At 57.2% G+C, this 46,907-nt stretch carries 34 protein-coding genes and 3 pseudogenes; 15 read left to right on the top strand and 22 right to left on the bottom strand.

What is annotated here, in order from left to right:
- The 4 genes and pseudogenes from BGRAMDRAFT_RS30215 to mdeB all read right to left on the bottom strand — a co-directional run.
- Positions 1-602 (bottom strand): annotated as a pseudogene (locus BGRAMDRAFT_RS30215) (thiamine pyrophosphate-binding protein); the annotation flags it as partial.
- 27 nt (positions 603-629) lie between these two features.
- The gene (gene lpdA / locus BGRAMDRAFT_RS30210; RefSeq protein WP_006052710.1) at positions 630-2,438 is read right to left on the bottom strand and encodes a dihydrolipoyl dehydrogenase; all 1,809 of its coding nucleotides are present in this window, start codon (positions 2,436-2,438) and stop codon (positions 630-632) included.
- Between the two features lie 283 nt (positions 2,439-2,721).
- Positions 2,722-4,312 (bottom strand): annotated as a pseudogene (gene aceF / locus BGRAMDRAFT_RS30205) (dihydrolipoyllysine-residue acetyltransferase).
- 117 nt (positions 4,313-4,429) lie between these two features.
- A complete protein-coding gene (gene mdeB, locus BGRAMDRAFT_RS30200; RefSeq protein ID WP_006052708.1) occupies positions 4,430-7,171 on the bottom strand; it encodes an alpha-ketoglutarate dehydrogenase in 2,742 nt (913 codons plus the stop codon).
- A 152-nt stretch (positions 7,172-7,323) separates the two neighbouring features.
- Between mdeB and BGRAMDRAFT_RS30195 the strand changes: the two genes are divergently transcribed.
- Positions 7,324-7,851, top strand: coding sequence for an Lrp/AsnC family transcriptional regulator (locus BGRAMDRAFT_RS30195; RefSeq protein ID WP_006052707.1), 528 nt, complete (start codon positions 7,324-7,326; stop codon positions 7,849-7,851).
- A gap of 767 nt (positions 7,852-8,618) precedes the next feature.
- The gene (locus BGRAMDRAFT_RS30190) at positions 8,619-9,299 is read left to right on the top strand and encodes a hypothetical protein (RefSeq protein ID WP_006052706.1); all 681 of its coding nucleotides are present in this window, start codon (positions 8,619-8,621) and stop codon (positions 9,297-9,299) included.
- Between the two features lie 65 nt (positions 9,300-9,364).
- Here BGRAMDRAFT_RS30190 and BGRAMDRAFT_RS30185 read toward each other — a convergent pair whose 3' ends face one another.
- Positions 9,365-10,069: a DJ-1/PfpI family protein gene (locus BGRAMDRAFT_RS30185; protein WP_006052705.1), complete on the bottom strand. Its 705-nt coding sequence runs from the start codon at positions 10,067-10,069 to the stop codon at positions 9,365-9,367.
- A 141-nt stretch (positions 10,070-10,210) separates the two neighbouring features.
- Positions 10,211-11,125 carry a LysR family transcriptional regulator gene (locus tag BGRAMDRAFT_RS30180; RefSeq protein WP_044022005.1) on the bottom strand — a complete coding sequence of 305 codons (915 nt, stop codon included), beginning with the start codon at positions 11,123-11,125 and terminating at the stop codon, positions 10,211-10,213.
- Between the two features lie 84 nt (positions 11,126-11,209).
- Here BGRAMDRAFT_RS30180 and BGRAMDRAFT_RS30175 point away from each other — a divergent pair, with 84 nt between their 5' ends.
- A complete protein-coding gene (locus tag BGRAMDRAFT_RS30175) occupies positions 11,210-11,989 on the top strand; it encodes an NAD(P)H-dependent oxidoreductase (RefSeq protein WP_006052703.1) in 780 nt (259 codons plus the stop codon).
- 693 nt (positions 11,990-12,682) lie between these two features.
- Here BGRAMDRAFT_RS30175 and BGRAMDRAFT_RS30170 read toward each other — a convergent pair.
- The 5 genes from BGRAMDRAFT_RS30170 to BGRAMDRAFT_RS30145 all read right to left on the bottom strand — a co-directional run bounded on the left by BGRAMDRAFT_RS30170 (position 12,683) and on the right by BGRAMDRAFT_RS30145 (position 18,713).
- Positions 12,683-13,933: an MFS transporter gene (locus BGRAMDRAFT_RS30170; protein WP_006052701.1), complete on the bottom strand. Its 1,251-nt coding sequence runs from the start codon at positions 13,931-13,933 to the stop codon at positions 12,683-12,685.
- 407 nt (positions 13,934-14,340) lie between these two features.
- On the bottom strand, positions 14,341-15,081 hold the full coding sequence (locus BGRAMDRAFT_RS30165) for an SDR family NAD(P)-dependent oxidoreductase (RefSeq protein ID WP_006052700.1): 741 nt from the start codon (positions 15,079-15,081) through the stop codon (positions 14,341-14,343).
- Positions 15,082-15,242: 161 nt separating this feature from the next.
- Positions 15,243-16,441 (bottom strand): IS3 family transposase gene (locus BGRAMDRAFT_RS30160; protein WP_085962966.1). Its coding sequence is split into 2 segments (ribosomal slippage): positions 15,243-16,126 and positions 16,126-16,441, totalling 1,200 coding nucleotides; the frame shifts between segments, so codons are not numbered across the junction.
- 112 nt (positions 16,442-16,553) lie between these two features.
- On the bottom strand, positions 16,554-17,054 hold the full coding sequence (locus tag BGRAMDRAFT_RS30150) for an SCO family protein (RefSeq protein WP_232292390.1): 501 nt from the start codon (positions 17,052-17,054) through the stop codon (positions 16,554-16,556).
- A gap of 699 nt (positions 17,055-17,753) precedes the next feature.
- Positions 17,754-18,713, bottom strand: a complete 960-nt coding sequence (locus tag BGRAMDRAFT_RS30145) for a GlxA family transcriptional regulator (protein ID WP_006052696.1) — start codon at positions 18,711-18,713, stop codon at positions 17,754-17,756.
- A 200-nt stretch (positions 18,714-18,913) separates the two neighbouring features.
- On the opposite strand from BGRAMDRAFT_RS30145, the gene BGRAMDRAFT_RS30140 reads away from it, so the two are divergent.
- The 3 genes from BGRAMDRAFT_RS30140 (at position 18,914) to cyoE (ending at position 20,649) form a co-directional block, all read left to right on the top strand.
- Positions 18,914-19,255 (top strand): DUF3817 domain-containing protein, encoded by a 342-nt coding sequence (locus BGRAMDRAFT_RS30140; RefSeq protein WP_006052695.1) that lies wholly within the window; start codon positions 18,914-18,916, stop codon positions 19,253-19,255.
- A complete protein-coding gene (locus BGRAMDRAFT_RS30135) occupies positions 19,252-19,671 on the top strand; it encodes a CopD family protein (protein WP_006052694.1) in 420 nt (139 codons plus the stop codon). The genes BGRAMDRAFT_RS30140 and BGRAMDRAFT_RS30135 overlap by 4 nt, the downstream gene beginning before the upstream one ends.
- A gap of 63 nt (positions 19,672-19,734) precedes the next feature.
- Positions 19,735-20,649, top strand: coding sequence for a heme o synthase (gene cyoE, locus BGRAMDRAFT_RS34130; protein ID WP_006052693.1), 915 nt, complete (start codon positions 19,735-19,737; stop codon positions 20,647-20,649).
- On the opposite strand, the gene BGRAMDRAFT_RS30130 is transcribed toward cyoE, so the two are convergent.
- The 6 genes and pseudogenes from BGRAMDRAFT_RS30130 to BGRAMDRAFT_RS30105 form a co-directional block, all read right to left on the bottom strand.
- Positions 20,599-21,582, bottom strand: coding sequence for a LysR family transcriptional regulator (locus tag BGRAMDRAFT_RS30130; RefSeq protein WP_083803872.1), 984 nt, complete (start codon positions 21,580-21,582; stop codon positions 20,599-20,601). The two genes, cyoE and BGRAMDRAFT_RS30130, sit on opposite strands and share 51 nt — an antisense overlap.
- Before the next feature lie 136 nt (positions 21,583-21,718).
- Positions 21,719-23,255 (bottom strand): annotated as a pseudogene (locus tag BGRAMDRAFT_RS30125) (efflux transporter outer membrane subunit).
- Positions 23,256-23,293: 38 nt separating this feature from the next.
- A complete protein-coding gene (locus BGRAMDRAFT_RS30120; protein WP_006052689.1) occupies positions 23,294-26,473 on the bottom strand; it encodes an efflux RND transporter permease subunit in 3,180 nt (1,059 codons plus the stop codon).
- 176 nt (positions 26,474-26,649) lie between these two features.
- Positions 26,650-27,831, bottom strand: a complete 1,182-nt coding sequence (locus tag BGRAMDRAFT_RS30115) for an efflux RND transporter periplasmic adaptor subunit (protein WP_006052688.1) — start codon at positions 27,829-27,831, stop codon at positions 26,650-26,652.
- A gap of 635 nt (positions 27,832-28,466) precedes the next feature.
- Positions 28,467-29,636, bottom strand: coding sequence for an IS91 family transposase (locus BGRAMDRAFT_RS30110; protein ID WP_006050642.1), 1,170 nt, complete (start codon positions 29,634-29,636; stop codon positions 28,467-28,469).
- A 23-nt stretch (positions 29,637-29,659) separates the two neighbouring features.
- On the bottom strand, positions 29,660-30,535 hold the full coding sequence (locus BGRAMDRAFT_RS30105; protein WP_006050641.1) for a tyrosine-type recombinase/integrase: 876 nt from the start codon (positions 30,533-30,535) through the stop codon (positions 29,660-29,662).
- A gap of 196 nt (positions 30,536-30,731) precedes the next feature.
- Between BGRAMDRAFT_RS30105 and BGRAMDRAFT_RS34790 the strand changes: the two genes are divergently transcribed.
- From BGRAMDRAFT_RS34790 to tnpC, 6 genes are all read left to right on the top strand, one after another.
- Entirely contained in the window at positions 30,732-31,061 is a 330-nt protein-coding gene (locus tag BGRAMDRAFT_RS34790; protein ID WP_006052687.1) for a hypothetical protein, read from the top strand.
- Positions 31,062-31,533: 472 nt separating this feature from the next.
- On the top strand, positions 31,534-31,965 hold the full coding sequence (locus BGRAMDRAFT_RS30100) for a hypothetical protein (protein ID WP_044022000.1): 432 nt from the start codon (positions 31,534-31,536) through the stop codon (positions 31,963-31,965).
- A 272-nt stretch (positions 31,966-32,237) separates the two neighbouring features.
- Positions 32,238-32,882, top strand: a complete 645-nt coding sequence (locus BGRAMDRAFT_RS30095) for a hypothetical protein (RefSeq protein WP_044021999.1) — start codon at positions 32,238-32,240, stop codon at positions 32,880-32,882.
- 547 nt (positions 32,883-33,429) lie between these two features.
- A complete protein-coding gene (tnpA, locus tag BGRAMDRAFT_RS34785; RefSeq protein WP_232292389.1) occupies positions 33,430-33,816 on the top strand; it encodes an IS66-like element accessory protein TnpA in 387 nt (128 codons plus the stop codon).
- On the top strand, positions 33,813-34,184 hold the full coding sequence (gene tnpB, locus BGRAMDRAFT_RS30085) for an IS66 family insertion sequence element accessory protein TnpB (protein WP_370687469.1): 372 nt from the start codon (positions 33,813-33,815) through the stop codon (positions 34,182-34,184). The genes tnpA and tnpB overlap by 4 nt, the downstream gene beginning before the upstream one ends.
- 29 nt (positions 34,185-34,213) lie before the next feature.
- Positions 34,214-35,806 carry an IS66 family transposase gene (tnpC, locus tag BGRAMDRAFT_RS30080; RefSeq protein WP_006052681.1) on the top strand — a complete coding sequence of 531 codons (1,593 nt, stop codon included), beginning with the start codon at positions 34,214-34,216 and terminating at the stop codon, positions 35,804-35,806.
- A gap of 88 nt (positions 35,807-35,894) precedes the next feature.
- Here tnpC and BGRAMDRAFT_RS30075 read toward each other — a convergent pair whose 3' ends face one another.
- Positions 35,895-36,557, bottom strand: a complete 663-nt coding sequence (locus BGRAMDRAFT_RS30075; protein WP_006052680.1) for a type IV toxin-antitoxin system AbiEi family antitoxin domain-containing protein — start codon at positions 36,555-36,557, stop codon at positions 35,895-35,897.
- Positions 36,558-37,503: 946 nt separating this feature from the next.
- Here BGRAMDRAFT_RS30075 and BGRAMDRAFT_RS30070 point away from each other — a divergent pair.
- Together BGRAMDRAFT_RS30070 and BGRAMDRAFT_RS34780 are read left to right on the top strand one after the other, a co-directional pair.
- On the top strand, positions 37,504-37,800 hold the full coding sequence (locus BGRAMDRAFT_RS30070; protein ID WP_044021997.1) for a helix-turn-helix domain-containing protein: 297 nt from the start codon (positions 37,504-37,506) through the stop codon (positions 37,798-37,800).
- 408 nt (positions 37,801-38,208) lie between these two features.
- Entirely contained in the window at positions 38,209-38,547 is a 339-nt protein-coding gene (locus tag BGRAMDRAFT_RS34780) for a carbon-nitrogen hydrolase family protein (protein ID WP_232292388.1), read from the top strand.
- A 79-nt stretch (positions 38,548-38,626) separates the two neighbouring features.
- Here BGRAMDRAFT_RS34780 and BGRAMDRAFT_RS34775 read toward each other — a convergent pair whose 3' ends face one another.
- The 3 genes from BGRAMDRAFT_RS34775 to BGRAMDRAFT_RS30050 are packed head-to-tail and all read right to left on the bottom strand — an operon-like array spanning position 38,627 to position 43,847.
- On the bottom strand, positions 38,627-40,057 hold the full coding sequence (locus BGRAMDRAFT_RS34775) for a hypothetical protein (protein ID WP_006052677.1): 1,431 nt from the start codon (positions 40,055-40,057) through the stop codon (positions 38,627-38,629).
- On the bottom strand, positions 40,057-41,070 hold the full coding sequence (locus tag BGRAMDRAFT_RS30055) for a hypothetical protein (RefSeq protein ID WP_006052676.1): 1,014 nt from the start codon (positions 41,068-41,070) through the stop codon (positions 40,057-40,059). The genes BGRAMDRAFT_RS34775 and BGRAMDRAFT_RS30055 overlap by 1 nt, the downstream gene beginning before the upstream one ends.
- Positions 41,067-43,847, bottom strand: coding sequence for a hypothetical protein (locus BGRAMDRAFT_RS30050; RefSeq protein ID WP_006052675.1), 2,781 nt, complete (start codon positions 43,845-43,847; stop codon positions 41,067-41,069). Before BGRAMDRAFT_RS30050 ends, BGRAMDRAFT_RS30055 begins: the two co-directional genes overlap by 4 nt.
- Before the next feature lie 747 nt (positions 43,848-44,594).
- Between BGRAMDRAFT_RS30050 and BGRAMDRAFT_RS30045 the strand changes: the two genes are divergently transcribed.
- The gene (locus BGRAMDRAFT_RS30045) at positions 44,595-45,509 is read left to right on the top strand and encodes a tyrosine-type recombinase/integrase (protein ID WP_006052674.1); all 915 of its coding nucleotides are present in this window, start codon (positions 44,595-44,597) and stop codon (positions 45,507-45,509) included.
- Positions 45,510-46,339: 830 nt separating this feature from the next.
- On the opposite strand, the gene BGRAMDRAFT_RS30035 is transcribed toward BGRAMDRAFT_RS30045, so the two are convergent.
- A partial coding sequence (locus tag BGRAMDRAFT_RS30035; protein ID WP_044021995.1) for a galactose oxidase early set domain-containing protein occupies positions 46,340-46,907 on the bottom strand: 568 nt, incomplete at its 5' end.

The raw sequence follows: 46,907 nt of genomic DNA, 5'->3' as shown, positions 1-46,907 counted from the left end.
CGAGTAAGAGCGGATTTTCACCGATTGCGGGTAGACGAAGATGCGCGGTTCAGAAGGACGTCCTTTGGAACATCCACGAGGACGGGGCCAGGGCGTCCCGATTTCGCCAGATAGAAGGCTTTCTTGAGGACATTCGGGAGTTCCGAGACCTCCCGCACCGTGAAATTGTGCTTGGTGACTGGCCGCGTAATACCAACCGCGTCACATTCCTGAAAAGCGTCTTCACCGATGACACTGGTCGGAACATTGGCTGCGATGATAACCAACGGGATCGAGTCGAAGTGCGCCGTGGCGATCCCTGTAACGGCATTGGTTACACCCGGCCCGGAAGTCACAAGTGCCACGCCCACCTCGCCAGTGGCTCTTGCGAAACCATCGGCCGCGTGCAGGGCACCCTGCTCGTGGCGCACCAGGATATGCTTCACGTGATCCTGCTTGCTCAAGGCATCGTAAATGGGGAGCGCGGCGCCACCGGGATATCCCCAAATATATTGGACAGCCTCTGCGCGCAGCGCCGCGACAATCATCTCCGCACCGAAAAGATCGACACCGCTGACAGCGGCGTTCTCGATGGTCTCCAACTCTTCCAGATTGTGGTTCATTGCAACGCCCTAATATTTCTTATCCTGCTAGTGAGCTGACTTTCGCGTTGGCGGCAAGTCGGTACAGACGCCTTCGTACAACTCGGCGGCCATCCCGATCGATTCGCCCAGCGTCGGATGCGGATGAATCGTCTTGCCGATATCCGTCGCATCCGCGCCCATTTCGACCGCGAGGCAAACTTCGCTGATCAGATCGCCCGCATTCGGACCGACGATGCCGCCGCCGATCACGCGATGCGTTTCCTCATCGAACAGCAGCTTCGTGAAGCCTTCGTCGCGGCCATTGGCGATCGCGCGGCCCGATGCGGCCCACGGGAACACGGCCTTGCCGTATTTGATGCCTTCGGCCTTCAACTGGCCTTCCGTCTTGCCCGCCCACGCCACTTCCGGATCGGTGTACGCCACCGACGGAATCTGCAGCGCGTCGAAGTACGCCTTCTCGCCGTGCGCGACTTCGGCGGCGACGTGCGCTTCGTGCACTGCCTTGTGCGCGAGCATCGGCTGACCGACGATATCGCCGATCGCGAAGATATGCGGCACATTCGTGCGCATCTGCTTGTCGACCTCGATGAAGCCGCGTTCCGTCACCGCGACACCGGCCTTGTCCGCGCTAATCTTCTTGCCGTTCGGCGTACGGCCGACCGCCACCAGCACGAGGTCATAGCGCTGCGCTTCGGCCGGGGCCTTTTCGCCTTCGAACGACACGTAGATACCGTCGTCTTTCGCTTCGGCCGCCGTGGTCTTCGTCTTCAGCATGACGTTGGCGAAACGCTTGCTGTTGTACTTTTCCCAGACCTTGACCAGATCGCGATCCGCGCCCGCCATCAGACCGTCGAGCATTTCGACCACGTCGATCTTCGCGCCGAGCGTTGCGTACACCGTCGCCATTTCCAGACCGATAATGCCGCCGCCGATCACCAGCATGCGCTGCGGAATCTGCCTCAGTTCAAGCGCGCCGGTCGAATCGACCACGCGCGGATCCTGCGGAATGAACGGCAGCTTCACCGCGTCCGAGCCCGCCGCGATGATCGCCTGCTTGAACTTGACGATCTTCCGGCCGCCGTCCACCTGCACTTCCATGTGATACGGATCGACGAACGAGGCCGTCCCCGTCACGACTTCGACCTTGCGCATCTTCGCCATGCCGGCGAGGCCGCCGGTGAGCTTTTTGACGACGCCCGACTTGAAGTCACGCAGCTTGTCCAGATCGATCTGCGGCTTGCCGAACGTGATGCCATGCGAGCCGAGCGCTTCGGCTTCGTCGATCACGAGCGCCGTGTGCAATAGCGCTTTCGACGGAATACAGCCGACGTTCAGGCACACGCCGCCGAGCGTCGAATAGCGTTCGACCAGCACCGTCTTCATGCCGAGATCGGCGGAGCGGAATGCCGCCGAATAGCCACCGGGGCCCGAACCGAGCACCAGCATGTCGCATTCGATATCCGCGTTACCAGAGAAACTGCCTGCCTGCGGTGCGGGCGTAGCAGCTTCGGCTGGAGCCGCCGCTGCCGCCTGCGGTTTCGCGTCCGCTTGTGCCGATGCTTTCTCCGGCTCCTTCGCCGGGGCCTTCGGGGCATCTTTTGCCGGTGCCGCATCCGCCGACGTTTCGACGAGCGCGATCACCGTACCTTGCGAGACTTTGTCGCCGGCTTTGACACGAACTTCCTTGACCGTGCCTGCCGCATCGCTGGGCACTTCAATGGAAGCCTTATCCGACTCCAGCGTCATGAGCGCCTGCTCGTTCTCGATGACATCGCCCGCTTTGATATTGACTTCGATGACATCGACGTCCTTGAAGTCACCGATATCCGGCACTTTTACTTCGACGAGACTCATTAGTGTCCCCTTCTCTTATTGACCGTGATGAAGGAAGAACTCACAAAATTGCAGCCTAAAAGCTGGCAACGAGGCGGACAGAAACATCCTTTGCAGTCCGCCCAAGGACGCGCCTTTCTTTTGCCTACTTTTCTTTGGAAGACGACCCGAAGGTAGTCCCTGTGGGACAAAGAAAAGTAGGTGCCGCCCCGCACAGGGGCGACACTAATAGACCACCAGCAAAGCAGGTTCTACATAAAAACGCTGATCACAGAAAAAACCAGCGCCCCGCGCAATCACCACCTCAAAGAATCACACGCCGAAAATCGGCGAGGATTGCACCTAGATACGCATTGAAGCGCGCAGCTTCGGCTCCATCGATGACACGATGGTCAAACGACAAGGAAAGCGGCAGAATCAGCCGTGGAACAAACTGCCTGCCATCCCAAACCGGTTTCATCGCACTACGCGACAGCCCGAGAATCGCAACCTCCGGTGCATTGATGATCGGCGTGAAGTGAGTGCCGCCAATACCGCCCAAAGAAGAGATCGAGAAGCATCCACCTTGCATCTGATCCGGCTTAAGCTTGCCGTCGCGCGCGAGCCTCGACAGCTCGGCCATTTCCCCGGCGATATCGATCAAACCTTTCTTGTCCGCATCGCGAATGACCGGGACGACCAGGCCATTCGGCGTATCCGCGGCAAAGCCGATGTGAAAATACTGCTTGAACACGAGGTTGTCGCCGTCGAGGCTGGCATTGAATGTCGGAAACCGTTTCAGGGCGGCCACGACCGCCTTGATGACGAATGCCAGCATCGTCACCTTTACGCCGGCCTTCTCGTTTTCTTTGTTTAACTGCACGCGCAACGTTTCAAGGTCGCTGATGTCCGCTTCGTCGTTGACCGTGACGTGCGGAATCGTGACCCAGTTGCGATGCAGATTCGCGCCCGAAATCTTCCTGATACGCGACAACGGCCTGGCATCAACCGGACCGAACCTGGAGAAGTCGACCTTAGGCCAGGGCAACAGATTCAACCCGCCGCCACCGGCAACGGGCGCAGCCGCACCAGAGGGCGCCGGGCGCTGGCCCGTCATCACGTCCTTGACGAAGACGCTGACGTCGGCTCGCGTAACGCGGTCCTTTGGACCCGTGCCACGCACGCGCTTCAAGTCGACGCCAACTTCGCGCGCAAACTTTCTCACCGACGGCGATGCATGACTGTCTTGACGAGAGCCGCCCTCACCAGTCGAGACAATTGATACCTCCGCTTGCGCGGGAGTTGTCGGCACCGGAACTGCAGGCACATCAGGCGGCGCTGCGACCGGTTGCGTGGCAACGGGTGCCGCGGCTCCCTGAGTTTCGACTACTACGATGACCGTGCCCGCTGAAACGCTATCGCCAAGCTTGACCTTGACGTCTCTGACCATGCCCGCAACCGAGCTTGGCACGTCCATGGTCGCCTTGTCGGATTCGAGCGTCACCAGCGATTGTTCCTTCTCGACGCGGTCGCCGACCTTCACCGAGATTTCGATCACAGGAATATCTTTGTAGTCGCCGATATCTGGAACCTCAACTTCAATCAGGGCGCTAGCTGCTGTCGCCACCGCAAGCGGCGCAGCCTGGTCGGTCGAAGCCGATTCAGTGCCACTGGCTTGCGCGTCTTGCTGGACTGCTATCAACGATTCCTCCAATATTGTGTCGTCGACATTGACCCTGACTTGCATGTCGTTACTGGCTGTCGGGCACGGTTCATCCAACGCGGATTGCCGTATTAGATGGCAATCCACGTCTGTTCTTCTCTTACATAATCACCAGCTTTGACACTTAGGTCAGGCAGCGACAGGTTGGTGTATTTGCTCTTGACGGTACTTCGACTTCATACACTGCCGGCATCTGCCTTCAGATTTTCAGACACTGATTGAGTATTTCTGGCGGCGCAGTGGAAGCAATCCCTACTTCCGACACAATGCAACGCACATCAGCGTCGCCGAAGATCCGTCGGCTCGTTTGTCACTTTAGCCACGAAGGAGCGCCCATCGGTTTGTGCATGCCGTAAAGTTGCCTTGCCTTGTCGACTACGTCAGAACCGATGACGCCTTCATCAAAAAGTGCCTTCAGGGCCGCAATCACGATCGACTTCCGATCGACCTCGAAGAACTCCCGCAACGCCTGACGGGTGTCACTGCGACCGAAACCATCGGTGCCGAGCGTCACATATCGGCGCGGGACGTAGGCACGTATCAGTTCAGGCACTGCGCGCACATAGTCGGTAGCGGCGATAATCGGGCCTACGGAGGCATTGAGCGCTGTACTGACGTAGGGCGCCTCGGTCGCTTCGCCAAAACGCGCACCGCGCTCCGAGCTCATCCCGTCCCGCTGCAGTTCGCTGAAGCTCGTTACGCTCCACACGGCTGCTTCGATCTGCCAGTCGTCCCGAAGCATCTTCTGCGCGGCAATCACCTCGCCCAATATCGCGCCAGACCCGAGTAGCTGAACTTTAACGTCCGCCCTTCCCTGTTCCTGTGCGGGAAGGCGATAAATTCCCCTGAGAATGCCTTCGCGCAGCGTCTGCAAATCACCGCCCGGCACCGACGGCTGTGCATAGTTCTCGTTCATCACCGTCACGTAATAGAACACGTCGCGTTGCTGCTCGACCATCTCGCGCATACCTGCGTCGACGATCGCGGCCACTTCGTACGCAAACGCGGGATCGTACGCGCGGCAGTTCGGTATCGTCGACGCCGCCAGGTGGCTCGTACCGTCCTGATGCTGCAAGCCCTCGCCGCCGAGCGTCGTCTTGCCGGAGGTCGCTCCGATCAGGAAGCCCCGCGCGCGCTGATCCGCCGCCGCCCAGATCAGATCGCCGATGCGCTGGAAGCCGAACATCGAGTAGTAAATGTAGAACGGCAACATCGGCAGATCGTGCACGCTGTACGAGGTTGCCGCCGCAACCCAGGATGACACCGCGCCCGCTTCCGAAATGCCTTCCTCGAGAATCTGCCCCTTCGTGTCCTCGCGGTAATACAGCATCGAGCCGAGGTCTTCCGGCTCGTACAACTGCCCGAGCGGGGAATAGATACCGACCTGGCGGAACATGTTTGCCATGCCGAAAGTACGCGCTTCGTCGGCGACGATCGGCACCACCCGCGGGCCAACTTCGCTGTCCTTGAGCAACGCGGTCAGCATGCGCACGAGGGCCATCGTCGTGGACATTTCCCGGCCACCCGTCTCCAGAGCGAATTGCCCCCAGGAGGAAATCGGCGGAACCGTCAGCCCCTTCGAAGCGACTGTCCGCCTCCTCGGCAGATAGCCTCCGAGAGCCGACCGTCGGGCATGCAGGTACTGCATCTCCGGGCTATCTTCTGCAGGTTTATAAAACTTCACCTGTTCGATGTCCTCGTCCGTCAGTGGCAGACGGAACCGATCGCGAAACGCCCTGAGTTCATCGAAGCCGAGTTTCTTTTGCTGATGCGTGGTCATGCGTCCCTGGCCCGACGTGCCCATGCCGAAGCCCTTCATCGTTTTCGCGAGAATCACCGTGGGCTGGCCGCGATGCGCCAGCGCCTTCGCGTAAGCCGCGTGCAGCTTGCGCACGTCGTGGCCGCCCCGGCGCAAACGGTCGATGTCGTCGTCGCTCAACTGCGCGGCGAGCGCGGCCAACTCGGGGTTCTGACCGAAGAATCGTTCGCGGTTGTACGCGCCGTCGTTGGCGGAGAAAGTCTGGAACTGGCCGTCCACGGTATGCGCGAATGCGCGCAGCAAGGCGCCGGTTCGATCGCGCGAGAACAGCGCGTCCCAGTCCGAGCCCCACACCACCTTGATGACGTTCCAGCCAGCGCCGACAAAGTGCGCCTCCAGTTCGTCGATGATGCGGCCATTGCTGCGCACCGGACCATCGAGCCGCTGCAAATTGCAGTTGATGACGAAGACCAGATTGTCGAGCCCTTCTCGCGCGGCCAACGACAAAGCGCCGGTTGACTCAGGCTCGTCCATTTCGCCGTCGCCGAAAAAGCCCCAAACCTTGCGACCATCGGTTTGCGCGAGAGCGCGATTAGCGAGGTAGCGCATGAAGCGCGCCTGGTAAATCGCATTGATCGGACCAATACCCATCGAGCCGGTAGGGAACTGCCAGAAGTCCGGCATCAGCCACGGATGCGGATAGGAGCACAAGCCCGGGCCGTCGATCTCACGGCGATAATGCTGGAGATTTTCCTCGGACAGGAAACCTTCGAGGTAGGCACGCGCATAGACGCCCGGCGACGAATGCGGCTGGAAATACACCAGATCGCCGGTGCCCGCTTCGCCGCCCGGGGCTGCAGCGCGAAAGAAATGGTTGAAGCCAACTTCGAACAGGTCCGCCGCGGATGCATAGCTTGCGATATGACCGCCGAGTTCACCGTAAGCCTGGTTGGCACGCACGACCATCGCGAGCGCGTTCCAGCGCAATGCAGCAGCGAGCCGTTCTTCAAGCTCGAGATTGCCGGGATAACGCGGCTGTTGCTCGAACGGAATAGTGTTCTGATATGGAGTCACGTTGGTCCGCGTCGATTCGATGCCTAACGACACGGCATGCCCGGCGAGTTTATCGAACAGAAACTGTGCGCGGTCCCGGCCGACATGTGCGACGACACCACTCAGTGCTTCCAGCCATTCTGCGGTTTCCTGCGGATCGACATCCTGACGCTCCGTACCCGCACTGTTCTGATTGTTCACTGACTGAAACTGCTTACTGCCGCTGGATAAATCCGTCATCGCACTGCTCCGGGAAAGGTGCTTTCGATTCAAGGTCACGTTCACCGATGGTAACGATTTGGCTGCAAAATAAGCATCTGAATTGCGTCTATCCACGAGATGCGATAGGCTATTTTTTCCAAATTTCAGCGTTGCTACGGAAGATTTCATCTATGACCGACCAGCCCAAGCGGCTAGACCGAATCGACATTGGCATTCTCAGGCAACTGCAGCAGGATGCGCGCATTACGAACGCAGACCTCGCGCGCGCAGTCAATCTCTCGACAACGCCATGCTTCAATCGGGTGCGCGCGCTAGAAAAACTCGGCCTGTTCAAACAGCACGTCACCCTGCTGAATCCGGAACTGCTCGGGCTACGAATCAATGTGTTCATCCAGGTGAGGCTCGAGAAGCAGGTTGAACACGCCCTGTCGCGTTTCGAGCAGGCGATTGCCGAACGTCCCGAGGTCATGGAGTGCTATCTGATGACAGGGGACGCGGACTATCTGCTGCGGGTTGTGATGCCAGACATGCAAACGCTGGAGCGCTTCATCGTCGACCATTTGACGAAGATCCCCGGAATCTCCAACATTCGCTCCAGCCTTGCACTCAAGCAGGTGCAATACAAGACCGCGCTGCCGCTGCCGACCTCGGGATTGACGCTACCTGATCCCGATGGCACTGTGACCGAATGGACGTAGACCTTGCAGTTCTCCGAAGCAGCAAATGCAATTGCTATCGATCGTTGAGTTCACACTCATACGCCTGCGTGTGAAAAATCGGTCGCTTAGGCTTGCTTCAAATGATCCATCAGATTAGCATCCGTGCTATCCGATAGCGCGTGCACGAGCCGGACCTCTCTGAGTTCTTTGAGCACAGCCTGCGCGAATCGCAGGCTTTTTTTGCAAATGAACCCTTTCGACCTTGTACGCACTGAAATGGGCAAACCCGGAACAGCCCTGCAGCAAGTACGGGGAGGTAGTCATGTCAGAACATCCAGTTGAACCACGATACCTGATCGAAGACGAACGAGTTACCTGCTCGCAGTGCGGGAATATTTACGTTGCAGCTGGAAATTGCCTTCCCGGGGCAACCCTACGTGATGCCGGAACGTTTATCAGCCATTGTTATTGCCCGGTTTGCCGCCTGCCGGAAGTCGTTGTGCGTTGAGAACCACGCTGCCCGTATCTCCAGATCATGGAGCCAAGTTGAGTAGGGTGAAAAGTCCGCTTGAATAGGCACTGCCATCAATTTCTTGCCGCCGGGCATAACGCAACGTCAGCTACTCTCCCACGCCGGAAATCGATGTACGCCGGCAACACCACGCTCCGTCTAACTCCTGGCTGCGGGAATCAGGAACTGCTCAATACCTGGTTATCGTGCTCCGGATCATGAAGTTACAGACCCTCGGTCCGAGCCGCCTATACGCATGAATGTATCGCTTCCCACCGTAAGAATGAGATAAAAGATGGTTGATCGACCGTTCGTCCTTCGCTCTGTACCTGTCCCCCCGGACATGGATGAAAGCTTGCGCCAACTCGCCTTTGAATTGAATCAACCGGAGGCTGCGGTAATACGTCTCTTTATCCGCTGCGGGCTTGATGCATTGAAACGCGAAGCCGGGCTGGATCGACGTAAGACTGAACAATTCTTCCGCGACTACGAGACGTCTAACATTCTCGCCACGAAAGCCACGAATGAATCCTCCCCAGACAAAGATATGATTCAAAGTCGTGCAGCAATAGGGCGAGCGCAACCACAAAAGAATGAGTCCATGGAACTGCAGCCGAATATGCCCGCTCTGTACAGCGGGTTTTATCCGGATCTGATATATAAGCCTGCGTCAGGAGATAACAGTTCCATTCCGATTGCCCGTTTTTCATCCGAGCCAATCGAAATGGCAATCTCGGCAGCGGATATCGCACTACATAACGGAAACACGCAGTTGGCTTTGGATCTGGTTAGACTTTCCGTCAAGCACGGGATGAGCGAACTCGACAGACGCAACGCCCTCGATTTGCTTCGATTGATTGCGCAATCCGAACATCATGCCGACCATCATGACGAAGTCCAAACACTTGAGCGCGAGATCAATGCTGCACTCAACGTGCTGGAAAGGAACGAGGCTTCTGGGCCGGAGCGTTCCTAGCAGTCAATGTCGAAGCCACGCCAATAGCATTCAGCGCCAACGATGAAAGATCGCTTCGCTGATGATCAAGCAGATATGGCGCGGCGCGCCATATGCGCGTTCGCCACTCTGACCGCTTCCTCGGTTCGCCCCCACAAGCCTGTGATCTGATCAATGATTTCCTGTCTGGCACTGCGCGGATGGCCTGAGTTCATCGTGGGCTGCGGGTCGTACTCGAGCACCAGCTGGGTGAACTCAGCTGCGTCGCGCCCTTTTAGTTCCGCGATGACCTGGAGAGCAAAGTCGATGCCGGCCGTGACGCCGCCGCCTGTGATGCGATTCCCGTCGACGCAAACACGGTCGTAGCTCGGCTCGATTCCCAAGGCGATCAACGGTTCGTAGAACGGCCAGTAAGTGGCCGCACGATAGCCTTCGAGCAGCCCAGCCATCGCGAGGATCACGGAACCCGTGCAAACGGCGGTCACGTACCTGGCGGTTGCCCCGGCGCGAGCAAGAAAGTCGAGGATTTCCTGGTCCTTCATGATCTCAGGCGTGCCTCCGCCACCGGGCACGAACAGCACATCCAGATTATCTGGCACTTCATCCAGTGTAATCGTCGGATTCATCGTGACACCCATGTCCGTCGGAACGGGCTCTAACGTCTTCCAGATCAGATGCGTTTTACTGTGCAGGCCGAACGCGGTCTGCGGGCCAGCCAGATCCTGGAGGGTGAAGCCCGGGAACAGCAGCATGCCAATTTGCAAAGGACGGTCTTCGATTTTGCTTGTCATATTCTAGGTCGCAACGATTTCGTATGGGATGAAGATCTTCATCATAAAACTTTTTCGCGCTCAACGAGATTGGCAGAAACGACAAAGACTGATTGTTTGCTGCCACTATGACAACTAAGACAAATGCCTGAGAAATTGCGATTACGTTCGCGGCCCCACAGGATTAATCGTCGATACAATGACATCGCGTAACCACTGATGCGAAGGATCGAGATGTGAGCGTTCATGCCACAACATCACCATCTCAAATCCCGGCATGTCGACCGGCGGCGCCACCGACTGTAAGCCAGGCATGCCTCTCACCAATCGGGCGGGAAGCATCGCCACGAGATCCGTACTCAGCAACACTTCTCTGACGAACGTGAAGTGTGGAACGGAAAGCACGACCCGCCTCTGCAATTCAGCCTCGGCCAACGCTGCATCGGTGACACCTGAAAAACCGCCTCCGTCGGGCGACACAATCACATGGTCCAGCTTGCAGAACTGCGTCAACGACATCTTCCTGTTGAACCGTGGATGACCGCGCCTGCCGACTAGCACGTACTTCTCCATGAACAACGATCGATGCCTCAATCCACTGGGAGCCTCGTCAGCACTATGGAATGCCAGATCAATCTCTCCACGTTCGCACTGCCGTCCAATTGAGCGAGGCGCGAGCTGGACAACGGCCAGCCGACTATCAGGCGCCAGGCGGCGCAGACCAGGGAGTGCGGGGATCAAGACTGTTGACTCGCTATAGTCAGTCGCAGCGATCTTCCAGGTCACACGGGCCGTTGAAGGATCGAAAGCCTGGATCGGAGCTAAAACTTCAGAAAGAGCCAGAAGTGCTTTGGCAAGCGGCTCACGCAAAGATTGCGCCCGTGCCGTCGGCTGCATGCCCCGTGGCCCGGGCAACAGCAGTGGATCCTTCAATATTTCTCTCAACCTGGCCAACTGAACACTGACCGATGGCTGGGACAGATGCAGGCGCTCCGCGGCGCGGGTAACGTTGAGTTCAGATAGCAGAACTGCAAGCGTGCGAAGCAGATTGAGATCGAGATTTCGCAAATTGTCCATGACTATACCAGGCATATCAGAAATTCATTTCAAGTATACTGGCTCATCCATTAGTCTTCGTGTTTTCTACCGAAGCGCTGAAAGATGAAAGTCCTTATCGTTTATGCACACCCAGAACCGCGCTCCTTGAATAGTGCGCTGCGTGATGTCGCCGTTCACGAACTCGAGGCGCAAGGTCACGAGGTACAAGTATCCGATCTTTACGCCATGAAGTGGAAATCCGAAATAAGTCGGACTGATTTCCCCCTGCTAGACGAACAAACACGATTGCATGTTTCGAATGCCTCGAAAGTGGGATTCAACGCGAATGCGCTAACAAAAGATGTCCGGGCTGAGCAGGAGAAACTTCTTTGGGCAGACACCTTGATTCTGCAATTCCCGCTCTGGTGGTTCACGATGCCGGCGATCCTCAAAGGCTGGGTCGATCGGGTGTATTCCTGCGGCTTTGCACACGGAATCGGGGATCACAGCGACAAACGTTGGGGCGATCGTTATGGCGAAGGAAGATTTGAGGGAAAGCGCGCGATGCTCGTTGTGACCGCAGGCGGCTGGGAAGAACATTATTCTCGACGCGGCATCAATGGCCCGATCGACGATCTGCTCTTTCCGATCAATCACGGTATCCTGTTCTACCCCGGCTACACCGTACTTCCGTCGTTTGTAGCTTACAAGACCGACCGCCTTGACGAAGCCGGTTTCAGCACGCTGGAGACGCAACTACGGGAACGAATGCAAACGATCGAAACAATTTCCCCAATCCCGTATCGTCGACAGAACTTTGGTGACTATCTTATCCCGACCATGCAACTGCGGCCTGATCTCGAATCGCCCGATGCCGTCGGCTTTTCTATCCATCAGGGATAGACCGGCGAACAGTTCTCATGAAATCTCGCAATGAAACGCGCGAAATTGCGCTCATTGTTCGTTTTGTTTGGAATGTGTTTTCGAACGCAGCGCTATATCACCTGCCGCTAATTTGATAAATTTGCAGTCTGGATTGTCTGAAGTCAGGAGAAGACAGTTCTGTGATGCTTGGGAAATCACGTCTACATTTGACTACATGAAGGCGCAATCCTCCTACCCTGCCCTTCTTTGTCACGGCGCACGACTCAATCGTGCGCTTTTTTTCGTGACGATAATTATGAAGAGGTCAGCAGTTGCAGGTTGACGTGCTTGCCCCTGAAGTGAACGAACAGCGCTTCGAGTCCTTAGGGCAAACAACAAATGTCTCGCAGACTGACAGATACCGTTGCGCAGGCTCTCGAGGAGAGCCACAGTTAACTCGCGCGTGCCATCGATGAGACACGGCAGTTCGATCGTAACTGTGTCGAACCTGCAAGCAGACTTGGGATGTCGTGCTCGTTGCAGAGTGTCGCCTTGTGCGACTTCATCTTGTCTCGCAGCCGCGCTGCGCGCGCACGCTATGCGTTTCATCGAAGCGTACAACGTAACCACCTGATCCAGCCGCAATAAAGTCAGTCTCCGCCTGAGCGGATCTGTCACGCGAACGCATGGTGCTCAACGCACTTAAACTCACTCGGTGAGCTTGGCCAGTGCTCAACGAGACGCAGCTGGGGAATCGCTTACGACTCGTTCTGAACTGCGCTCTGTTCTCATCCAGAAAACCGTTAGAGCCGCTGCGACAACCAGCAAAGGCACATTCACCAAATTGAGGTTGACCCATCCGAAGCGCTCCAGGATCGGACCTGCAACAAGCGACGCCGCTGCAGTAAAGATGTTTCGGACAAGTTCCGCGACGCCCTGCACCTTCGCGCGCTCGGCTGGAGTGTGCGAGGAAGCTAACAGAGCGGTACCGCCGACAAACATGAAATTCCAGCCGATCCCGAGGCAAAGCAACGCGACGTAGAATGCTGGAAGACTGGATGACGCGGAGGCAATAAAAGTGCACGCAGCACTCAGAAGCATTCCGGCGAAAAGTACGGACGGCATGCCATATCGCTTGATCAGGTGACCTGCAACGAATGACGGCGCAAACATACCCACGAGGTGCCACTGAATAATGTTCGCGCCATCATCGATCGAATGATGGTTGGCGACAGCAGCCAGGGGCGCCGCCGTCATCACGAACATCATGACAACCCCTCCGATGACATTGTTCGCAAGTGCGGCGAGAGAAATCGGCTGTCGAAAAACAGTCGTCAGGCTCCGGGCAACCGCTGCCTCATCGGCCGGAATTATTTCGGCTTCGACATCACGGAATCCAAACACCAGCACCAGTATTGAACCGACACCAAGAAGAAATACCATCAGGTACGAACCGGCAAAAAGCGTCGGAAACAGATTCTTGCTCCACGCCGCCAGCGCCGGACCGAGTATTGCAGCGATAACGCCGCCAGCCAGAACCATCGAAATGGCTTTTGCCTTCTGTTGAGGCGCCACGGAGTCGGCCGCGGCGAGCCGGTAGTACTGGGCAAACGCCTGAAATATTCCGACTGCCGCGGTTCCTAGGCAAAACCACCAAAAATCGTTCTGCAAGATCGCCCAGACGGAAACCAGCCCACCTAACGCTCCCGTGGCCGCGCCGATCACGAATCCTCGCCGTCGGCCGATTTTTTGCATCAGCAACGACGCGAACAGCGTCGCAATCGCGCTCGCAACCGTAATAAGCGCAAATGGCAGCGTAGCGAGCGATTTGTCGGGCGCGAGTTGATAACCGGTCAATCCGGTTAAGGTCAGGTCGATGGCCACTGCGGCTGTATATAAACCTTGTGCGACGGAGAGAACGACAGCGTTCGATTGCCGGACTCCCGTATCGAATGATGTCGCTTCCTTTTTGCGCGTTGCCATTATTTTCTTCCCGCGCGTGAAGTCGTGCTATTCAAAGACTGCCACATTCCCGTTCACCCTTCGATTTATTACGGGGCATTCTGGCAGACACCTGCTGACTATGAGTAGGACGCGGTTCCCTCAATTCCAGTCAACTCTGCGGTCTTGTCGCGAACTCACCATGTTCACCCGGACGCCTGAACCCATTCAGCGCTCAAATCGACACCTCGACTGCAAAGTCACGGCTCCCAGCTTCGATCGACTGGGATTGGATCGCCACGTCGAAAGGCGATGTCAAAAAAAAACGCACGGTGTGGAACCGTGCGCTACGGCGTATGGAGGCCCGCTTGCGAGCAACCGTGTGCGATTTTTCCTCGCGTGACAGATCACCTTCATCGGGTCATCGTCGTCAGTTGACGGCGTTACCCTTACGCATTGATTCCGCCATCAACCACCAGCCCGGTGCCGGTGATGTGTCGACCGCCCGGCCCCGCCAAAAAGGCAACTGCCGCCGCTACGTCCTCGACTTGGCCAAAACGACCGAGCGCAATCTGTGACCGTAAGAAGTCGGCGGTCGGGCCATCGGCGGGATTCATATCGGTATCGGTCGGTCCCGGATGAACCAGGTTCACTGTAATGTTTCGCGGACCGAGTTCCCGGGCCAGACCTCGCGTAAACGAAAGCAATGCCGACTTCGACATGGAATATACGATTACTTCGGGAATCGCTACTCGCTCGGCAAGGCAAGATCCAATGGAAATGATTCTACCGCCTTCGCTCAGATGCGAGAGAGCCGCCTTGGAAGCGAGCACCACGGAGCGAATGTTGACAGCGATGATTTTATCGATCACGTCAATGTCCATCTTTTCGAGCGGGTTCGAAAAGAGTACACCTGCGTTATTCACGAGAATGTCCAGGCCGCCCAACTGAGCCGAAGCCTCGTCGACGGATTGCTTGACGGCCGCGGCATCAGCGCTATCGGCTTGAATGGCGTAAGCTCGCCGACCTTTCGTCCGGATAGCATCGACCAGCTCCGCTGCCCGATCAACCGCCCGCTCATAGGTGATGATGACATCAGCGCCTCGCTCCGCGAGAGTCATCGCAATCCCGGCGCCAATACCACGTGCAGCACCTGTTACCAGAGCGCGCTTGCCCTTCAGATCTTCCATCAGAATGCTCCGTTAATTTAGACCTGGTTCAAAATTAAACGACACCAACACGTTGCTCTAATCGCAACAGCGGCGTAGTTGCTCACGAATCGCCACACAAACGCAGCGAGTCGGTAGAGATAGATGGAGTTGCCCCTGTAACTCAGGACACTCGGACACCGTTAAGTTGATGAGGCAGCGGTTCGCCGGAACTCCCGGGGAGAACGGTACTTCAGTGCCTTATGCGGGTGGCGTTCGTTGTAGTGCTCAAATGCGCCGGCCAGATGTGAGAGCGCGGTTGGCACATCGGGCTTGTGCATAAAGGCAATGTAATCGTGCTTGATTGTCTTCGCGAACGACTCGGCCATGCCGTTACTTTGCGGCGAACGAACGGGCGTAGTCAACGGCTCCAGGCCCAGTTTTCGAGCGAAACTGCGCGTGCGATGGTCGATGTAGGCAGAGCCGTTGTCCGACAGCCATTCGATGGGTGCGCCTGCCTGCGTCGTGCCGAAGCGTTGCTCGACCGCTGCGAGCATCACATCACGCACGACGTCGCCGCTATGGCCGCCGGTAGTCGCTGCCCAGCTAATAGCCTCCCGGTCATGGCAGTCCAGCGCAAACGTCACGCGCAACGGCGAGCCGTCGTCACAACGGAACTCGAAGCCGTCCGAGCACCAACGGACATTACTCTGGTCAACGGCGATGCGTCCGTCATGCCGGCGGGTATCGCGACGTTGGCCAAGGCGCCGAAGCAGTAGCTGATGGTCGCGCATGACGCGATAGACCCGCTTGGCGTTCACGCACGGCGCACCAGTCATTTCGTGACTACGTCGCAGCAGTGCCCAGACTCGCCGGTATCCATAAGTCGGCAAGCCCGCCACGTGCTCCTGGATTGCAGCGACCAGCTCCGTGTCGTCGGTCTGTCGGGCGCGGCGGCCGTCCAGCCAGTCCGGGGAGCGGGCTTTTCTGACTGCCAAAGCAGAGCGCGCTACGCCGAGAACATCGCAGACCGTTTTCATTGGTCGTCCCCGGGCAGTAAGGGCGAGCGCGCAATCCAGTTTTTTGAGCGGCCATACTCGACTGCTTCCTTCAGGATTTCTGCCTCCTGCGTCTTCTTGCCAAGCAGACGCTGCAGCTCCCTGATTTCCTTCATCGCTGCGGCTAACTGCGAGGCCGGCACCACGGCTTCTCCAGCCTTCACCGCAGCCAGGCTGCCTTCCTCGTATTGCTTGCGCCACGCAAACACCTGGTTTGGGTTGACCCCGTGTCGCCGGGCAACCGCTGAAACCGTTGCTCCCGGCTCCAGGGTTTCCTGCACGATGGCAACTTTCTCCTGGACCGAACGTCGACGACGGCGCTCCGGCTCGGTCAGAACTTCAATGCTTTCCACGATTTGCCTAGGCTTGAAACTAGTCACAAGGTTCCCTCTTATTTTAAGGGGTGCCTCGTGTCCTGAGAATCAAGGGGCTACTCCAATAGATGCCGTGGCTCCTCTACTCATCTACAAGTTGCCCAAGATCGTGTGCCAGGTCACCTACATTATCGGGATTTGTCGAAAGCAACTTGATTCGACCGGTTTTGTCAAAAATAAAGATGATTGAACTGTGCATAACCTGGTACTCTCCCGGATCCTTCGAAGGTGACACCGAATACGCCACTCGATACCGATGCGCGAGGTATTCGAGTTGACTCTCCGTTCCGCGCAATCCGTCAACTTGAGGAGAGAAGGCAGCCTCGTAGCGCTTCAGCGAATCAAGAGTATCTCGATCCGGATCGACGGTTACAAAAAGCACCCGGACGGCCTTCGCTTTGTCGCCAAGTCTGGTTAGAGCAGCTGTCAGGTTGGATAACGTCGTAGGACAGACGTCGGGGCAGAACGTGTAGCCAAACTCCAGAACGACAATCTGCCCACGATAGTCCTTGCTGGTGACAGTACGGCCGTCTTTCGCGCGAGTCAGCGTGAAGTCGAGTGAGGGCATCTGATTGTCAACCATAGTGAGGCGCCATGGTTCCTCGCGTTGACATCCAGCTAATGCGCAGCTTCCAAGCATCACCAAGCTCACACATAAGATACGGATACTGATGTTCCATCCGTCGATACGAGACAAAATTCGAGTGAATATCGCCTTGCCAAGGTGACTATTGGTCATCATAAAATCGTGTGTCGAGCATCGTGCATTCCGTGGTCCCGACGTTTTATAGAAAGTATCGAACCGCAAGCTTGATAAAGAGCGGCACTAATAACGACAAGATCAGAATGGTGACAACGATGCTTCCCAATTTCACCGCCTGGCGACGCATCCTCGCTTGCAAATCCGCTGAATAAGGGCGACCTCGAATCGGTTCTTTCATAGATTTCACGGAATGCAATTGACCTCCCGCACTCCTTCGGGGCGAGAATATCCGAAATTACCCGCTACTTTGGTGGCAAATACTCAATCGGCATTCAACTGGAATCGCCTTGTACGCTGCCGGGAATCTTATGGTGCTTGGGCACGCTACGCCAGGTCATAATTCCCTCGTTTCCAGCCACTCCGGCGCGATTAATCGACGCCGCGCTTCTACGCTATCCGAGGTACTTTCATGCTTGGGCGTGACGCCGTCTCACTCGAGGCCGCGAGGGGCATCGAGCCAGAGACACGAGGACCTGCTTGCGACCGCCGACCAAACGCACGCTCGACATCCATACCTGGTTATTCTGCTTTCGCGGATGGCAATGCCGTACTGAAACGGCGTCTGTATGAGCTGGGTGTCAGACCAACAACACTCCGGAAACGGGCTCTGAACGTCACTGGCGAATCAAAACCTACGGCAGCCGAGACTTGATCGACTGAAGCTAACGTAGTCTCGAGCAATTCCTGAGCACGACGGACTCTTGATTTGAGTAACCACTGGATGGGCGTCGCTCCGGTTTGATCCCGAAATCGCCTGGCGAACGTCCGCGGTGTCATTGAGGCGCGCTTCGCCAACGAGGTGACGTCGATCGGCTGCTCCAGATTCGCTAACATCCATTCCAGCAATGGCGCGAGGCTGCTCGATGCAGGTAGGGCAGCCTGTTGAATAAACTGCGCTTGTCCACCATCACGAACAAGAGGCGCCACCGCGAGCCGCGCAGCATGTGAAGCTACCGCCTGTCCATGGAATCGGCCGATAAGATGGAAGCACATGTCCAGCCCCGCGGAAGAACCTGCGGACGTCACCACGTTTCCCTCATCGACAAACAGCACATCGGGATCTACGGTAACTGCGGGAAACCGCTTTGCAAACTCATCCACCACGGCCCAGTGAGTGGTCGCCCGTTTGCCGTCGAGCAAACCCGTCGAAGCGAGTATGAATGCACCGGTGCATATGGATGCGACCAGCGCCCCCTGGCCGCTCGCAAGTTGCAGCGCCTTTTTCACGGCCGATGAAACGACCATGTTGACGTCTTCGACCCCAGGGACGATCAGAATGTCCGCATCCGTCATGGCATCCAGGCGCCAGGGCGTATGGATGCCGAAGTGGCCAGCGCGGATACGGGACGACTCGCCACAAACAAGCACACGGTAAGCCTCGACGCCATCGACCGTTCGCACTCGCGAGAAGATATCGCACGCGATGCCCAGATCGAAAGGAACAACACCGTTTAACGCGAGAACTGCCACCGTTTGCATCATGGTTCCTCTGCCTGAACAAGGCATTTCGGTCGATTGGCAGAAATCTATCATATTCCGTCAATTCTGCCACTTCCGGTTTTATGATCGCAAGGGTATAAAGGTCGCGCCTAAAAATAAAAATCGATGCGTGCACAAACGGCAAGCGCCTGGTGCACCACCGCTTTACTGATCAAAATCATGACTCGAGGCGCATTGACATGACTCGCGACACCTACCGTGATATCGAACTGGCGCAACTTCGTCGTCTCGAGTTCGTCTCTTTCGCCGAAGGCACGACCCTTCTCCTTCTACTTGTCATCGCTGTCCCCCTTAAACATCTGTATGGGTGGTCAACGGGTGTGCGGTTTCTGGGACCCATCCATGGTTTGGCGTTTTGCGCCTACCTATGGTTCACGATCCAGACAGTGACCGGCGGCGGTTGGCGCATACGCGAGATAGTTCGCGTCATGCTCTGCGCCTTCATACCATTCGGCGCCTTTTTTAATCACACCCTTCTGTCCCAGAAGATGGCTTCAGTCAGGAACGACAAAAAATCATGAATGTTGCAAATTTCTATCCGTGGCTAAAAGCACTGCACGTAGCATCGGCGCTAGTTTTTCTCAGCGGAGTGGTGTCCGTTGGAGTCTTTCTCCATATGGTCAAAACCGACTCTCCTGAAATTCGAACACTGGCTGCAAGCATCCGACGTTGGGACCACGTCATCACTACGCCTGCAATGCTCCTCGTCTGGGCTTTGGGGTTAGGGATCGGAGGCGCAGGCCATTGGTTCAACGCACCGTGGCTGACCGTTAAACTGGTTTTCGTCGTCGTTCTCTCCGCGCTGCATGGCATGCAGTCGGGAAAACTGCGTCGTCTCTGTCACGGCGCTCCGATCACGCCGCTGCATGCTTCGTTACCGATCGCGGTAACTTGCGCAGTCGTCATCGCGATACTTGCTGTCGTCAAGCCCTTCTGAACGCAATACGCGTTGCAACCTTGGCCTCCTGAAGTTTTCGAATTTGTCTTACTACCAAGATCAATGTATCGCTCGTATCTAAAACTAACCAAGCCCGGAATTGTTCTCGGAAATATGATTTCGCTAAGCGGCGGATATTTCCTGGCGTCGCGAAGCACCATCAACTGGTTTCAACTCGCACTCGTCCTGTTGAGCGTTGCTCTTGTCATCGGTTCTGGATGCACGGTCAACAACGTCGTCGACCGCGACATTGATGCATTAATGGCCAGAACCCGGAACCGGCCGATGGTCAGCGGAGAGGTATCCACACGATCCGCCCTGTCGTTCGCAGCGCTTCTCGCACTATCGGGATTCGTTCTTCTCTTTCAAGGCACGAAATGCGCCGTGGCGGCATTGCTTCTATTCGTTGGCTACATCGTATACACCGGTTTATACACCCTGTTTTTCAAGCGTCGATCGATTCACGGGACAATGGTTGGCAGCTTTTCGGGTGCGATGCCACCGGTAGTTGGCTACTGCGCGGCAAGCGGCAGGTTCGACACGGCAGCGCTCATCTTATGGATCGTGTTTTGCATCTGGCAGATGCCTCACTCGTATGCGATCGCAATCTTCCGTTCGTCGGACTATCGCGCCGCCGCGATTCCAGTCTATCCGCTGGTCAAAGGGACACTCGCTGCAAAACACCACATGATTGGCTACATAGTCGCCTTCACCTGTGTGGCGACTCTACTTGTTCCGCTGGGCTATGCCGGCGCAATCTATCTTCTCGCCGCGCTGGCAAGCGGTATTGGTTGGTTCTGGATTGGGGTGCGTGGATTGACGACGCAAGATGACATTGTCTGGGCGCGACAATTATTTTTTACTTCGATCGCAGTTGTCACAATTTTAAGCATCGCTATGTCGATTGACCGATTTAGTCCGCCACATTCAGGCCTGCGGCGTTGCTCCAGTCAACATATGTCGGCTAGCAAATTCTGATTTCCAATGGTCAATCCCGATAGGGGACATTTGCGCTTCCTGTTCGTTCCTACCCAGATTACGACGGGCGAAAAGTTCCACTATCCAATCAACAAACATCCGGACATTCGGTGACAAATGCAGTTTGTGCGGATAAACCGCCGAAATTGGCCGTGGCAAAGGTTTGAAATCCGGCAGGACTTCGATGAGCTTGCCGGTCTCAAGGTACGTCCGTGCCATAAAAAACGGCAACTGGATGATACCAAGGCCCTTGAGCCCACAACTAAGGTAAGCTTCCGCGTCGTTGACCGCGACTGTCCCTCGCATTGAAACCTGAACCGCTTGTGCGCCCACGACAAAATCAAAGTCCAGCGCACGTCCAGACTGGTCGATAAAATACTTCACGGCTGTATGCTTTTGCAGGGCATCGACCGTCCGCGGAACACCGTGAGATGAAAGATAGCCAGGAGAAGCGACAGTGACGTATGGCACCAGGCCTATACGTCGGGCAACGAGACTCGAGTCCTCAAGAGCGCCCATCCGAATTGCGCAGTCGATTCCCTCCTGAATGAGATCAATGCGTCGTTCATTGAAACCAAGCACAAGTTCGAGTGCCGGGTATTTTGCATGAAATTCGAATAACTCGGGCATCACGAGAAGTCGGCCGAGTGCGCCCGGCATGTCGATTCGCAGCCTTCCGCGAGGGACATGACCACTGATCGAGAAAGCGCTTTCTGCCTCCCTCACCTCGGCAAGTATTCGCACACAGCGCTCATAGTAGGCGGCGCCGTCTGGCGTTAAACTCAGCCTCCGCGTGGTGCGCTGTAGCAATCTTACTTTTAGATGTGCCTCGAGATTTTGGATGATGTTCGAAACTGAAGCGCGCGGTAAATTGAGCGCGTCGGCCGCTCGCGAAAAACTGTTAGCGTCGACGATGCGAGTAAAAACCTGCATCGCAAGTAACCGGTCAACGGTATTCCCTTTTTTCTTGCTGGACACGCCGGGCAGCTCCTTTTTCGACTCGACGCCTCATCGAATTCAACACGGTTGCAATTCAGAGATGCTCTCAACCCATCGCGACTCAGAATAGTTATCTACGTTCAACCGTTTTTTTCTGACTCTCTCCCTCGCTCCCAATCTGCGCCTGTGATTCAGCCCAGCCACCCCCGAGCGCACGAATCAACGCAACTGTAGAAACGGCTTGTTCACTGGCCAGATGAATCGACCGCAACTCCGACTGCAGCACCTGACGTTGAGCGTCAATTACATCCAGGTAGCTGACTTGCCCTTCTTCGTACTGCGTTGCCGACATTTGCTCGGCACGTTCGGATGCGGACATCGCAAAACCCTGTTCGCTGATCTGATCGTCAAGCAACCGAAGATTGGACAGGCTATCTTCGACTTCTTTGAATGCAACGAGAACCTGCTGACGATACTGGGCAACGTCCTCGTCGAGCTTCGCCCGTGCCTTTGCAAGATTCGCACTCCGGCGTCCACCATCAAAGATCGGCAATGTCAGCGCAGTCCCCGCAAATGGTCCCAACAGGAAGGCCCGGGTGGACCACTGGAACAGATCGCCTAACGTGGCGGATTCATACCCGAATGCTCCGGTAACATCCAGCTGAGGAAAAAATGCCGACTTTGCCAGGCCCACTCTGGCGTTCGCCGAGGCCATGGCACGTTCCGCCGCGGCGATATCCGGGCGGCGCTCCAGCAACGAGGAAGGGAGGCCTGCGGGGATATGCGCCTGCACGGCCACAAGCGGCGTCTCCGGGAAACGTGAAGTCAGCTGGCGGCTTACCGAGCAGGATCGAAAGACTATGCTCGGAGGCTGCCCGCTGGCGAGCGACGCCGACCGCATCGGCACGCGCGGTCGCCAACTCGCTTCTCGCCCTCGATACATCGAGCTCACCTATCTCTCCCGCATTGAAGCGGCTCTCGACGAGTTTCAGCGCGTCCTCACGCAACGCTACCGTCTTACGATAGAGACCAAGTTGCGCATCGAATTCGCGAAGCTGAAAGTAGTTCTGAGCGACGTCAGCCTGTAGAGCCAGCTGTACCGACCGGAACAGCGCCTCGCTTTGTGCTTCGTCGGAACGAGATGCGCTCACATTGTCACTAACGCGCCCGAAAAGATCGGCCTCGTACGACGCTGAGACTTGCGCGCGCCATAACGTCTGATCCGGAACCTCGGTGTTGTCGGGCAAGAACTGCGAAGCAGGCGACATATGTTGTCGCGTAGGCCCAAATCCCGCGCCAATCGACGGAAACCAGTTCGAGCGCGCCGACTGCACGAGCGCTCTTGCCTGCTGAACGCGCGCAGCGGCCGCCTTCAGGCTTTGATTTGCTTGCGCGGCCTGTTTCTCCAGCCCGTCAAGCGTAGAGTCGCTGAAGACACGCCACCACTCGCCGCGGAACGTGTCCTCGGCAGGCTCCGCGGTTTTCCAGGCTTCTGTGGTTGACCGCTCTGCGGCAGAAGGCGATTCCCCGGAATGTCGAGGCAGCTCTTTGAATGCATCGGGGACCGATGCATCCGGTCGCACATAGGGCGGCGCCATCGAACATGCGGACAGCAGAGCTACGGCGACAGCGCCCACTACCGCGCGATGAGAACCTCGTCTGAACATCGATGAACCGTGCATATCGTTCGTAAGCATTGTGGTTATTAAAGATCCGACAGATGTGCGATCTCGTGTGAGATATCTTTCTGAGCGACATGTATCTTTCCACCGGCCAATGTCCGGAGTACCACGTAGAAAACGGGTGTCAGCATCAGGCCAAACAACGTCACGCCGAGCATCCCGAAGAAAACGGCGATGCCCATCGCCTGCCGCATTTCGGAACCGGCGCCGGTCGACAAAGCGAGTGGAACGACACCCATGATGAACGCAATAGAGGTCATCAGGATCGGTCGAAGTCTTAGCCTGCTGGCCTCGATGGCGGCCTGCACTGCGGTTCGACCGTCGTGCTCCAGCTCGCGGGCGAATTCCACGATGAGGATCGCGTTCTTGGATGCGAGCGCAACGAGCACCATCAAACCAATCTGCGTGAATACGTTGTTGTCCCCATGCGTGATCCACACGCCCGTCAACGCACTGAGAATACTCATCGGCACAATCAGAATGACCGCGAGCGGAAGAGAGAGGCTCTCATACAGCGCAGCCAACACCAGAAACACTAGCAGGACGCTGATTGGGAAGATCCACATCCCTGAGTTCCCAGCCAGAACCTGCTGGTAAGTCAGATCCGTCCATTCGAATTTCACTCCTTTAGGCAAGACTTCGGCAGCGATTTGCTCGGCGGCTTCCTTCGCTTCGTCCGAGGAGTAGCCATGCGCTGGGCCACCATTGATATCAGCCGCGGTATAGCCGTTGTAGCGCACCACCATGTCGGGACCGTAAGTCGGCGTGACCGTGATGAGCGACGAGAGCGGGATCATTTCGCCGCTACTACTGCGTGTTTTCAGCTGCAAGATATCGCCGGCATTACGCCGGTAATGTGAGTCTGCCTGCACACGGACCTGGTACACCCTGCCGAACCTGTTGAAATCGTTCACATACAGGGAACCCAGATACGTTTGCATGGTATTGAAGACGTCGGTCACCGCGACCCCGAGCTGCTTGGCACGTTCGCGGTCGAGGTCGACATTCAGCTGAGGCACATTGATTTCATAGTTCGAAAACGTCGGGCCGAGCTGCCGCGTGGTCGACGCTTTTTTCACAAAATCCATCGTGGCTTTGTTAAGTGCTTCGTAGCCGAGAGCGCCGCGGTCCTCCAGTTGCATCTTGAACCCTCCCAGCGTTCCAAGTCCCAGGACTGGCGGCGGCGGGAAGACGGCCGTGAATGCATCTTTGATCGAAGAAAATTGCCTGTTGAGCGAGGCTGCAATATCCGCTGCCGAGTGGCCCTTACGTTCCTCGAAAGGCTTTAGCGGAATAAAGAGAACGCCAGCGCTCGGAATGTTCGTAAATCCATTCACAGAAAGTCCAGGGAACGCAACGGCATGTGCCGCGCCCGGTTCCTTCATCACCATTTCGCCCATTTCCTTGAGCACCTGCTCGGTCCGGTCAAGCGATGCTCCGTTGGGCAACTTGGCGAAGGAGACGAGATACTCTTTGTCCTGTGCGGGAACAAACCCCCCCGGCACGATTTGCATGATGACGACCGTCAGTCCTAGCAACACACCGTAGACCGTGAGCATTGTCCCTTTGCGCTTCAGCGATCCTGCCACGCCGCGACTATACTTCTCCGAGCCAACATTGAACACAGTGTTGAAGCGCCGGAAAAAGCCTCCAAAAAGTTTATCCATGACACGCGTCAAGCCATCCTTCTTCGCGTCGTGACTACGCAACAGCAGAGCCGACAGCGCCGGCGAAAGGGTCAACGAGTTGAATGCTGAAATGACGGTCGAGATAGCAATCGTCATCGCAAACTGCTTATAAAACTGTCCTGTCAGACCGCTCATGAATGCGAGCGGAACGAACACCGCGACGAGCGTCAACGCGATTGCGATAATGGGACCGCTCACTTCCTGCATCGCCGTATATGTCGCATCGCGAGCGCTCAGCCCTCTGGCTATATTTCGTTCCACGTTCTCCACGACGACGATTGCATCATCGACGACGATCCCGACCGCCAGCACCATTCCAAAGAGTGAAAGCGCGTTAATCGAGAAGCCGAATGCGAGCAGGAGAGAAAAGGTGCCAACGATAGAAACCGGAACTGCCAGCAACGGGATAATGGATGCGCGCCACGTTTGCAGGAAGACGATCACGACAATCACGACCAACGCAATCGCCTCGAGCAATGTGTGGATCACGGCTTCGATACTCGAACGTACAAAACGGGTCGGGTCATAAACGATCCGGTACTCGAGGCCGGACGGAAAATCTACGCTGAGTTCTTTCATCGCAGCGCGAACATCATCCGAAATCTGCAGCGAATTCGCACCCGGCGCTTCGTTGATCGACAACGCGATCGCGGGCTTGTTGTCTAACAGGGAGCGCAAACCATATTCCGATGCTCCAAGCTCTATCTTCGCGATATCGCGTAAATGCGTGACGGCACCCGTGGCAGACGACTTGACGATGATTCCGCCAAACTCCTGCTCCGTCTTCAGACGTCCACGTGCGTTGACCGATAGCTGGAGAAGCGTTCCGGGCACGGCAGGTGAACCGCCGACTACGCCTGCCGCGACCTGTACATTCTGTTCTCGAATGGCGTTCACGACCTCGGTTGCGGTGAGATCTCGCTCAGCTACCTTTTGAGGATCCAGCCAGACGCGCATGGAATAGTCGCCACCACCCCAAAGTTGCACCTCTCCCACACCTTTAATGCGCTCGAGCCTGTCTCGTAGGTTGATAAGCGCGTAATTGCGAAGATACGTGTTGTCGTATCGACCGTCCGGCGACAACAGGTGCATGAACATCGTCACCGTTGGAGAACTTTTAATCGTCGTCACGCCCAACTTCTGGACGTCGTCCGGCAATCTCGGCAGGGCCTGATTCACACGGTTCTGCACGAGTTGCGTGGCGAGGTCGGGATTGGTTCCGAGGGCGAAAGTGACCGTCAAAGTCAGGTTGCCATCGGAGTTGGCCTGAGATTGCATATACAACATGTTCTCAACGCCATTGATTTGCTCTTCGATCGGCGATGCGACCGCCTCCGCGATTACCTTCGGATTCGCGCCCGGATACTGGGCATGAACGATCACGGAAGGTGGAACCACGTTCGGATACTCGGAGACCGGAAGCTTGAATAGCGCGATGGTGCCTGCGAGGAGGATGACTACCGACAGCACGCACGCAAATATTGGCCTGTCGATGAAGAATTTCGAAATATTCATGTGACTCTTATCTTGGCGAACCGCTCTTGCCCGCAGCAACAAAGTTGGCGAGAGGAGCTGCGTGAAGACATAGAACAAAATGGCGCGTAAAAGCAGCCATTGCAGGGCGTGGCCACGACGGAAAATCCAGCTACTGGATAGCGCAGGAGTATTTGCCTGATCGACAAACCGCGACTTCAGGCTGAAGGCGTTCCCGCCGCGTCGGTATCGATCATTGGAACGATACGAGGACTGACTTTTACACCCGGTCTGACACGCTGCGTTCCACTGACGACAATCCGGTCGCCCGGTTGAATCCCCGACTTCACGATCCGAAGGTTTCCGTGGGCATCGCCTACTTTGATCTCACGATAAGCAACCTGATTGTCGCTGCCGACCACGTAGACGTATCTCTTGTCCTGATCTGTTCCAATCGCGGTGTCGCTGATCAGCAAGGCTGAATAAGCATCGCCGCTAACGACCTTGACTCGGGCGTACAGTCCTGGAATGAGGCTGCCGTCGCTGTTGTCAAATCGCGCCCGTACTCGAATCGTTCCTGAATTGGTATCAACCCGATTGTCAACGGACTGAATGACACCCGTGCGAGAGTAACCTTCCTCGTCCGCCAGCCCGAGGTCGACGGGCACACGGCCTTCGTTCCTGACGCGACGAATGTATTGCAGATACGTCTGCTCATCCGCGTCGAATTCGGCATAGATGGGCGATACCGACACTATCGTCGTCAACGGTGGACTGCCTGCCCCGGCACTAACGACGTTGCCTAGCGTGATTTCTGCTCGAGAAACCCGGCCGGAAATCGGTGCGGATATTCTGGTGTACCCGAGATTAATTTCCGCCGCTTCCAGTGCGGCTTGCGCAGTTTTAAGATTCGCGGCTGCCTCGTTTGCAGCATTCTGCTTTTCGTCATAGTCGCGCCTGGCGATGGCGTTGTCCGCAATCAGACGTTGTGCGCGCTGCCAGTCATTGGCCGTGTAGGTCACGCGAGCACGCGCGGCGGCAACCTGCCCTGCTGCCCTATCCACCTCGGACTGATATGGGCGAGGGTCGATGATAAATAAGACATCGCCCTTTTTTACCAGTTGACCGTCTTTCAGATTAACCGACACGATTGTCCCTGACACAAGTGGCCGAACTTCAACCTTGTCGACTGCCGCGAGTCGCCCCGAGTACGTCTGGGAATCTTTAACCTCTTTTTGCAGCACCGTGGCGACATCAACCCCGGTCGCGGGCGCTGCAACGGACGGCGCGGAATTCCGCGCACTGACACGGATCGCACTGAATGTGCCCAGTCCTGCAATCGCGACAACCACAAGCGTGGCAAGCGCAATCCTTGGACGAGGATTTAAAGAAGCGGACATTGGGAGCTCTTTAAAAAATAGCAATCTGGTTTGACTGCAACATTGGTCACCGGAGTCGATCTCTGCCCACCTGGCAATTCAGAGCGGACAGCTCGCCAGTCAAGCCAACCGCCTGCACTTCCCTGGGATAAAGCACGCGAGCGAAAAAATCCGGAAACCTCTTTTGACGCCACATTTTCATCAAGCCGGCCCAACGAGCATAGGACGAACTTCCCTCGTATTTCGTCATCGATATGAATTCGATGTCACATCCACCCTGGATTGGCTAAAGTCTGATTCTGTTTAGATTTGTAGGATGCCTGCCCTCGACCACGGACATGAGCGCGGGCCACAGGCGCATGCGGGCAGGCGTCGTACAAATCCCGATGGAGGAAACCGCGGAGTGTTCCGGCGTGGCCGGAACGTTTAGCGCTATGGGGATTGAAGAGGTCGGGTGCGGCGTTGGAGTGACGGAGCGCTGGGGCAAAGCGGGTTGATGTCGACGGGATGCACGTTGGCGGGGCTGTGCGGCCCGGGTTTGTGACGGGAGGCGGGGCGCACGGCCGCGTGGTGGCTGTGAGGGACGCAAGCGTTCGCTATCGGGTCCCGTTGCCGGAGAGCCGACGGTCGTCTTGAACGTGTCGAAACACCTGTGCTCATGCTGCTGCTCGCTGTACAGGTGGTGCGCGGATCGGTGGGCTGCGCTGGAGGATCTCGATGACGATCATCGGCGCGCCGCAGTGCCGGCAGATGAAGGCGGGGCGCACAGCGGGACCGGTGTCGTCGGGTTGCGTGCGGGGTGTGGGGACGACGTGCAGCAACTCGCGCACCTTCGCGAGATTGGCCCGGCGCACGGGATTGGCCAGCAGGCCATAGTGGCGGATGCGGTGGAAGCCGCCGGGCAGCACGTGCAGCAGAAAGCGGCGCATGAACTCGTGCGCGCCCAGGGTCATGGTCTTGTAGCGGGTGCGCCCCTTCGCGCGATAGTCCTTCCAGCGGAAGGTCACGCCGCGTTCATCGAGCGCAACGAGCCGCTGGTTGGAGATGGCCACGCGATGCGTGTAGCGTGACAGGTAGGCGAGCACGGCCTCGGGTCCCGCGAACGGGCGCTTCGCATACACGACCCATTCACATGCGCGTAGCGGCGCGAGCCACTGGGCGAAGACGGCAGGATCGGCGAGCGCGGCGTACTCGCCGAAGAACCGCAACTGGCCACGACGATGCACTGCAGCGAGTTCTTCCAGGAAACGTCGCCGGAACAGCCGTGAGAGCACGCGCACGGGCAGGAAGAAGCCGGGCCGGCAGGCGACCCACCGCTCACCGTCGGGTGACAGGCCACCACCGGGGACGATGCCGTGGACGTGGGGATGGTGTGTGAGTGCCGAGCCCCACGTATGGAGCACCAGCGTCGCGCCAGTCTGCGCGCCCAGATGCTTCGGATCGGCTGCGATGGTACGCAGGGTCTCGGCGGCAACATCGAACAGCAGGCCGTAGATCACCGCCTTGTTGTACCAGGCGATCGCGCTGATCGTGGCGGGCAGCGTGAAGACCACGTGGTAATACTCCACGGGCAGCAGGTCGGCCTGACGTGCCTCGAGCCACCGGTGTGCGGCGCTCGCCTGGCACTTCGGACAATGGCGATTGCGACACGAGTCATAGGAGATCTCCAGCTTTGCGCAGCCGGAACAGCGCAACACATGTCCACCCAGCGCCGCGGTGCGGCACTGTTCGATGGCCGACATGACCTTCAGCTGTCCCAGGCTCAGCGGTACAGTCTGTCGCCACGCTGGCCCGTGGACGCGGAAGATGTCCGCGACCTCCAGCACGGGGCGCTCCGCGCGGTGCTGGCCTACTCGGAAGGCAGGCGGTCCAGCGGGCTGATCACCTTGCGCAGCAGGTCGGTGGCCACCTGGGTATAGAGTGAGGTGGTCTCGAGCTTCTTGTGCCCCAGCAGCACCTGGATCACACGGATATCCTCCTTCTGTTCGAGCAGGTGTGTCGCGAAACTATGACGCAGCGTATGCATGGATACGCGCTTGCCGAGGTGTGCCTCTTCTGCGGCGGCATGGATGGCGCGGTTCAGTTGCCGCGTGCTGAGCGGGTCCACCGGATCGAGGCCGGGAAACAGCCAGCCGCCTTCGAGCATGCGACCCTGCGCATGGGCCACGCGCCACCAGACACGCAGGCGCTCGAGCAGGACCGGCGAGAGCATCGCGTAGCGGTCGCGGCGGCCCTTGCCCTGCTCGATGCGCAGCGTCATGCGCTGGCTGTCGACGTCGCCGACCTTCAGCGCCACCACTTCGCTCGCACGCAGCCCGGCACCGTAGGCGACCGACAATGCCGTCTGGTGCTTCAGGTTGCCGGCGGCGGCGATCAGGCGGGCCACCTCGTCAGGGCTGAGCACGACCGGTAGCGTGCGGGGCACGCGCACCGGCTGCATCCTCGCCATCAGCCCGGGCTGGTTGAGCGTGATCTCGAAGAAGAACTTCAGTCCGGTGATGGCGGCATTCAGCGACACGGGCGAGATGCCGTGGTCGACCAGATGCAGCTGGTAGCGCCGCAGGTCCTCGACGGTGGCGGTGTCGGGCGGGCGCCCGAGGAAAGCGGCGAACTGACGGACCACGCGGACATAGCCGGCCTGCGTCTGCGGTGCGAGCTTGCGCATGCGCATGTCGTCGATCATGTGCTGGCGCAGCGGACTGATATCCTGGCTGGTGTGAGTCATGGCTCTGCTCCTGTTGAGGAACGAGGCGGATTGCCTCGTACCCAACATGGAAACAGAGTCGGTTTCCTCTCACCTGCCACCAGAGCTCAACCGGAGCCCCATTACCGCGCGAGCGGTTTCGTCCACTGAGGCATCTGCGTCCTTTTTCCCCGCGTCGTTTTAATGCATCCTCTTCCCATGGGAGGAGTATTGTGAAATGACATCAACCAACCGGGCGAGCAGCGTCTCGACTGCTATTGAAAAAAATACGGCTTTTAACTCAGACGGCTCTAAGGCGGGACCACGTAACATCGCATACCTTGTCTATCAGGGCTTCCAGATGCAGGATCTCGCTGGCCCGCTTGCGGTGTTTGATGAAGCCAGCAGAGAGGCCGCGCTCTCTCAAGATCGGTCGCTTCGGCCGTTCAAGAACTGCCGCGAGAGCAAGACCGGTGAATTTGGTGGTTTTTGCGACAATCCATTGAGGAGTTGTCTCAAGCGCGCCGTGGTGCACTGCTTCCCCCGATTTCGCCGCGGCGAGTTTTAAACTTGTCGTCGATCCTAGCGTTGACTGCTGAATAGCTGCACGTTCGTCGGAAACACGCTCGATCCCGTTGCTGCGTTGAACGCTTAGTGGATAGGGTCAACGGGCGTCAAGACAGGCTGCAATGTTCGGCAACGCCTGTCTTGTGGTCTTCATTAATATGAACGGGAAAAATGAAGTGATAACCGGTCCGGTGTATCTTTTGAGTTCCTGCATTGGACACGGGAAGATAGTCGGTGCGCATGTAAGCGTGGAGAGGGCCGGCATCGGCGGCGGCACATCGAACGCGCTATCCGTGCCCGCGAGCATAGTTGAAATCGGACGTTCACCCTCCAAGACGAGCGCTCAAGATCATGCAGTGTGACAGTCAGGATAGATCCCATCGCGGCAAGGTTCCTGGATGGTACTCGGCCGAGCAACCTGCTTGGCCCGCGCGGGATAATCTGGGAAGGAAGCGCAACAACGGAATTGCGAAATGAACCGGTCTGGAAGCGTGGCGAGCGCCGCAATCGATTTCAGGAACGACTTACTTGGCAGGAATTGGCCGAACGATAGTGAGGTCGTCCGATTTAGCAGATTTTCCGGTAGCCTGGACGCCGCAGAATGCATCGCCCGGGCACGCGAGGCCCGGATATTGTTAGGCGTATGGTCTGCAGCGCGACGCGCATTCGTCTACCCGGACTTTCAGTTCGATCGCAGAGGCGACCTGCGCCCGGAAGTCGCCGAACTACTGACTCTGTTGCCAAAGGAAAACGACGATGCGGGCTGGCGAAGTGCTTTCTGGCTTTATTCGCCGCACGCAAATCTGGGCGGACAGACACCGGCCGAAGTCTTTGAGAGCGACCCGTCGCGCGTGCTCAGTGTGGCTCTTGATGAATTTTACGGCGACCCCGACACCGCCTGGTGATGAAGGTAAGAAACGATCAACCTTCGCATATTGGAGCTTGGCGACCTAGTCTGGTGCATTCCATTGAGAACTTTGCGGTAATCGCGTCTGGTTTAATGCGAACATGATGCCTGCCGTCGTTCAACTTCGCGTGAGACTGGTTCAGTAAAATAGCGTAACGCAGCCGGCAGGCATTCAAAGGAATCGTTATGGCCCCCTCCTCCTCTCGACCTCCAAAAAAGATCTCTCCTGTTGTCCGTGAAGCGATAACCGGCGCAGGCGCGGAAGCTACGATGTCGACGGCAGGCTTCAGACAATTGATTTCTGTGCGTAAGGTGCGCGATAGGCTCGGTGGCGGAGATCCGGTGGAGCTAAGCCGCCAGATCGATGCGATCGAGTCGGAATTCACTGAGGGAAAGGGCGTCCTTCGCGTGTCAGTTCCTGGGCTCGAGGTTGCAATCACGAAGGTAGTATCGAATGCCCCGGCCACCGGACAGACGACAGAGGTCAGTCGCCCGCGGGCGGAACCAGGATGCAGTATGGTGCAGGCTGATGTTACGACTATGGCGTTGATGAAATCACAGCTCACCGAACTCCGCCAACGCATTGCCGCACGCGATTTCGAGCTTTCAAGTATCGTGAGCAGGTTCGCCAGGCTTGACGAGCGCCGTATCGCGCTGGAAGCCAAGCTGGAAGATTGCGAGAAGCGGTTGGCGGACGCAATATCTGAGCAGCAAGCTATTCGATGGACCTGCGAAAGGGAACTGCGCGAGGAGCGATTTCGCCACCTGATGGAGCTAACAGAACAGAGTATTCATTTCTTGCGGGAGCTGAACGATACGGTGGAATTCTACGGCCGTTTGGATAGTCGCCGTTCTTTGGAAAGGCGTACCGCAGCAGAGGCCGACAATCTGCACAACGGCGAACGAGAGAAGTGAACGGCAAATAGCGAAGCGCCGCTCCCCGTAAAGATTGATGAAGACCCCGCACAATCGGCAATGTCCGATGATCAAAAAGGCAACGCAAACTCTTTTTCGATTCCGATAATTACCTGTTTCCGAACGCTCCACACTTCCCCTCACGCTTCACTTCATCACCCTGCAACGTGAAGACGACCAGGATGGATGGGAAAAAACACGACGGCATCTTACCTGCCTGCAGCGGCGAATGTGGCATCACCACTGAAGCCAGTGTAGCGTCGATCGCAGAAGACCAAGGCGAAGCCTTCAGCGTCAGCTGGACGGCAAAGAGGTATAGCTCCACAGCGAGTCGTCAAGGCACAAGCACCGGTCAATCAGTCGAGCATCTTACGGTCGACGTGCCGCGTGAGCGGACTTCGTCGAAGTGGCCGGTCGCGGACTGGTACGACGGCTGATTTGCCGGCAGTCGCCTCGCTAAAAGCGTAAGCGCGTCTTCATTACCGTCTAGATATCCTCGTTGAGTTTGGCTACTTTGGTGTCCACCAAATGAATGGTGGACGCTATAGTGGACAACGCTGCGCAATCCAAACGATCCAAACGCCCCAATTTTTCGGTCGAGTTCAAACGGCAGATCGTTGAGGCGACACTCAAGCCGGGCGCATCGGCCGCACTCATCGCTCGCGAGCACGACGTCAACGCCAATCTGCTGTTCAAATGGCGTCGTCATTATCTTGCAGGTGATTTCGGCATGCCCGACGTTTCGTTGCCAGAGGCACCTGCGCTCGGCTGGCTACCCGTGGCGGTGGCTGAGCCTTTGCCGGAAGCAACGGCCAGCCAATCGTCGGACGGTGTCGGCACCTACGAGGTCGAATGCGGTGACGTCCGGCTACGATTAAGCGCTGACACACCCATCGCAACCTTGATCAAGATTGTGCGGGGCCTTGCTCGATGAGCCTGCTGATGCTGCCGTCTGCTGTTGGCCTGCCTTCCGGCTCCCGAGTGTGGCTTGCCGCAGGAGTCACTGACATGCGCGCCGGCTTCAACAGTCTCGCCGCCAAGGTGCAGACCGTGCTGGAACGTGATCCCTTCTGCGGGCACGTCTTCGTGTTTCGCGGCAAACGCGGCGACCTGCTCAAGGTGCTGTGGTGGAGCGGCGATGGCATGTGCCTGCTGATGAAGCGACTCGAGAAGGGTCGCTTCGTATGGCCTCAGGCCGACAGCGGCGTTATTTGCCTGAGCCCGGCGCAACTGTCGATGCTGCTGGAAGGTATCGACTGGCGGCAACCGACGAGAACGGCACGTCCGACTTCAGCGTTGTAAACGTCGTTGCTGGCGCGTAAACTGCTCGCATGACGCGCGCGAACCCACTTCCCGACGATGTCGAAACGCTGAAGGCCATGCTGCTCAGCCAGGAGGCGGCACTTCGCGCGCGTGACGCTCAGGTGCTCGCACTGCAAGAAACAGTCGACTCGCAACAAGCCGCGTTGGCTTCGCGCGCAGCCGAAGTCGAACACCTGAAGCTGCTTATTGCCAAGCTGCGCCGTATGCAGTTCGGTCGCAAGTCGGAGAAGCTGGATCGTCAGATCGAGCAGCTGGAACTGCGTCTCGAAGAGCTTGAGACTGATGAAGGCGCGGCACCGGTCGAAATCCCGAAGACACCGCGCACGGCTGTGCAACAGACACCGCGCAAGCCACTGCCCGAGCATCTGCCGCGCGAGATCCAGACGCACTTGCCCGAATCCGCCGGGAAGTGCGCGCAGTGTGGTGGCCTGATGAAGTCGCTGGGCGAAGACGTCGCCGAACAACTTGAGTACGTACCGGCAAGCTTCCGGGTCGTCCGTCATGTGCGTCCGAAGTTTGCCTGCGTGTGTTGCGACCACATCTCTCAGGCACCTGCACCGAGCCGTCCCATCGAGCGTGGTCTCGCCGGCCCAGGGCTGCTGGCGCACGTGCTGGTCTCGAAGTTCGCCGACCACATACCGCTTTACCGGCAGTCAGTCATGTACGCGCGAGAAGGCGTCGAGCTTGATCGCTCGCTGCTTGCGAAATGGGTCGGTCACGCGGCGACGCTGCTGCAGCCACTCGTTGAAACACTGCGTGCTCACGTGATGTCGGCGACGAAACTGCATGCCGACGACACGCCGGTTCCCGTGCTTGCTCCGGGCAACGGCAAGACGAAGACCGGTCGCTTGTGGGTGTACGTGCGCGATGATCGTGCATCGGCCGACATCACGCCGCCGGCGGTCTGGTTTGCCTACACGCCGGATCGCAAGGGTATCCATCCGCAGCAGCACCTCAGATCGTTCAACGGCACACTGCAAGCCGATGCATACGGTGGCTACCAGGCCATCTACGAAACCGGGTGTGTCACGGAGGCAGCTTGCTGGGCGCACGCCCGACGACAGTTCTATGAACTACACGCAGCGCGCCCCAATGCGTTGAACACCGAAGCGCTCGAGCGTATCGGCGCGCTATACCGGATTGAGGAAACGATCAGAGGCAAACCGCCCGACGAGCGCCGCGCTTATCGCCACGAGCACGCACGGCCGTTACTTGACCAGTTCCATGCGTGGCTCACGACGACTCTCGAAACGCTCTCGCGCAAATCTGACACGAGTCGGGCGATCCTCTATGCGTTGAACCGATGGGAAGCGTTCACACGCTACTGCGATGATGGCCAGCTCGAAATTGATAACCTGCCAGTCGAGCGCGCGCTACGCGGAGTGGCCATCGGGCGCCGCAACTATCTGTTCGCTGGAGCAGACTCTGGCGGCGAACGTGCCGCCGCCATCTACAGCCTGGTTGGCACCGCAAAACTCAATGGCATCGATCCTGAGGCGTATCTGCGCTACGTGCTCGCACGCATCGCTGACCATGCGATCAATCGCGTTCACGAACTCACACCGTGGGTCGTCGCCGATCAGCTCCGCAGTCCAGCCTGACAATCACGATCCCGGTCAAGACGTCACTGCTGCCGCGCTTACCTAAAAGCAGGGCTAAGCAAGCGAAGTATCCGTTCAAGAGCGTGCATCACGCGCGCAACCGTGGGGCCCAATTCAGGCCTGCATCCTCCGCGAGAAACTTCAGTCCCCACACGACATCCCTGCGCGGGCAGTGATCCACCAGCGTCTGCAAAACATTCAGTCGAATGTTTCTCAGACTACCGATCAAATTTCTCACCCCCTCAATCAGGGCTAGCTCAAGCGACACGCTGACGTATTCGAGAATGGCCCGCTCCGGGACCGAAACCATCACCTGCACATGACGCCATGCAAGCGGCTTCAACCCATAATTCTGATCCATTCTTGCATCGAACAGAGTATGGGAATAATAAGAGCAGGCGAGCCTTTCCACCGCCCATATGGGGAGACTGACACAGCCATCGCCCCACAGATCGACCCGCTCACGAAACGAAAGATGGTGCACCATCCGATGCCACTCTAGGGCCGTTCGTCCCCCAACGTGCAGGTCCGGAATATGCGAACGTAAGTAGGCAATTGTTCCATCAATGCCAGGCTGATCACCGCGTAGCAGATACGCGTCGTCCGATAAGCGTCGCAACCACCCCTGTTGCACGAGCTGACCCACCTGCTCCGCGTCGATTTCAAACGCCGCAAAGTAGCGCAGACCAAGCGGCTGCGATCGTGGTGCGAAGTCCATCAGGAACTGCACGATTTCGGTAGCATTGAACATCTTAGGTCCTTTGCCATCCGCTCCCGATAACAGAAACGGTCACTGTTGGCAACGTGCCCGTGGGGTGGCGAGCATGATGGCGATCAAGCAAAACGGAATTCCGGCCCACTTGCGGCCAGGGCGATCATCTCCGTCAATGTCGCCCTGGGCTTCCGTCTCTCTGCGGCGGGGCAACCGCATTGTCGATGCAAGGAACCGCGGTGCCCCTGATTTGCGCATGGAAGCAGCAAGTACGGCGCAGCTAAGCAACCCCTGGCGCAACGCCATTTAGGCATGGTCTCGCACGCTGCTTCCTACTGGTTGACCTCTGCTCCAAGCCATACTCGTATCAAGCGAGGCATACCGTATCTGAGTCGCCACCTGCCCAAAGAAGTACCTTGTCACACGCAGTAAGTGGATCGGCCTGCTGAGATTTGCAGGCACGCAAATGTCCGTTCGCGTCCGCGTAAGCGAGCAGATTCCCGCCGCCTTCCGTATGCGTGTATGACCACAGACTCGAGACAGGAATCAGCGTTTCCCACTCGATCGCAAACAAACGGGGCTTGGCCGATCGATATGCCTCGAGCGTAGAGACAAGAATCTCAGGGTCTGCGACGATATACGAGTAACAGTTTGGGTCGTTGGGTCGGGCATCTGCGGCACGAATCAGGAAGGTTGTAGATATGTGATGGATGCCTGCGAGGCGCCAACGGTTAAACGGGTCATGCCTCACTCGAAACGGCGTCTCCCACGGTGATTTTGTGAACAGCATCTTTCCACGAAAAATCAATGATCCAAAGTCGTTGGCGTCACCGCCTGAAGCGTAGTGACATCCAGCCTCGAACCCTTTTGTTTCAGCGACGTAAAGCCCAGAGGTGGGCGCCAGTTACATATTGCACACTATCAATTGTAGCGTAATTGTGTGCATCGAACGAAAGTGGCATCTTCGAATTTAATCACATGACTGATGTCGCTTCGTCTTGGCCTGGCCCGCGGATTGAGAGCAGCACGCAAGATGCGCGGCATCTCGCAGGACGGCCTTGGCGTCTCCAGTCGGACGTACCTGAGCGCACTCGAGCTTGGAAAACAGACGCCGACGCTAGACAAGCTCGATGAAATCGCGGGGGCTATAGGCGTTCATCCTCTTAGCGTTCTGTACTACGCCTACACAGTGGACCTGTCTCCAGGACAGCTTCGCGAACTGGGGCGGGTCGTTCGCTCGGAGATTGACGAAATCAGGAAGTACGATTTCTCTGACGGCTAACGCGGCCCCGGTTTGCCGTTGCCGGAGACCCCTATGCTCCTTGCTGTCATACAGGCCGAGTCTGACTGGTTCGCCGGCAAGCATTCAACTTTCATAGCGGCCGTCGAACGGACTGTCTGCCGCGAAGAATTCGACGTGCTGGTTTTGCCCACCCCATCAACCGCGTGCTCTCAAAGGGCTGAGAAGGTTCTAAGCTCGCAACTCGCTTCGTATGTCACGGAACTAAGCAGTCGGAAGCACGCGCTCATCGGTTTTGGAGTGAGGACACGCTTGGGACATCGGGTTTGTCGCTCTGCCTATGCGGCGTACGAGGGCCGGCTCTTTACAAGCAGTAAGGTTTCATCCGGGACCACCATGGTCGGCGATTCGAGGGCATGCTATGTTGCCACCGAGTTCGCGAGAGCCGGCGTGTTTCAGGACATCGTGCCAGACGAGGGGCTACTTCTCGCCGACGATCATTTGCATATGTTCCAGTTGGAGGACGCGCAGATATTGATGGTTTCGGCGTCGCACAGAAAGGCGGGTATCGAAACTTGTCCCGACCCCCCGGGTCTGCGGTCCTCACATCGGTTAAACGCTTACTGGATGGTGGCCGGCTACGGCGTCAGTGATGAAGACTATCCGGCCGGCCACAATTCTGGAGGCAGCATGATCCTGTCTCCCAATGGGCACGAGCTTGTCGATGCCGGAACCGCACCCGGACTCCACGTGGCAGAGATCCCAGATTTCCTGCCGTTCCACTCATGAAACATCGAGCGTAGTGCCAAGTCGTGTACAAGGCCTGGAACCATGCATTACTGACCCGTTCGTTCGATGTGCGCTCACCCTACAGTGAACCGGCCGCGTACGTATCGAAATCCGGGTTAAGCAAAACACGAAGGTCGTTGTCCAACTTCCTGTTATGGTGGTGCACATTTCGCAACAGCGTCATGGCGTCATGAAGACGCATACGAGGCGGATCGAAGTGGCCAAGCGGAAGACCTTCAACTTTCGGGAACACAATTGCCGAGATGCGCAAAACTGGGGAAAGCTGATACTGAAAATATGTATCGAACCCTGCCGCCGCAGTGAATTCCGCGTATGCGAGCCGCGTGTGCTGTAATTTCCAGTAGAACGCCGCGAACGTACCCCGGAAGACGGCTTCCCAGCCACGTTCGTTCAGGGTAGTGGGCCAGATCCGTGCGGCAGGCGATCGCCACCGGATAATGCGGGCATTCCCAATGGGTGAGCGTAGGCTCTGAGGTCTATCGCCTTCCCATGCCCCGCGCAACAGCATATATGCCATCACCGGCGCGGGAGCAACGTCGCGCAGCAACTGACCATCATCGCCGACCAGTATCGGGGTTGCCTCATCGGGAAAAAGATGTCCATACGCTTCTGTCAGCCAGGACTTAAGATCTGAAAGTGTGGCCATGTATACAAGGTCTGCTTCATCCAGACGGCGATTTGCATTCTTTCGTGCGGCATCATCGACAGCATTTCCCGAGGCAACATTCTCGTCCTCCCAGAGCAGCCATGACAGTCCAGCCTCCGGCAAGGTCTGGTCGAGCGCGCATGTACTTACCGAGCGGGAAATCTGAAAAATCATCGTTGATGTTCCCCACCAACCGTCGATTGCATGGGTGTTCATAGAGCTGGCAAATGGCGCAAGCGGAAGCATGCCGCGCACTGCCCTCCTATGCTGTCTTAGATATGGCGAAAATACCCCGCTGATATTCATCGACCCGCGGAATTTCACGTGTTCACGTATAGACGGCGCGCTTCCTGCAGTAAGAGAGGCGCCGCAATGCACGCAGTCGTATGGTGTCCGTAGTATCGCACCGTGGAATTCGTAGGTCCCAAATTCCTCCCCGCAAGCCCAGCAAGCCTTCACAAGCGGGCAGTCGTGGAGCGGGCAACGTTCAAGGGCCTTCGACTGATGCCATACGCTGTGATAAAGCCCAAACATGCACTCCGGACACAGTCGTAGTCTGCCCACAAACCACACCTCGGGAGAAGAAGCCGACAGCCACTTTGCATCGCTTGTCCCGGGATACTCTTTGTTATCCCATCCCATCAGCCGATTAATATGGCGATCAATCCGGCCGTCATCGGCCAAGAAATCCTTACGTCCAGACGTCACGCCGCACAGTTTCGAAAATTTGCCAAATGGAAGTGCGTTCAGCCACATGATTCTTGCCGCAACCGAAAAGGTCGATTCATGTGGCAAGCGCGTAAAGGCTTCACCGGTTACCTGCCCGTTAGTCACTGGTGACATTATTCTTCCGTGGGCGCGGGAAGATATGTAATGCCGTCACCCAGAACGAGTCCCATGGCCCTTTTCCACTGATCGACGCCGATCGTAAGTCCCGGTTGGTCAACTTTCGAAGCCTCCCCCAGCATGCGCTTGATAGTCTTGAAAATAAAACGGGCCGTCACGCGACCGTTTGCGGCGTACGCGTCTACAGCCCCCTTCAACGTCGCCACTTGGTCCGAAAGCCTAAAGCCGGCCGCGAAGGCGCGCGGAACAAAAAATTGTACCCATGTCACACCGCCCGCGTCTGGATAAGGAAGAGTATCAAGCGCGTGCAGTACCGACACGAGGTCCAATGCAGAAGTAAGCGGCCGTAATACATGGCCCGATCCCAACAGCGACTCGATCGTTTCTTTTGTGGGACCCGTCATACCGTCAGTCCTCGCGCGAAACGCGTTTATCTCGCTGGAACCCACCACAAATAACTGAATCCCTTTTACCTGAAGGCTGTCCCTCAGACCAGCCAGCGCCTCTAGCGTCGCCCCGTCCACCGTTTCTATGTTCTGTACAAAAAGTACAAACCTGTACACGCCGGTTATCGCCGTTCGCTCTTCAATCACTTTTTCCAGTCGGCTCGTGATATCCTGGCTGGCCCCTCCCCAGAAACGATGGTTAACTGCTGCTAGTAGCGAACGCCATGTTCCTGCAGCAGTTGTTAATTCACTGGGAAGCGGCGCCCAGGTTGCGGTTGCAAGTTCCGGAAATTCGTGCTGGAATAAATTCCTTATGACCAGCAATGCAATCTTTCGACCACTGCCTCGCTCTCCGAGTAGGGTGAAGCCAGAAGCGCCATAAAGAAATTCGTCTTTACACATCAGGTATGCCTGGATGGCTGGCGATGTTGGGAGCTCTGGCGCACTATAAAAAGGATGCCTAAGCAATAGCTCCTGTTCGGTGCGCTGATTCTGCGACAAGATGTCTGATTGCTGCGGCTGTTCGACCTCTTGCGGCGGTGTACCAGGCTGAGTGTCAGTCATCCGAACCTCCTGCCGCCACGAATAACATTTAGACCGAACCGGTCTGCGCCACCTTCCCAGATGTTCCTACCCTGCTGCTCCTGCAATTCCACCGCCCTCACGGGCTTTGCCGGTTCGGCCGGCTCCTTTGACTTCCCGTCATCATCGGCGGCGGAATTTTCAACGACCTCCCGACGACCATGATAGGTTTCCCGGCGGAGTTGACGCTCTTCTTGGAGCGCTGGAGCACTCGCCTTTCCTGGCTTTTTGCTTGTTGCGCTTCGGGACCGCCGGTCTGCCGCCTCCCTTTCTGGCACTGAATCCACACGGTCCAGTCGTTCGCGAGTTTTCAAGTTGCCGCCGACGCGGTAAAAAAACGTCCAGTCCGATACAGAGATTTTTATCCCACGTTGCCTGTCCGGTTCGAGTTTTCCTATCGGAGTGTTGTTTACGGCGCCTTGGGCGTCACGAAGGTCCCAGCGCTTTATCCTGCCAGTCAGATTTGTGACGTTTGATCCGCCAGGCTGAATCAGCTCCGGGTGCCCTTTCAACTCGTCGTTTGAATAGCGTCGTCCCAAGGTGTTGCAATGTGGCATGACTCCTTTCTTCAAATTGCCCCGTACCGCTGCGTCGAAATAATGATCAAGATATTTGCTGTCTGCGACCGCCTCGCGAGCAAGCGGCGCGGCCACGAGCCCCTTGCTCACATCGTTCAATGCATTCCGAAACGCAGTGGATGGCGATGTTTGGCACAGCCGTTCGGTGCGGTCGGAATTGTGCTGATTGCACGCTCGAGCAAGATCGAGAATGAACGTGTTGAGCTCAACCGCTGACTCCCCATCGTTCATGTCATTGACACGTCTCGATATATCGCCTATTGCTCGCTCGCAGACTGCTCGCGTCACCCAGTTATATGTGGGCCCAAAATTGACTGCACAACCAAAGGTGTAAATGCCGGCTCTGATGAAGTTGTCCGTGAGGTTGCATTTCGCGTTGTCAACCGCCAGAACGCAGAAGCAATTGCCAGTCAAGCCGAACTGTTCGAAAAACAGACGGTCGTCGCCATGCGGGTCGTTCTCCAAACGATACTGCTCCGGATGGACATACCGATCCAGAGTTTCAATAGCACTGGCCGCGCTCGGATTGATCTCAAGAGTCGGATGTCGTGATAAGACAGACCAATGGAGCGAGTCCACAAGCAGGGCAACGTACCACCGTGGCAATGTCTCCTCGAAAAGTTCACCGGCCGGGTTGCGCCGGGCGATCTTGGTGGCCTTGTCTATACGGTAGTAATCAAGTTGCAGGAATGAGCCAGGTCGGACCGGGCAGATGATGCGCGCGGGGGTTCCTCCAATCTGTCGGGCGCGCTTGGCAGAAGTTTCCCCGTAATAGATCCCGATATACCGCTGTGCGTGTCGGTTGCGGATTGTCTCTATATGCTTCCTGAGCGCGTCGCGGCCATAATCAGCGTTGGTGAGGGGATAGTCTTTAGCCCCAACTCCTTTCGTTGCCAGGAAGTCCTTCATCTTCTTCCAGCATTCATCGACGTCAAGCCTCTTACCTGCATCCGATGGCGGATGGTCCAACACGATATCTTCAAGAAACGCCTCCAGCCCGACCACACTTTTAAGCAGCCTGGTCCACGCCCAAGGGCCGCCAGGATTTTTATCCTCGGCGTCGCCGCCCTTTTCTTCGGACTTGCTTCGGCAACCCGCCCCTCCGTCTCTTGGCTCGGCTATACGGTAGTAAGGTAGCACCGCAAAGTAGCCATGAATCGATCCGGGGCCGGCGGGCGTGACGCATCGTTTTACCACACGGTATATTTCATTTTCCGACATCCCGTAATCATGTTTGATGTCCTCAAAAGACATGCCTTTCCGGTAAGCGTCAATTCCGGCTTTCTTCTCCCGGTACTTTTTCCGAGCCTTCTCTGGGAGGCTAACCTCATCAGGAGCCGGCCACTGGGCAAAGCGATATTCTGGCGGAATCAGCGTCCGGCGCGAGGTGCCAGTACCGAAGGATGCAGTCGCATCCTCGGAGGCCTCAGCTTTCCCGTTCCCGCCTGCGGGCGGATTACTAGCCTCGGGCGCCATGCCACTGGCCGAGGTGCGCTGAGGTCTTTTGTACGTGCTGGCACCACTGCCCGTAATGTTGGCCACTACGGTGTCCAGTGTTAGTAGCATCGTCAGGTCAGTCACCAACGTGCCTTCTGCAATAAGGGCTGCCATCGCCCCCCTCAAAAGGGCTGGGTCAATCCCGGGGATGCCCAGGATCTGTCGGATCGTGCCTTGCGTCCCCGGCCCAAATCGGTCCAGGATCGCGAATCTCGCTGCGGGCGACGTGTAGTCAAGTACGGCAGTGATTGAAGCCGATAAGAACAGACAATTGTCCAGTTCGATTCGGCGTTCGACAATATCGCGACCCGTGATCAAACGAACTCCTACGGGGAGCCGCTTTGACATTGCTTTTTTTGAGCTGCCTGGCTCCCTTCTGCAGCAAATTAGCTCCTGCCGGCCGTCTGCGTACCGAACTACCACATCAGGTCGGAAATCTTTCATTTCCAACTCTACGTCGGGGCTCTGGGCAGGTGCGGGCCCGTACGAGACGATCTCCGGATTCATCTCAAAAAGAATTGAACAGGCAAAAACAACGTCGGTCTGCGCCACCATCAATTTGTCGCGCTTATTGGAGTGGAAGACCCAGAAGTTGGCTTCCGGATCAGAGCGATGCCCGATTATCCTGGAAGCGCTTTCACCGTCGCGCGAAAAGCCCGGGGACATGCTGAAAAGACGAGGCATGAGATATTCTTCTCCTTACGCACGCCCGCGCCGCCAAAAAGAATCCCCTTGACTTTCCCCGTGAATGGTAGAAAATCAAATCGACGCGGGTGGCCGGGATCCCTGCAAAGATCGCCCGACCCCTGTTGTTAGTGGATAGCACCGCTAAAGCATCTTCGATGGACCTCGCGAGAAAGCCGACCCGCCAGTCGGCTTTTTTGTTTTCAGATTCCACATTATTAGGGGAAGACAATAGATTTTTCAACGACATTCACTGCGAGTTTTCCAGAATCTTCTGAAAATCGCATGTGATAGAGGCCATTTTATTTTTACGTGTTATGTATTTAAAGTCGCATTAATTGTATTTTAATCGACCCAATACCATCCACCGAAAGATCGCCGCGAATAGCGTGTAGAATAATGCTGTGCGGTCAAACAGAAGTGAATAACTGTATTTCAACGGCGAGATGCAGAGCCGCGTTGCTGAATTGATTTGCTCGTCGCACTTCTCGCGACGGCAGTAGCGCCGAAGATGCCACTTTACCGTTGCGGCTCCCATCACTGATAAGGGCCAGCATGAAGTAACTACACACAAAAAACGAGATAGCGGAGCCCATTGCCCCGAATAAGTTTGGGAGGCATTTGAGCGTCCACGCCGTAAGGGCGGTGAATCGGGATAACGTGCTTCAATTTCTGCCGTGTTGATCCCGGCATACCGTCAACAAGCCCGATGTCTGGAAAGCTGTCCATTACTATCGCAGGTGACCAGTGAGCGACAGCCCCACCGATCGCAACGACAAAGCCGCCAATCAAAAAGACGAGCAACTGTCCTACGACGAGGTGATACAGGACTACCAGTTCAGGTGGCAAGGCGTGTTGCCCGGTACGCCTCGTGAGATTGCGCGGTATCTTCGTGAGCACGCAGCGGCCCTATCCCTCGCAACATTGAATATCAGGTTGGCCGCCATCAGCCACTGGCATCAGAAGCAACAATTTCCTGATCCTACCGGGTCCGCGCACGTCAAAAGCGTCCTCAAGTGCATAGAGCACCTGCAAAGCACGGTGCGCGGACAGGCCCGCCCTTTACGTTTCGAGCAGCTCGAGACGGTCGACTCGTGGCTGAATCAGCAACTCGCACTCGAGCGCGGCGCGCGGAAGCTCCCACATTTGCGGAATCGGGCGCTAGTGCTAATTGGTTTCTGGCGAGGATTCCGTTCCGACGAACTGACCCGCCTAGAGGTTGAAAAAGTGACGGTAGATAGTGGACGCAGCATCACTTTCTATATCCCGCGTGTGGACTGTGAGCTCCCTGACGGTCATGTGGCCCTCCGCACTGCTGCTCGGACGCGGCTGTGTCCTGTTGCCGCTTATGAAGCTTGGATCGCTGCATCCGGGCTAACCGGTGGCCCGGTTTTTCGCAGCATCGATCGCTGGGGAAAGATCAAAGACAGTGCTCTCGCAAGCGGAAGCATCACGCCGCTTTTGCGCGGAATATTGAGATCGTCGGGGATACCGGATGCAGACGAATACAGCAGCCACTCGCTGCGCCACGGCTTCGCGATCTGGGCTGGATCAAACGCGTGGGACGAAAGGATGCTTGCGGAGTACGTCGGGTGGAAAGACCGACAGTCAGCACGGCGTTATCTTGACATGTTAGCCCCGGGTCGGTCAGCCCGCGGCTAATGAAATTTCTCGGCTTGAAATTGCAGCGGGCATGCCGTAGGCACAAGATCGCAGAGCGGCAGACATCCCACTCTGGACTCGATTCTTTTCCACCGATACGACCTTTCGATAAGACATGCTTTTTCGCTGACAAGGTTTTAGCCGTGCCCACCCCGTACTTTATCTCGTATCGATCAGATAACTCGCCGAGCACACACCTTGACTCGCGTCGGTCTTGGCTACTGATCGACCACATACTTTCACTCAAATTCGCGGCCAGCAGATCTTGGGCACACACTTTTCACAATCGTCGGACTATGGTCTCTCAGAGGAAGTCCTCCTCCAAAGCCCCGCCAGGTATAGAGGCATGCCCACACAGATTGTTCCCACCGCACTTTCACCGCCTCACCATCAAGGCCCAGTAACAAACCGCCAAAGCGCCGCACACTCGGCACGCGACAACTGGAAATGAGGCATCGACTTACGCAGCAGCACGCTTGCTGGATCGATGCCGTCCTCGATGGCTCGACAGAACGCCACCGGGTCATACTGACTCGGCGGCCCGCCTCGGCGGCTCTTTGCGTCAAGCAAGTAGCCGCGTGTCAGCGGCGGCGCAAAGCTGGGCGCCGGCTCCGTCCGCGTGTGGCAATTGATGCATCGCGTCGTCCATTCCGGCAGCGCTTGATTGTCGTCGCGCAGATGCGCCGCTGCCGGACGTTGCCCGGTGAAAATCGCGCACCCAAGATCGTCCGGTTTGCAGCGCTCTTCAGCATGCGCAAAAAGCGCAGCGCCAAGTAGCGCCAGGCAAACCGTCCAGCGAGCCGCGAGGCGCGAGGTTGTCGACGTCGTCATCAGTGGAGGCGCAACGTGCGTGACACGCTCGGCACGCCGTTCGTGTTCAACGCGAACAGCATGTAGTAGCCGGGAATCACAACACCAGGATCGGCGGGAATCTTCAGGATGAATTCGCCGGCCGTACCGATCGTGAAACTCAACGGCACGCGTCGCTGCTCGTTGTTCACTGCATGTGTGTTGGACGACAAACGCATCAGCGCGAACGCCTTCACGCCAGTAGTGGCTTTCACCGCGATGGACGTGCCGAGTTGCGCGTCGGCCGGTACGTTGCTGAGCGTCGGCCGCGTGGCCGCCGAACCATCCGCATTGAGCAGATACGGCGGTGTGAGTATTTCGATGTCCGTATGGTTGGTCGCACAACCACCGCACAAACCGCCGCCGCCGCTGAGCACCCGGCCGTCCGGCAATAGGAGCGCAACGCTGTGATAAGTCCGCGGCACGGCCTGCGGCGCGAGTTGCGAAAAGACCTTCGTCGTCGGGTCCCACAACTCGGGAGTCAGCACCGCGGTGTCGTCCGAGAAAGGCTGTGCGAACGCCTGGTTTACGTTTGGATTGACTCGGGAA

The sequence above is a fragment of the Paraburkholderia graminis C4D1M genome (assembly GCF_000172415.1).
GTDB lineage: Bacteria > Pseudomonadota > Gammaproteobacteria > Burkholderiales > Burkholderiaceae > Paraburkholderia > Paraburkholderia graminis.
The sequence above is the reverse complement of the archived record's forward strand: the minus strand, read 5'-3'. Positions and strand labels throughout refer to the sequence as shown.

Excerpts from the sequence above, each read along its gene's own strand:
- BGRAMDRAFT_RS30195 (WP_006052707.1), top strand. The coding sequence starts at position 7,324 with ATGACCGACCAGCCCAAGCGGCTAGACCGAATCGACATTGGCATTCTC.
- tnpB (WP_370687469.1), top strand. The coding sequence starts at position 33,813 with ATGAGCCTGCTGATGCTGCCGTCTGCTGTTGGCCTGCCTTCCGGCTCC.
- tnpC (WP_006052681.1), top strand. The coding sequence starts at position 34,214 with ATGACGCGCGCGAACCCACTTCCCGACGATGTCGAAACGCTGAAGGCC.
- BGRAMDRAFT_RS30185 (WP_006052705.1), bottom strand. The coding sequence starts at position 10,069 with ATGACAAGCAAAATCGAAGACCGTCCTTTGCAAATTGGCATGCTGCTG.
- BGRAMDRAFT_RS30050 (WP_006052675.1), bottom strand. The coding sequence starts at position 43,847 with ATGCCTCGTCTTTTCAGCATGTCCCCGGGCTTTTCGCGCGACGGTGAA.
- BGRAMDRAFT_RS30100 (WP_044022000.1), top strand. The coding sequence starts at position 31,534 with ATGAACCGGTCTGGAAGCGTGGCGAGCGCCGCAATCGATTTCAGGAAC.
- BGRAMDRAFT_RS30055 (WP_006052676.1), bottom strand. The coding sequence starts at position 41,070 with ATGACTGACACTCAGCCTGGTACACCGCCGCAAGAGGTCGAACAGCCG.
- BGRAMDRAFT_RS30120 (WP_006052689.1), bottom strand. The coding sequence starts at position 26,473 with ATGAATATTTCGAAATTCTTCATCGACAGGCCAATATTTGCGTGCGTG.
- mdeB (WP_006052708.1), bottom strand. The coding sequence starts at position 7,171 with ATGACGGATTTATCCAGCGGCAGTAAGCAGTTTCAGTCAGTGAACAAT.
- BGRAMDRAFT_RS30095 (WP_044021999.1), top strand. The coding sequence starts at position 32,238 with ATGTCGACGGCAGGCTTCAGACAATTGATTTCTGTGCGTAAGGTGCGC.
- BGRAMDRAFT_RS30180 (WP_044022005.1), bottom strand. The coding sequence starts at position 11,125 with ATGGACAATTTGCGAAATCTCGATCTCAATCTGCTTCGCACGCTTGCA.
- lpdA (WP_006052710.1), bottom strand. The coding sequence starts at position 2,438 with ATGAGTCTCGTCGAAGTAAAAGTGCCGGATATCGGTGACTTCAAGGAC.
- BGRAMDRAFT_RS30070 (WP_044021997.1), top strand. The coding sequence starts at position 37,504 with ATGTCGCTTCGTCTTGGCCTGGCCCGCGGATTGAGAGCAGCACGCAAG.
- BGRAMDRAFT_RS30140 (WP_006052695.1), top strand. The coding sequence starts at position 18,914 with ATGACTCGCGACACCTACCGTGATATCGAACTGGCGCAACTTCGTCGT.
- BGRAMDRAFT_RS30105 (WP_006050641.1), bottom strand. The coding sequence starts at position 30,535 with ATGACTCACACCAGCCAGGATATCAGTCCGCTGCGCCAGCACATGATC.
- BGRAMDRAFT_RS30145 (WP_006052696.1), bottom strand. The coding sequence starts at position 18,713 with ATGCAAACGGTGGCAGTTCTCGCGTTAAACGGTGTTGTTCCTTTCGAT.
- BGRAMDRAFT_RS30135 (WP_006052694.1), top strand. The coding sequence starts at position 19,252 with ATGAATGTTGCAAATTTCTATCCGTGGCTAAAAGCACTGCACGTAGCA.
- BGRAMDRAFT_RS34775 (WP_006052677.1), bottom strand. The coding sequence starts at position 40,057 with ATGTCACCAGTGACTAACGGGCAGGTAACCGGTGAAGCCTTTACGCGC.
- BGRAMDRAFT_RS30190 (WP_006052706.1), top strand. The coding sequence starts at position 8,619 with ATGGTTGATCGACCGTTCGTCCTTCGCTCTGTACCTGTCCCCCCGGAC.
- BGRAMDRAFT_RS30150 (WP_232292390.1), bottom strand. The coding sequence starts at position 17,054 with ATGGTTGACAATCAGATGCCCTCACTCGACTTCACGCTGACTCGCGCG.
- BGRAMDRAFT_RS34790 (WP_006052687.1), top strand. The coding sequence starts at position 30,732 with ATGACATCAACCAACCGGGCGAGCAGCGTCTCGACTGCTATTGAAAAA.
- BGRAMDRAFT_RS30170 (WP_006052701.1), bottom strand. The coding sequence starts at position 13,933 with ATGGCAACGCGCAAAAAGGAAGCGACATCATTCGATACGGGAGTCCGG.
- BGRAMDRAFT_RS30175 (WP_006052703.1), top strand. The coding sequence starts at position 11,210 with ATGAAAGTCCTTATCGTTTATGCACACCCAGAACCGCGCTCCTTGAAT.
- cyoE (WP_006052693.1), top strand. The coding sequence starts at position 19,735 with ATGTATCGCTCGTATCTAAAACTAACCAAGCCCGGAATTGTTCTCGGA.
- BGRAMDRAFT_RS30075 (WP_006052680.1), bottom strand. The coding sequence starts at position 36,557 with ATGTTCAATGCTACCGAAATCGTGCAGTTCCTGATGGACTTCGCACCA.
- BGRAMDRAFT_RS30165 (WP_006052700.1), bottom strand. The coding sequence starts at position 15,081 with ATGGAAGATCTGAAGGGCAAGCGCGCTCTGGTAACAGGTGCTGCACGT.
- BGRAMDRAFT_RS30115 (WP_006052688.1), bottom strand. The coding sequence starts at position 27,831 with ATGTCCGCTTCTTTAAATCCTCGTCCAAGGATTGCGCTTGCCACGCTT.
- BGRAMDRAFT_RS30130 (WP_083803872.1), bottom strand. The coding sequence starts at position 21,582 with ATGCAGGTTTTTACTCGCATCGTCGACGCTAACAGTTTTTCGCGAGCG.